This window comes from Bradyrhizobium ferriligni, from assembly GCF_056837965.1.
This window is the reverse complement of sequence record NZ_JBXEJO010000062.1, coordinates 1-57,671: the sequence shown is the minus strand read 5'-3', so window position 1 is coordinate 57,671 and position 57,671 is coordinate 1. Positions and strand designations below refer to the sequence as shown.

50 protein-coding genes (1 of these 50 running past the window's edge) are annotated in these 57,671 nt (G+C 64.6%); 36 read left to right on the top strand and 14 right to left on the bottom strand.

What is annotated here, in order from left to right; all coding sequences use genetic code 11:
* Together AC1VNY_RS30860 and AC1VNY_RS30855 are read right to left on the bottom strand one after the other, a co-directional pair.
* Positions 1-1,533, bottom strand: the 5' portion of a protein-coding gene (locus AC1VNY_RS30860) for an adenylate/guanylate cyclase domain-containing protein (RefSeq protein ID WP_482407986.1). Its footprint begins 201 nt before the window's first position; the window shows 1,533 of its 1,734 coding nt (coding positions 1-1,533); it begins with the start codon at positions 1,531-1,533; its stop codon lies off the left edge, out of view.
* Between the two features lie 129 nt (positions 1,534-1,662).
* Positions 1,663-2,217 carry a PAS domain-containing protein gene (locus tag AC1VNY_RS30855; protein ID WP_028342696.1) on the bottom strand — a complete coding sequence of 185 codons (555 nt, stop codon included), beginning with the start codon at positions 2,215-2,217 and terminating at the stop codon, positions 1,663-1,665.
* A 498-nt stretch (positions 2,218-2,715) separates the two neighbouring features.
* On the opposite strand from AC1VNY_RS30855, the gene AC1VNY_RS30850 reads away from it, so the two are divergent.
* Complete coding sequence (locus tag AC1VNY_RS30850; RefSeq protein ID WP_168856741.1) at positions 2,716-3,513, top strand: rhomboid family intramembrane serine protease; 798 nt, start codon at positions 2,716-2,718, stop codon at positions 3,511-3,513.
* Positions 3,514-3,706: 193 nt separating this feature from the next.
* Positions 3,707-4,135 carry a CBS domain-containing protein gene (locus AC1VNY_RS30845; RefSeq protein ID WP_137479930.1) on the top strand — a complete coding sequence of 143 codons (429 nt, stop codon included), beginning with the start codon at positions 3,707-3,709 and terminating at the stop codon, positions 4,133-4,135.
* A gap of 3 nt (positions 4,136-4,138) precedes the next feature.
* On the opposite strand, the gene AC1VNY_RS30840 is transcribed toward AC1VNY_RS30845, so the two are convergent.
* Positions 4,139-5,185, bottom strand: a complete 1,047-nt coding sequence (locus AC1VNY_RS30840) for a patatin-like phospholipase family protein (protein WP_482407985.1) — start codon at positions 5,183-5,185, stop codon at positions 4,139-4,141.
* A 277-nt stretch (positions 5,186-5,462) separates the two neighbouring features.
* On the opposite strand from AC1VNY_RS30840, the gene AC1VNY_RS30835 reads away from it, so the two are divergent.
* Positions 5,463-6,539, top strand: a complete 1,077-nt coding sequence (locus AC1VNY_RS30835) for a hypothetical protein (protein WP_028342693.1) — start codon at positions 5,463-5,465, stop codon at positions 6,537-6,539.
* A 177-nt stretch (positions 6,540-6,716) separates the two neighbouring features.
* Positions 6,717-9,200 (top strand): putative bifunctional diguanylate cyclase/phosphodiesterase, encoded by a 2,484-nt coding sequence (locus tag AC1VNY_RS30830; RefSeq protein ID WP_482407984.1) that lies wholly within the window; start codon positions 6,717-6,719, stop codon positions 9,198-9,200.
* A 111-nt stretch (positions 9,201-9,311) separates the two neighbouring features.
* Here AC1VNY_RS30830 and AC1VNY_RS30825 read toward each other — a convergent pair whose 3' ends face one another.
* A complete protein-coding gene (locus AC1VNY_RS30825; protein WP_482407983.1) occupies positions 9,312-9,875 on the bottom strand; it encodes a nitroreductase family protein in 564 nt (187 codons plus the stop codon).
* 84 nt (positions 9,876-9,959) lie between these two features.
* Positions 9,960-12,008 carry a threonine--tRNA ligase gene (gene thrS / locus AC1VNY_RS30820; protein WP_482407982.1) on the bottom strand — a complete coding sequence of 683 codons (2,049 nt, stop codon included), beginning with the start codon at positions 12,006-12,008 and terminating at the stop codon, positions 9,960-9,962.
* 220 nt (positions 12,009-12,228) lie between these two features.
* On the opposite strand from thrS, the gene AC1VNY_RS30815 reads away from it, so the two are divergent.
* From AC1VNY_RS30815 to AC1VNY_RS30795, 5 genes are all read left to right on the top strand, one after another.
* A complete protein-coding gene (locus AC1VNY_RS30815; RefSeq protein ID WP_482407981.1) occupies positions 12,229-13,515 on the top strand; it encodes a COG3904 family protein in 1,287 nt (428 codons plus the stop codon).
* Between the two features lie 105 nt (positions 13,516-13,620).
* Positions 13,621-14,757 carry an MFS transporter gene (locus tag AC1VNY_RS30810; RefSeq protein ID WP_482407988.1) on the top strand — a complete coding sequence of 379 codons (1,137 nt, stop codon included), beginning with the start codon at positions 13,621-13,623 and terminating at the stop codon, positions 14,755-14,757.
* A 210-nt stretch (positions 14,758-14,967) separates the two neighbouring features.
* Positions 14,968-16,011, top strand: a complete 1,044-nt coding sequence (locus AC1VNY_RS30805) for a formylglycine-generating enzyme family protein (protein ID WP_482407980.1) — start codon at positions 14,968-14,970, stop codon at positions 16,009-16,011.
* Positions 16,012-16,170: 159 nt separating this feature from the next.
* Positions 16,171-17,652 carry a toll/interleukin-1 receptor domain-containing protein gene (locus tag AC1VNY_RS30800; RefSeq protein ID WP_482407979.1) on the top strand — a complete coding sequence of 494 codons (1,482 nt, stop codon included), beginning with the start codon at positions 16,171-16,173 and terminating at the stop codon, positions 17,650-17,652.
* A gap of 1 nt (position 17,653) precedes the next feature.
* Positions 17,654-21,586: an NACHT and WD repeat domain-containing protein gene (locus AC1VNY_RS30795; protein ID WP_482407978.1), complete on the top strand. Its 3,933-nt coding sequence runs from the start codon at positions 17,654-17,656 to the stop codon at positions 21,584-21,586.
* Between the two features lie 63 nt (positions 21,587-21,649).
* Here AC1VNY_RS30795 and AC1VNY_RS30790 read toward each other — a convergent pair whose 3' ends face one another.
* Positions 21,650-22,657 (bottom strand): polysaccharide deacetylase family protein, encoded by a 1,008-nt coding sequence (locus tag AC1VNY_RS30790; protein WP_482407977.1) that lies wholly within the window; start codon positions 22,655-22,657, stop codon positions 21,650-21,652.
* A 282-nt stretch (positions 22,658-22,939) separates the two neighbouring features.
* Between AC1VNY_RS30790 and AC1VNY_RS30785 the strand changes: the two genes are divergently transcribed.
* Positions 22,940-24,157, top strand: a complete 1,218-nt coding sequence (locus AC1VNY_RS30785; RefSeq protein WP_482407976.1) for a hypothetical protein — start codon at positions 22,940-22,942, stop codon at positions 24,155-24,157.
* A 66-nt stretch (positions 24,158-24,223) separates the two neighbouring features.
* Here AC1VNY_RS30785 and AC1VNY_RS30780 read toward each other — a convergent pair whose 3' ends face one another.
* Positions 24,224-24,391 carry a hypothetical protein gene (locus tag AC1VNY_RS30780; RefSeq protein ID WP_016843922.1) on the bottom strand — a complete coding sequence of 56 codons (168 nt, stop codon included), beginning with the start codon at positions 24,389-24,391 and terminating at the stop codon, positions 24,224-24,226.
* 124 nt (positions 24,392-24,515) lie between these two features.
* Complete coding sequence (gene yidD, locus AC1VNY_RS30775; protein WP_028342687.1) at positions 24,516-24,827, bottom strand: membrane protein insertion efficiency factor YidD; 312 nt, start codon at positions 24,825-24,827, stop codon at positions 24,516-24,518.
* 282 nt (positions 24,828-25,109) lie between these two features.
* Here yidD and AC1VNY_RS30770 point away from each other — a divergent pair, with 282 nt between their 5' ends.
* Positions 25,110-26,042 carry a COG3904 family protein gene (locus AC1VNY_RS30770; protein WP_482407975.1) on the top strand — a complete coding sequence of 311 codons (933 nt, stop codon included), beginning with the start codon at positions 25,110-25,112 and terminating at the stop codon, positions 26,040-26,042.
* 25 nt (positions 26,043-26,067) lie between these two features.
* Here the strand turns inward: AC1VNY_RS30770 and AC1VNY_RS30765 are convergent, their stop codons facing one another.
* Positions 26,068-26,514, bottom strand: coding sequence for an iron-sulfur cluster assembly scaffold protein (locus AC1VNY_RS30765; protein ID WP_028342685.1), 447 nt, complete (start codon positions 26,512-26,514; stop codon positions 26,068-26,070).
* A 240-nt stretch (positions 26,515-26,754) separates the two neighbouring features.
* Between AC1VNY_RS30765 and folE the strand changes: the two genes are divergently transcribed.
* From folE to AC1VNY_RS30715, 10 genes are all read left to right on the top strand, one after another.
* Positions 26,755-27,435 carry a GTP cyclohydrolase I FolE gene (gene folE / locus AC1VNY_RS30760; RefSeq protein ID WP_028336162.1) on the top strand — a complete coding sequence of 227 codons (681 nt, stop codon included), beginning with the start codon at positions 26,755-26,757 and terminating at the stop codon, positions 27,433-27,435.
* Positions 27,436-27,462: 27 nt separating this feature from the next.
* On the top strand, positions 27,463-27,891 hold the full coding sequence (gene hisI, locus AC1VNY_RS30755; protein WP_038383245.1) for a phosphoribosyl-AMP cyclohydrolase: 429 nt from the start codon (positions 27,463-27,465) through the stop codon (positions 27,889-27,891).
* 205 nt (positions 27,892-28,096) lie between these two features.
* On the top strand, positions 28,097-28,708 hold the full coding sequence (locus tag AC1VNY_RS30750; protein ID WP_482407974.1) for a c-type cytochrome: 612 nt from the start codon (positions 28,097-28,099) through the stop codon (positions 28,706-28,708).
* 49 nt (positions 28,709-28,757) lie between these two features.
* Entirely contained in the window at positions 28,758-29,972 is a 1,215-nt protein-coding gene (locus AC1VNY_RS30745; RefSeq protein WP_310881695.1) for a c-type cytochrome, read from the top strand.
* Between the two features lie 115 nt (positions 29,973-30,087).
* Positions 30,088-30,267 carry a hypothetical protein gene (locus AC1VNY_RS30740; RefSeq protein WP_482407973.1) on the top strand — a complete coding sequence of 60 codons (180 nt, stop codon included), beginning with the start codon at positions 30,088-30,090 and terminating at the stop codon, positions 30,265-30,267.
* Positions 30,267-30,830, top strand: a complete 564-nt coding sequence (locus AC1VNY_RS30735; RefSeq protein ID WP_482407972.1) for a cupredoxin domain-containing protein — start codon at positions 30,267-30,269, stop codon at positions 30,828-30,830. Before AC1VNY_RS30740 ends, AC1VNY_RS30735 begins: the two co-directional genes overlap by 1 nt.
* Positions 30,820-32,445: a b(o/a)3-type cytochrome-c oxidase subunit 1 gene (locus AC1VNY_RS30730; protein WP_482407971.1), complete on the top strand. Its 1,626-nt coding sequence runs from the start codon at positions 30,820-30,822 to the stop codon at positions 32,443-32,445. The genes AC1VNY_RS30735 and AC1VNY_RS30730 overlap by 11 nt, the downstream gene beginning before the upstream one ends.
* Positions 32,442-33,233, top strand: a complete 792-nt coding sequence (locus tag AC1VNY_RS30725; protein WP_482407970.1) for a c-type cytochrome — start codon at positions 32,442-32,444, stop codon at positions 33,231-33,233. Before AC1VNY_RS30730 ends, AC1VNY_RS30725 begins: the two co-directional genes overlap by 4 nt.
* Before the next feature lie 86 nt (positions 33,234-33,319).
* A complete protein-coding gene (locus AC1VNY_RS30720) occupies positions 33,320-34,324 on the top strand; it encodes a transglycosylase SLT domain-containing protein (RefSeq protein ID WP_482407969.1) in 1,005 nt (334 codons plus the stop codon).
* 163 nt (positions 34,325-34,487) lie between these two features.
* The gene (locus AC1VNY_RS30715) at positions 34,488-35,669 is read left to right on the top strand and encodes a DUF2336 domain-containing protein (protein ID WP_482407968.1); all 1,182 of its coding nucleotides are present in this window, start codon (positions 34,488-34,490) and stop codon (positions 35,667-35,669) included.
* Between the two features lie 68 nt (positions 35,670-35,737).
* On the opposite strand, the gene AC1VNY_RS30710 is transcribed toward AC1VNY_RS30715, so the two are convergent.
* From AC1VNY_RS30710 to AC1VNY_RS30700, 3 genes are all read right to left on the bottom strand, one after another.
* Entirely contained in the window at positions 35,738-36,316 is a 579-nt protein-coding gene (locus tag AC1VNY_RS30710) for an Hpt domain-containing protein (RefSeq protein ID WP_482407967.1), read from the bottom strand.
* 9 nt (positions 36,317-36,325) lie between these two features.
* Positions 36,326-36,871 (bottom strand): response regulator, encoded by a 546-nt coding sequence (locus tag AC1VNY_RS30705; protein WP_028336173.1) that lies wholly within the window; start codon positions 36,869-36,871, stop codon positions 36,326-36,328.
* Positions 36,872-36,984: 113 nt separating this feature from the next.
* Positions 36,985-37,764, bottom strand: coding sequence for an NAD kinase (locus AC1VNY_RS30700; RefSeq protein ID WP_016843906.1), 780 nt, complete (start codon positions 37,762-37,764; stop codon positions 36,985-36,987).
* A gap of 163 nt (positions 37,765-37,927) precedes the next feature.
* On the opposite strand from AC1VNY_RS30700, the gene AC1VNY_RS30695 reads away from it, so the two are divergent.
* Positions 37,928-39,529: a S10 family peptidase gene (locus AC1VNY_RS30695; RefSeq protein WP_482407966.1), complete on the top strand. Its 1,602-nt coding sequence runs from the start codon at positions 37,928-37,930 to the stop codon at positions 39,527-39,529.
* A gap of 420 nt (positions 39,530-39,949) precedes the next feature.
* Here AC1VNY_RS30695 and AC1VNY_RS30690 read toward each other — a convergent pair whose 3' ends face one another.
* On the bottom strand, positions 39,950-40,846 hold the full coding sequence (locus AC1VNY_RS30690; protein WP_028342674.1) for a DUF2189 domain-containing protein: 897 nt from the start codon (positions 40,844-40,846) through the stop codon (positions 39,950-39,952).
* 546 nt (positions 40,847-41,392) lie between these two features.
* On the opposite strand from AC1VNY_RS30690, the gene coxB reads away from it, so the two are divergent.
* The 8 genes from coxB to AC1VNY_RS30650 all read left to right on the top strand — a co-directional run bounded on the left by coxB (position 41,393) and on the right by AC1VNY_RS30650 (position 48,150).
* Positions 41,393-42,226, top strand: coding sequence for a cytochrome c oxidase subunit II (gene coxB, locus AC1VNY_RS30685; protein ID WP_482407965.1), 834 nt, complete (start codon positions 41,393-41,395; stop codon positions 42,224-42,226).
* 83 nt (positions 42,227-42,309) lie between these two features.
* Positions 42,310-44,085 (top strand): cytochrome c oxidase subunit I, encoded by a 1,776-nt coding sequence (gene ctaD / locus AC1VNY_RS30680; RefSeq protein WP_482407964.1) that lies wholly within the window; start codon positions 42,310-42,312, stop codon positions 44,083-44,085.
* Positions 44,082-44,786 (top strand): cytochrome c oxidase subunit 3, encoded by a 705-nt coding sequence (locus tag AC1VNY_RS30675; protein ID WP_482407963.1) that lies wholly within the window; start codon positions 44,082-44,084, stop codon positions 44,784-44,786. Before ctaD ends, AC1VNY_RS30675 begins: the two co-directional genes overlap by 4 nt.
* Positions 44,787-44,800: 14 nt before the next feature.
* Entirely contained in the window at positions 44,801-45,523 is a 723-nt protein-coding gene (locus tag AC1VNY_RS30670) for a heme-copper oxidase subunit III family protein (protein WP_028342670.1), read from the top strand.
* 8 nt (positions 45,524-45,531) lie between these two features.
* Positions 45,532-45,939, top strand: a complete 408-nt coding sequence (locus AC1VNY_RS30665; RefSeq protein WP_038383227.1) for a cytochrome C oxidase subunit IV family protein — start codon at positions 45,532-45,534, stop codon at positions 45,937-45,939.
* Positions 45,940-46,079: 140 nt separating this feature from the next.
* Entirely contained in the window at positions 46,080-46,988 is a 909-nt protein-coding gene (locus AC1VNY_RS30660; RefSeq protein WP_482407962.1) for a heme o synthase, read from the top strand.
* Between the two features lie 410 nt (positions 46,989-47,398).
* A complete protein-coding gene (locus tag AC1VNY_RS30655) occupies positions 47,399-47,563 on the top strand; it encodes a hypothetical protein (RefSeq protein ID WP_167350399.1) in 165 nt (54 codons plus the stop codon).
* Between the two features lie 149 nt (positions 47,564-47,712).
* Complete coding sequence (locus tag AC1VNY_RS30650; RefSeq protein WP_028342667.1) at positions 47,713-48,150, top strand: DUF5658 family protein; 438 nt, start codon at positions 47,713-47,715, stop codon at positions 48,148-48,150.
* 43 nt (positions 48,151-48,193) lie between these two features.
* Here AC1VNY_RS30650 and AC1VNY_RS30645 read toward each other — a convergent pair whose 3' ends face one another.
* The gene (locus tag AC1VNY_RS30645; RefSeq protein ID WP_482407961.1) at positions 48,194-49,057 is read right to left on the bottom strand and encodes a LysR substrate-binding domain-containing protein; all 864 of its coding nucleotides are present in this window, start codon (positions 49,055-49,057) and stop codon (positions 48,194-48,196) included.
* Positions 49,058-49,258: 201 nt separating this feature from the next.
* Between AC1VNY_RS30645 and AC1VNY_RS30640 the strand changes: the two genes are divergently transcribed.
* From AC1VNY_RS30640 to AC1VNY_RS30615, 6 genes are all read left to right on the top strand, one after another.
* Positions 49,259-49,720, top strand: a complete 462-nt coding sequence (locus tag AC1VNY_RS30640; protein WP_482407960.1) for a (2Fe-2S)-binding protein — start codon at positions 49,259-49,261, stop codon at positions 49,718-49,720.
* Between the two features lie 3 nt (positions 49,721-49,723).
* Positions 49,724-51,901, top strand: a complete 2,178-nt coding sequence (locus tag AC1VNY_RS30635; RefSeq protein ID WP_482407959.1) for a xanthine dehydrogenase family protein molybdopterin-binding subunit — start codon at positions 49,724-49,726, stop codon at positions 51,899-51,901.
* A gap of 87 nt (positions 51,902-51,988) precedes the next feature.
* Positions 51,989-52,390 carry a hypothetical protein gene (locus AC1VNY_RS30630; protein ID WP_482407958.1) on the top strand — a complete coding sequence of 134 codons (402 nt, stop codon included), beginning with the start codon at positions 51,989-51,991 and terminating at the stop codon, positions 52,388-52,390.
* 99 nt (positions 52,391-52,489) lie between these two features.
* Positions 52,490-52,891, top strand: a complete 402-nt coding sequence (locus AC1VNY_RS30625) for a FixH family protein (RefSeq protein ID WP_482407957.1) — start codon at positions 52,490-52,492, stop codon at positions 52,889-52,891.
* The gene (locus AC1VNY_RS30620) at positions 52,888-54,345 is read left to right on the top strand and encodes an efflux RND transporter periplasmic adaptor subunit (RefSeq protein ID WP_482407956.1); all 1,458 of its coding nucleotides are present in this window, start codon (positions 52,888-52,890) and stop codon (positions 54,343-54,345) included. The genes AC1VNY_RS30625 and AC1VNY_RS30620 overlap by 4 nt, the downstream gene beginning before the upstream one ends.
* On the top strand, positions 54,342-57,509 hold the full coding sequence (locus AC1VNY_RS30615; RefSeq protein WP_482407955.1) for an efflux RND transporter permease subunit: 3,168 nt from the start codon (positions 54,342-54,344) through the stop codon (positions 57,507-57,509). The genes AC1VNY_RS30620 and AC1VNY_RS30615 overlap by 4 nt, the downstream gene beginning before the upstream one ends.
* Positions 57,510-57,671: the final 162 nt, after the last annotated feature.

The following is a 57,671-nucleotide window of genomic DNA, read 5'->3' as shown; positions in this document are numbered from 1 at the left end:
GGTCTGCGCCGGCGTCAGTTCGTCCTTCTTGCCGAGGATTTCGAACACCGCGACCGGCTGGGTCTGCCCCATCACGACGAGACGATCGATCTCGCGAAGCTCGATCGTCGCCGCGCAAGCGGCCGCGGTGGCTTCCGAGATCAGGCTGCGGCTGCCGTAGAACTTGTTGGCGCCTTCCAGCCGCGAGGCGAGGTTCACGGTGTCGCCGAGCACGGTGTAGCTCATCATGAACTCGGAGCCGATGCTGCCGACCAGGGCCTCGCCGGTGGCGATCCCGATCCGGATGTCGCAATCGGCCGGGATCACGCGCACGCCGAGCAGTTCGGGCAGATCCTTGCGCAGCTGGTTGACCTGGCCGATCATGTCGATGGCGGCAACCGCGGCCAGATGGGTCTGCTCGGCTTCCTCGACGAAGGGCGCGCCCCAATAGGCCATGATGGCGTCGCCGATATATTTGTCGATGATGCCGCGATGCGCATGGACCGGCGCCGACATCGTCGACAGATAGAGGTTCATGATCTTGACGAGGCCGCTCGGCGTCACGCCCTCGCTCAGGCTGGTGAAGCCCTTCATGTCGCAGAACATCACCGTCATGACGCGGCGCTGTCCTTCGGTCGCGGCGATCGCCGGCTGTTCGAGCAGGCCCTCGGCGATCCGCGGATTGATGTAGCGGCCAAACGTCTCGCGGATGCGCTGGTTGTGGCGCAGCGTCTCGATCATGCGGTTGAAGGCGGCCGACAGCTGGCCGATCTCGTCCTGGGTCGTGATGGTGATGGCGCCGTCGAGACGCCCGGCCTCGACCTCGCGGGTGCTTTCGAGCAGGCGCATCACCGGACGCGTGATGCCGCTGCCGACCAGCATCGCGAACACGAAGCCGAGGATCGCGGCAATCGCGGTCACGACGCCGGAGATGATGATCGCCCGCTGCTGGGCACTCATCACCTTCGCAGCGGCCGAAGCGACCTGCGCCAGCATGTCGGAACGGATACTCTCGATCCTGGTGTTGAAATCGTCGCGCAGGGCGTCGGCGCGGAGCGTGGTCGCCTTCGCCGACGCAAAGTCCTTGGCGTCGATCTGCTCGAGCAGCGTCTTGTTCTCTGTGTTCAGACGCATCAGGAGGTCGTTGACGGCATTGTCGATGCGGTCATCGAGGCGTCCGAGCGCGGCGTTGTCGGATGGCGTCGAGGGATCGGCGATGATCGCATCGATCAGCGTGCGCGCCGCGTCGGCCTCGTGCTTGATCAGGGGCTCGATCTCGTTGAAGGCCTTGCGCGCGCTTTCGTAGCCGGAATCTTCGCCCGGCGCCTGCATCTTCGCCATCATCATCCGGCGCATGGCGAGCGACCGCTCCAGCGCGCGGATGTTGACGCGGGCGAGGTGGCCATAGGCGGGGATGTAGCGGTTGGTGAGCTCGTCGAGGAGATGGCCGACCTGGCCCGCCATCACCATCGACAGCAGTGAGGTGATCACCGCGAGGATGATGAGTCCCGCGGCAATGCCGACGATCTTCTGCCTGATCGAGTTCCGAAACATGCCCAGCCCGGCCGCAGCTGCAATGAGCGGGTCCACCCCGCCGTGGCGGCCAGACAGCTAATAGAGTTCCGCGGGGCGCGGTGCAAGCGACCGGCCCTTGCCATCCCGTCCCAAGGCGGGGGCCGGCGGCTAGCGCAGGCCTTCGTAGACCATCAGGCCGCGCGCGATGGCGAGCTTGCGCAGGGTCCGCGGCACGAACCGCTCCTGGGGATGCAGGTAACGCCACGAGGTCAGCACCAGGTCGTGCAGCCGGCTGACGTCGTCCTCGAACGGGGCGAGCAGGCCGGTGAGGCTCGCGGGCATATGGACGCGGGCGGTGAAGGGGAGCAGCAGCAATTCGAGATGCGCCTTGGCGCCGGCCTCGGTCGTGGCGGTGATGCCGGCGATGGCCGGCAGGGTCTCTTCGACGACGCAGGTGATGATGTCTTCGATCTCGCCGCGGCTCTCGTCGGTGAACAGGGCGGAAAAGCTCCGGTTCTTGAGATCGCAGCCGAGCAGGGCGGAGGTGCGGGTGCCGGCGACGCGGAACGGAAAGCGGGTCTCGCCGTCATAGGACAGCACGAAGATGTCGGACAGGAGATCGCGGACCGCGGACGGCTCGAACTCACTCCTCTCAGGTGCACGTGCGTTGCCGCGCTTCGCATTCCAATACGCGAAGAACGCGCGGCTCGAGCTGTGTTTCATCTAAACCTTGCCCGGCGCCTGTCTCAGCGGGACACATCTGTCCCGGTTTTGCTCAGGCGCCTTCCCTTCTCTGTTGTGCAGGGAAGGCTGTGCAGCGTCCATGCCGTGGCCGCGCTTTGGGCGGCTTATCGGCAGCTTTGTGTTGTTAACGTAAATTTAACTATGTCCTTGGCCCCCGCGGAACCTGTGGGTAGGGTCCGCGCGTTCCCGTTCGCGCCGGCTGCCCCAAGCGCCGGCGCCGTTGGTACACAGGTGGCGTCAAACAGTTTGGTCACCGTGCGGGGAGGGGTGGGGACGTTCTCCCGATCCCTCTGGGGCACGAGAAGACCAGCCGATCAGGGAGGGCGTTCTCAGCGCCCTCCCTTTTCTTTTGTCCCGTCTTTTGTCCCGATTCCGCGCTGCGCGACACCCGGTGTCCGATTTTGGGATTGTGCACTTGCACAGGGGTGCGAAAGCCGCCTATCTCTGATCCACCGCCGCATCGAGGTCGCCGACACCTTGGACTCCCATCCCGAATCCCCGCTCGCGCCGCCGCCGGAGGCGCCGCGCGAGCCGATCCTGACCTTGCCGCCGGCGCTCACCGCCTACATCCTCCTGATCGCGGCGATCCATCTGCGGGTGCTGCTGCCGCCGGAGCTGGAGAACTGGACCATCGACGTCTTCGGCTTCATCCCGAAGCGCTACGATTCGACGCTGCTCGACATCACATTTCCGGGCGGCGAGGGCGCCAAGGTCTGGACCTTCGTCACCTATTCGCTGCTGCACGCCAACCTCACCCATATCGGCTTCAACGTGCTATGGCTGCTGCCGTTCGGCAGCGCGCTGGCGCGGCGCTTCGGCGCGCTGCGTTTCTTTGTCTTCATGGCGGTGACGGCGGCCGCCGGCGCGCTCGCGCATCTGTTGACCCATGAGCACGCGATTGCGCCGATGATCGGAGCGTCGGCTTCGGTGTCGGGGACGATGGCGGCGGCGATCCGCTTCGCCTTCGTGAAGGGCAGCTTCCTGTCGTTCAGCCGTGGCGATGCCGAGGCGGCGGCCAAGGTGCCTGCGCTGTCGCTGTGGCGGGCGCTGCGCAACGGCCGGGTGCTTGCTTTCCTGGCGATCTGGTTCGGCGTCAACATCCTGTTCGGCGCCACCTCGCTGTCGCTCGGCGGCGAGGGCGCGAGCGTCGCCTGGCAGGCGCATATCGGCGGTTTCCTCGCCGGACTGCTGCTGTTCTCGTTGTTCGATCCGGTGCCGCGCACGCGGGACGATGCTGCAGATGCGTCGTCGGTGGATCAGTCGGGGCGCGTCTGATCGCCGCTTGCGGCCTGGATCGAATTCCTCCATCATCTTTGCGAAGCAGAAACAAAGCGGGCCGACAAATCGAGCCCTGCTACTCACCGCGCCCCGGAACCGAAATCGGCGCGGAACTGTTGATTGAAGACTCTGGCGAACAGGCTCGACCCCGCCCAAGGCGTGGCACGAGCGGATTCTAGGGAGGCCGACAATGACGGTACGTTCCATTCTCGATGCAAAAGGCCATCAGGTCATGAGCGTCGCGCCCGGCGCGAAGCTGTCGGCCGCGGTCAAGCTGCTCGGCGAGCGCAAGATCGGCGCGGTGCTGGTGATGGAGCAGAGCCGCATGGAGGGCATCCTGTCGGAGCGCGACATCGTGCGCGTGCTCTCTGAGCGCGGCGCAGGCGCGCTGGACGAACCGGTCAGCGCTGTCATGACCAGGAAAGTCGTGAGCTGCCGCGAGTCCGATACGGTCAGCGGCATCATGGAGATGATGACCACGGGAAAATTCCGCCATCTTCCTGTCGTCGAGGACGGCAAGGTGGTCGGGCTGATCTCGATCGGCGACATCGTCAAGCGGCGCGTGGAGGAATATGAGCGCGAGCAGGAGGCGCTTCGCGACTACATCAAGACCGCCTGAGTGCTACTTGCCGGTGCTGCCCGCACCGCTCGACGGCGGCACCAGGATGTCGATCGCTTCCTCGATTGCGCTGATGGAGCGTTCGGCGGCGCGTATCCCGTGCGCGATCAGGTCGTCGGCGCGGTGGAAGTCGAACCAGCCGATCTGACCGACCCGCGGCGAGATCAGCATGTCCGGCGGATCGCCGGCAAGGCGTGCGCGGGTGATGCGGTCCTGCATGATGTTGAAGGCGTCGACCATGACGCTCGAGATGCCGGGCCGGCTGGCGCTGCCGAAAAACTCCCGCTTCACGGTACGCTCGGCGGAGAAGAAGCGGCCAAACCGGCGCTTCGGCGGCTCCGGCTCGAGCTCGGCCTCGGCGGTCACCGCGACCGTCACCTCGGGCGCGGCCGACGGGCCGTGATTGTAGATCGTGGTCGAGTGCGCGAATACGTCGCTGGAGAGGTTCGCCGCAATGACGATCTCGGCGCCGAGCGCGCGCGCGGCCGAGACCGGCACCGGATTGACCAGCGCGCCGTCGACCAGCCAGCGGTCGCCGATCAGGACCGGCGCGAAGATGCCGGGCAGGGCGTAGGAGGCGCGCATGGCGTCGACCACGCGGCCCTGGGTCAGCCAGATCTCGTGCCCGGTGCGCACTTCGGTGGCGACGCTGGCGAACTTGACCGTGAGATCTTCGATCATGACCTGGCCGAGCGCCGCCTCGATCTCGGCGGCCAGCTTGGCGCCGCGGATCAGGCCGGAGCCGTTGAGGCGGATGTCGAGATAGCCGAGCACGCTGCGCGGCTGCAGGCCGCGCGCCCACTGCTCCAGCGTCTCGATATGGCCGGCCGCATAGGCACCGCCGACCACGGAGCCGATCGAGGTGCCGACCACCACATTGGGGACGATGCCGTGGGCCAGCAGGGTCTTGATGATGCCGATATGGGCAAAACCGCGCGCGGCGCCGCCGCCGAGCGCAAGCCCGATGACCGGCCGGCGAACCGTACCCAGTCCTACCTTGTCGGGGCCGTCGGAGCTCTTGTGGCCTCGGCCCATCCAGCTGTCCAACACGACAAATCTCCTGCCAGCGCGAGACTAGGCCGCGCAGCATGGCTGCGCCAGCGTCGTCCGTCTTCATGGTTATTCCCACAGGCATGATTCATGCCCGGGTGGTCCGCGGTAGGCAGGGAATGTGACTGGACCGCGACGATGGGGCTAACATCGGCTTGATCGCGCGGTTCCAAATGGCGGACGCCGCCCGCCCGGACTGTGACAAAGCCTTGGACGCCGCCTGGATCCCCTTGGACGAAGGCTTGAATTTGCCGCGTTTTCGTTGAAAAGCATGGTGATGACTTCGAGGGGCAACGGCATCGGCGGATGCGGGCGGGGCATGCGGCTCCTACCGCTGTTGACGCTTGCGGCATTTTTGCTGGCCCTGATCCCCGGTTCCGTATCTGCGCAGTTCTTCAGCGACCGGCCGCCGCCGATTCCGCCCGCCTCGGTCCCGGAGGTGCCGTCCGGTCCGGCGCTCAACCTGGCGCCGCCATCGGGCGGCGGTTCAGGGCCCGTTCTGCCCGGCCCGCTCAACCAGCCGACCATCGTCCAGCCCTCGATTGCGACCGTGCCGCCGGTCGTAGCGGCGCCGCCGGCCGGGTCGCCGGCCGCGGGGCAGGCGGTGCTGTCGCTGACGGCGCGGTACGGCAAGGACCTGCCGGTCATCAATGCCGGGCTGGTGTGGCGGGTGTTCGCCGACAAGCCTGACGACAACGGCACCTACAAGCTGGTCCGCGAAGAGCGCGGCGCGACGCCCAACGTGGTGCTGCCGCCCGGCAACTATGTCGTCCATGTCGCGCTCGGCCTCGTCAGCGCGGTGCGCGCCGTCAGCCTGAAGTCGGAGACCGACCGCGAGTCCTTCGTGCTGCCGGCCGGGGGCCTGCGGATCGAGGGCCGGGTCGGCAGCAGCAAGATCCCCGCCAACCAGATCTCGTTCGCGATCTACAAGGGCAGCCAGTTCGACGGTTCGGACCGTGGACCAATGGTGCCAAACGTAGCCGCCGGCGACGTCGCACTGCTGCCCGAGGGCACCTACTACATCGTCTCCAACTATGGCGACGCCAACTCGGTGGTGCGCTCCGACATTCGCGTCGGGGCGGGCAAGCTGACCGACGTCACCGTCACCCATCGCGCCGCCGTCATCACCCTCAAGCTGGTCAGCGAGCGGGGCGGCGAGGCGCTTGCCAACACCGCCTGGTCGGTGATCACGCCGGGCGGCGACGTGATCAAGGAATCGATCGGCGCGTTCCCGCGCGTCGTGCTCTCCGAAGGCGAGTATCGCGCGATCGCCAAGAACGAGGGCAAGGTGTTCGAGCGTCCCTTCAACGTCGTCAACGGCGTCGATGGCGAAGTCGAGGTCGTGGCGCGTTGACGTCCGACCGGCCTGCATTTCATGCAGCTGTCATAGTCTTTAATGTGAACTAACCATCGCGCGAATTTGAGCCGTCATAATCGCTCGCGGCGATGCCGGGCCTGCCTATTTTTACATGACGTTAAGCCGCGGCATGACTTGGATGCCGTGGGGACTAGTGTTTGCGTGGGGCGTGCCATGGTCATGGCCAACAAGAAATCAGCAAAGACATCGGCCAAACTCAATTCCGAGATGTTCGCCGACGTACCGGTTCTGCAACGCAAGTGGCAGGCCGCGGTCCGTCCCGGCGAAAAACTGCCGCACTATGAAGACGTGATGCTCGGCAGTCTCGGCCGGCTCGCGGATCATATCGTGCTGCTGCGGAGCGTCGATGGCATGCTCAGCGTCTCGCACGCCGGCCGCTATGTCCAGACATGGTTGAACGACGAGCGCTGGGACATACCGCTCAGCGCGCTGCCGCCGGACTGTGCCACCGCGTTGACCGAAGCTGCCGCGAACGCGCGCGAGAACTGCCGGCCCTATCTGGCGTCAGCGCATTGCGTCCGCGACGGGTTGGTGCGGACCTTCGACGTGCTGGCGCTGCCGACGCGGTCGCGCTGGGGCGGTATCCTGGTCGGCGTCTACGTCAACGAGCGCAATGCGCAGTACAATCTGCTCGATACGATTTTCTCGGCCGCCGACGAGGGCGTGCTGTCGCTCGCAGCGATCCGCGATGCGCGCGGCGAGCCGGCCGACTTCCAGATCGTGCATCTCAACCAGGGCGCCGCAAGGCTGCTGATGCAGCCTGCGACCGAATTGCTGTGGCGCCGGCTCAACGCCGGCGGCAATCCGCTTGCGGCGCCGGCGGTGATGAACCGTCTGCGTGGATTCGTCGGCGGCGGCCCGGGCGGGCAGTTCGAGATCGACAGCGGCGATCGCTGCCTGCGGCTCGGCGTCACGGCGTTCGGCGACATGCTGTCGCTGGCCGTCTCCGACGTCACCGCGCTGAAGCAGCGCGAGCTGTCGTTCCGCCTGCTGTTCGAGAACAACCCGATGCCGATGTGGGTGTTCGACGCCGGCACGATGGATTTCCTCAGCGTCAACGACGCCGCCGTTCAGCACTATGGCTACAGCCGGGAAAAGTTTCTCGGCATGACGCTGCGCCAGATCTGGCCGGTGGACGAGTGGAGCGTGCACAGCGCCGCCTTGCGCGGGATCGGCGACGTCTATCAATCGAGCCGCGACTGGCGGCACATCAGGGCCGACGGCAGCGAGATCCATGTGCTGACCTTCGGGCGCAAGGTGGCGTTCGAGGGCCGCGACGGCTATCTGGTCGCGGTGGTCGACATCACCGAGCGGCGCGCCGCCGAAGCGCGGATCGCGCATATGGCGCACCATGACGGGCTCACCAATTTGCCGAACCGCGATTTCTACCAGGAGCGCCTGCGCGAGGCGCTGGAGCGCGGCCGGAGCGGCAACAAGCGCGTCGCGGTGATGTGCATCGACCTTGACCTGTTCAAGAACGTCAACGACTCCTTCGGGCATCCGATGGGCGACCGGCTGCTCAAGCTGGTGGCGGAGCGGCTGCGCGAGGTGGTCCGCGACGACAACGTGGCGGCCCGCCTCGGCGGCGACGAGTTCGCGATCGTGCTTGCGGCCGACGTTTCGCCGAACGAGGCGAGCGCTTTCGCCGAACGGCTGATCGATGCGCTGAGCGCGCCCTACAACATCGACGGGCTCGAGGTCGTGGTCGGCGCCAGCGTCGGCATCGCGCTGTCACCGGGTGACGGCACGACGTCGGAAGAGCTGATGCGCAATGCCGACATGGCGCTGTACCGCGCCAAGTCCGAGGGCGGCGGCGTGCATCACTTCTTCGAACCGGAGATGGATCAGCAGGCGCAGAAGCGCCGCGACATGGAGCGCGATCTGCGCGCGGCGTTCAGCAACGGCGAGTTCGAGCTGTACTACCAGCCGCTGGTCGATATCACGGCCGACCGCATCTCTGGCTTCGAGTCGCTGCTGCGCTGGCGGCACCCGCAAAAAGGCATGGTCTCGCCCGCGGAGTTCATCCCGGTCGCCGAAGACATCGGCCTGATCGTCGCGCTCGGCGAATGGGTGCTGCGCGAAGCCTGCTCCGAGGCGATCAAGTGGCCCGCCGACGTCAAGGTGGCCGTCAATCTGTCGCCGGTGCAGTTCCGCAGCCGCAATCTGGTCCAGGCCGTGATCTCGGCGCTGGCGCATTCCGGCCTGCCGGCGCGGCGGCTCGAGCTCGAGATCACCGAGTCGGTATTTCTGGCGGAGACCGAGGCCAACCTCGCGATCCTGCATCAGCTGCGCGAACTGGGCGTCAGCATCTCAATGGACGATTTCGGCACCGGCTATTCCTCGCTGAGCTATCTGCGCAGCTTCCCGTTCGACAAGATCAAGATCGACCGCTCCTTCGTGAAGGATCTGGCGCGGCGCTCCGATTGCCTCGCGATCGTGCGCGCGATCTCGGGGCTCGGCCGCAGCCTCAGGATCACCACGACGGCGGAAGGGGTCGAGACGACAGACCAGCTCGACTGGCTGCGCGCCGAAGGCTGCAACGAGGTGCAGGGATTTCTGTTCAGCGCGGCAAGGCCGGCCGGCGAGATCGCGGCGCTGCTGAGCAGTTTTGCGGAGCGTGCGTCGAAGGCGGCTTAGTCGTCATGCCCGACAATGGGCGAGGGCTTTTGGAGCCCGGGTGAGCGAAGCGACACCCGGGACGAGTGTCCCGCATATCGCTCCGCTCATGCGGGCTACAAGGCTATAACCCTAGAACCGCGTCACGATGTCCGACAGGGCCGGGCGCGGGCGGTCCTCGCTCGGCTTGGTCGGGGTGCCGATGTGAATGAGCCCGGCGAGCTTCTCGTCCGGCTTGAGGCCGAGGCCGTCGAGCACGTCGCGGTCGAAGACGAACCAGCCGGTCAGCCAGCAGGCGCCGTAGCCGAGCGCGGTCGCCGCGGTGACGATGTTCATCGCGCTGGCGCCCGCCGACAATTCCTGCTCCCACGGCGGCACCTTCGGGTGCGGCTTGGTGAAGGAGACCACGCCGATCACCAGCGGCGCGTCGGTCAGGCGCTTCTTCTCGACCTCGATGTCGGCGGCCGGTGCGCCGGGATTCTTGCGGGCGAAGACCTTTGCGATCACGTCGCCGGCCCGCGCGCGGGCGTCGCCCTCGAACACGATGAAGCGCCAGGGCGCCAGCTTGCCGTGGTCGGGCACGCGCGCGCCGATCGTCAAAATGGTCTCGAGCTCGGCCGCGGACGGGCCCGGGCCGGTCATCTCGCGCGGTTTCATCGAGCGGCGCGTCTTCAGGAGTTCAATGGCATCAGGCACGGAAATGTCCTTCAAGGGGAGTCGTGCCCCCAAGATGGGGACACGACCAGGCCAATGAAAGCCAGTTTAGACCGATTGTGAAGATCAGGCGACGGATCGCGCCCGCTTTACGTCGGGCGGCGTCGCCTCATCCACCAGCGCGGCGATCGCCTCATCGGTCGGCATCACGGTCTGCCGCTCGCTGCCGAGGCGGCGGACCGAGACCGAGTGGGTCTCGGCTTCCTTCTTGCCGACGACGAGCAGGGCCGGGATCTTGGCCAGCGAGTGCTCGCGGACCTTGTAGTTGATCTTCTCGTTGCGCAGGTCGATCTCGACCCGGAGCCCGGCGCGGCGCGCAGCGGCCGCCACCACCTTGGCGTACTCGTCGCCTTCGGAGGTGATGGTCGTGACCACGAGCTGGGTCGGCGCCAGCCAGAGCGGGAAGTTGCCGGCATAGTGCTCGATCAGGATGCCAATGAAGCGCTCCATCGAACCGCAGATCGCGCGGTGCACCATGACGGGTGCCTTCTTCGAGCCGTCGTGATCGATATAGAACGCGCCGAACCGCTCCGGCAGGTTGAAGTCGACCTGGGTCGTGCCGCACTGCCAGTCGCGGCCGATGGCGTCGCGCAGCACATACTCGAACTTCGGTCCGTAGAACGCGCCTTCGCCCGGATTGATCTCGGTCCGGATCCGGTTGCTGCCCTTGGCCTTGATCTCCGACAGCACCGTCGCCATCACGCGCTCGGCGTGATCCCACATCTCGTCGGTGCCGACCCGCTTCTCCGGCCGCGTCGAGAGCTTGACAGTGAGCTCGCCGTCGAAGCCGAAATCGGCGTAGGTCGACAGGATCAGGTCGTTGATCTTGAGGCACTCGTCGGCGAGCTGCTGCTCGGTGCAGAACACATGGGCGTCGTCCTGGGTGAAGCCGCGCACCCGCATCAGGCCGTGCATCGCGCCCGACGGCTCGTAGCGGTGCACGACGCCGAACTCGGCGAGCCGCAGCGGCAGGTCGCGGTAGCTCTTCAGCCCGTGCTTGAAGATCTGCACATGACCCGGGCAGTTCATCGGCTTCAGCGCGAACCAGCGCTTGTCCTCGGCCTCGTCGCCGGCGGACTGCGCCGCGAACATGTTCTCGCGGTACCAGTCCCAATGGCCCGAGGTCTCCCACAGCGCCTTGTCGAGGATCTGCGGAGCGTTGACCTCGTTGTAGTCGCCGAGCAGCCGGCGCCGCATATAGGCGATCAGCTGCTGGAATATGGTCCAGCCCTTGGGGTGCCAGAACACCACGCCCGGGCCTTCCTCCTGGAAGTGGAACAGGTCGAGCTCGCGGCCGAGCTTGCGGTGGTCGCGCTTCTCGGCTTCCTCGATCTGCTTGAGATAGGCGTCGAGGTCTTCCTGCTTGGCGAATGCCGTGCCGTAGATGCGGGTCAGCATCGGATTGTTGGAGTCGCCGCGCCAATACGCGCCCGCCACCTTCATCAGCTTGAAGGCGTTGCCGATCTTGCCGGTCGAGGTCATGTGCGGGCCGCGGCACAGATCGAACCAGTCGCCCTGGAAGTAGATCTTGATCGGCTCATTGCCGGGAATGGCGTCGACCAGCTCGACCTTGAAGGCCTCGCCCTTGTCGCGGAATACCTGCTTGGTCTTCTCGCGATCCCAGACTTCCTTGGTGAACGGCTTGTCGCGCGCGACGATCTCGCGCATCCGCTTCTCGATCGCGGCAAAATCTTCAGGGGTGAAAGGCTCGTTGCGGAAGAAGTCGTAATAGAAGCCGTTCTCGATCACCGGGCCGATCGTGACCTGGGTGCCCGGCCACAGCGACTGTACGGCCTCCGCCAGCACATGCGCGGCATCGTGCCGGATCAGTTCCAGCGCGCGCGGATCTTCGCGGCCGATCAGCTCGATTTTGGCGTCGGCCTCGATCGGATCATTGAGGTCGGCAAGCGTGCCGTCGAGCGCCATCGCGACGGTGCGCTTGGCGAGCGAGGGCGAAATGCCTTTGGCGATGTCGAGACCGGTGGTCCCTTTCGGGAAATCGCGCCTCGCTCCGTCAGGGAAGGTGAGGACGATCTTGTTCACGGGTTCTGCGGGTTTGAGGTTAGAGAGGCTGTACTGGAATCCGGATTCGGATTTGGGCGGCGTATCGGCCATGGTGTCTCCTGTAGCTCACTCCTGCGAACGAGCGCAGGTAAGCGGAAAGCAGCGGTATAGCAGGGGATTTGACGCCTGCAATCCGGCAATATCAAGAAAATGGGCCTCCGGCCGCACCGAATCGAGGGAGGCTTGCCTGCACCTGACGCGTTGCGACGCTGCCGATCATCGTCTAACGTCCGGCGTCCATTTTTCCGCCATCGCGCGATCCGCAAGGTTCATGTTTTCCCGTCTCCTGTTTTTCGTGGCGTTGCTTCTGATCCCGGGCGTGTTGCGGGCGGAAGAAACACCGGTCCAGAAGGCCGGATTTGCGAAAAAGCTGACGATCTATCTCGCCCATGGGCCAGCGAACGCCTGCGGCGCCGGCTGCGATCGCTGGATCGCGATCGAAGGCGAGATCGATCGGGAAGCCGCGCAGCGGATTCGCACCTTCCTCTTTCCGATCAAGGACCGGCAGCTTCCGATCTACCTCCATTCGCCGGGCGGAAACGTCGAGCAGTCCTATGGGATCGCGCGGTTCCTGCGCGCGCACAAGGCAATCGCCCGGGTCGGCCGTACCATCGTGCCGGCCTGTTCCACAGGCACGCAGATCGACGCCGCCTGCCTGAAGATCAAGGCTGCCAAAGGCGAGGTCGAGGCCGAGCTCACGACGCGCAACGCGATGTGCGTGTCGGCCTGCGCCTATCTGTTCCTGGGCGCGACCAGCCGCGAAGTGGCGCCCGACTCGGTGCTCGCGGTGCATAACTCCAAGCTGATGTTCGTGGTCCATGGGCATCCGCCTGCGCAGGTCGTCGCGGACTTCAGGCGGCGCGAGATGGTGAACGCCGACCGCGATCGCAATGTATTCCTCGCGGCGATGGGCATCAGCCACGAGCTCAGCGACCTCATCAAGTCGGTGAAGTTCGAGGACCTGCACGTGCTGACGCGGCCGGAGCTCTATCGATTCGGCATCGATACGCGGCCGCTGCCGGAAACCCTGTGGGCGGTCGAGAAGGAGACACGGCCCTATGTTCGCAAGATCGTGCAGCAGAAAAGAGCCGACGGCAGCTCGTTCCGCATGATGGAGTGGCGGCTGTTCTGCGAGAGCAAGGATCGCGGGCGGCTGATGTTCGTGCGCGAGTTCGAGGAGGGGGCAGCCGGCAAGAGCACGGTGGCGATGATGGCCGGCGCGTCCAGGACCGTCGCATTCGGCCGATCGGCGCGGTTCGGCAAATACGAGGTCTGGAGCGAGGCGGTGACCTCGGACACCGTCAAGGCGATGCTTGCGGCCCCGCATCTGCAGATCGGCGAAAGCGCGCCGGCAACCGACGGCAAGTCTGATACCAAGCCCGACGGCAAGTCCGGCTTGACGACATTCGATATCGACACCACCGGGCTGGAGCAGGGGTGGACGCAGCTTCTGGCGTCATGCCCGGCGGCGGCCGCCGGCCCGAAGCCTGCGAGCCCGTTGCCGGCCGCGGTGTCGCCGAGTGTCAGCGCCGTGCCGGCGGCATCGCCGTCGCCATGAGCGCAACAGGCGCGTTCGATCAGGTGTCATGCATTTAGATGCAGTTGCATTGATTTTGGAGTCTGCTAACAACGCGGCGTGAAACGCTTCGCTCCCACCGCATTGATGCTCGGCAATATCGTCACCGGCTGCTCGGTGCTGGCGCCGGCCGGGATGCTGGCGGAACTGTCCGACGGACTCGGCGTCACGATCCACACCGCGGGTCTCCTGATCACCTTCGGCGCGATCGTGCTGTGCGTGGGCTCGCCGGTGACGGCGTGGTTGACCAGCCGGATCGAGCGGCGGGCGCTGCTGACGGCGACGCTGCTCGTGCTGACGCTGACCAATGCGGCCTCCGCCTTTGCGCCGAACTACGACAGCCTCCTGATCATTCGGCTGGTGATGCTCGCGGTCGGCGTGCTCTACACGCCGCAGGCGGCGGGCACCGCGGCACTGATCGTGCCGGTGGAGAAGCGCGGCAGCACGATTGCCTACATCTTCCTCGGCTGGTCGCTTGCCGCCGCGATCGGGCTGCCGCTGATCACCTTCATCGCAAGCCGCTACGGCTTTCGCGTGACCTATGGCGCGATCGCGCTGACAGGGCTTGTGAGCTCCCTGCTGCTGTGGTGGCGGTTACCAGGCGGATTGCACGGCGCGCCGGTTGACCTCAGAACCTGGGTCGATCTCGGCCGCAATCCGATGGTCATTCTGCTGCTGTCGATCACGACGCTGCAGATGTCCGGCCAGTTCGTGGTGTTCACCTTCATGGGGCCGCTGCTCGCCAAACTGACCGGCGCCAATGCGGACGCCGTCGGAATCGTGTTCGCGCTCTACGGCATCTTCGGGTTCGTCGGCATCGTGATCGCAACGCGCGTGGTGGACTCGTGGGGCGCCTGGAAAACCTCGGTCCTGTTCACCGTGCTGCTGCTCGCAGGCGTAGCCGGCTGGGCGCTGAGCGCCGGCGCCTACGCCTTGATGGCCGCCTCCGTCGCGGTGTGGGGCGTCGGCTTTGCATCGACCAATTCGATGCAGCAGGTGCGCCTGGTCGGTGCGGCGCCGGCGCTCGCTTCGGCGTCGGTCTCGCTCAATACCTCGGTGCTGTATATCGGCCAGGCCATCGGCTCCGCGATCGGTGGCTTGCTGTTCGCCCGCGAATGGCTGCACAGCGCGGGCTACGTCGCCACCGCCTTCGTCGCGGCGGCCCTCGCGGTCGTGGTCATCACGCGGCCGCGACGGACGGCCGCCACCGCCGCGGCCGAGTGAGACTCCCGTTCGACCCGTTCGATCCTCGATGCCACACATGCTTGCGGAGCCAGGCGGGGAGGTCGCCGCGCATCGGCCGCTCGCGGCGGTTGCAGCGCCGGCATGGCGTCTCGATCATCATGACGGCGTTTTGCTACCTTTGATTGACGGGCGCCGGGCGGCTATGCAAAACTGCCGTCGATAGATTTTGCTCGATCAGGGGATGCGATCGTGCACGGTGTTTTTATTGTCATATTGATTGTCTTTTTCATTGCTTTGGACGGTTCGGCTGATGCCGCAAAGGCCGCCGAAACCTTCAAGGACTGCTCGGTCTGTCCCACCATGGTCAACCTGCCCCGTGGCAGCTTCCTCATGGGCACCAAGCCGGAGCAGCCGGACGGCAAGGCGCCGAAGCGCGAAGGCGCGGGCACCGATCCGGCGAAGGGCGACGACGAGGACAACGAACCGCCTGGTGGCGGCGACGAGGGGCCTCAGCACAAGGTCGAGTTCAAGAAGCCGTTCGCGATCGGAAAATACACGGTGACGCGTGGCGAATTCGCGGCTTTCGTCAAGGAGACCGGTTATCGTCCCGAGGATTGCGTTACGTTCAGCAGCGAGGACGTGCCGAACATCGTGCTCCCGCGTGCCCTCAACTGGCGCAACCCGGGATTTGCGCAGACCGACCGCGATCCCGTGGTGTGCGTGTCCTACGACGATGCAAAAAAATACGCAGGGTGGTTGCGCAAGAAGACCGGAAAACCCTACCGCCTGCCGACCGAAGCCGAATGGGAATATGCCGCGCGGGCCGGCACGACGACCCCGCGCTATTGGGTCGGCGAGGACGCCGACGTGTGTCGCCACGCCAATGTCCTCGACCGCGCCGCGGCGCATACTTTCGGAACCGACAAGGACAACAAGGACGCGTTCATTCCGTGCCTGGACGGCCATGTCTATACGGCGCCGTCCGGCTCATACCCGCCGAACCCATTCGGGCTTTACGACATGCTGGGGAACGTCTGGCAATGGGTCGAGGATTGCTACATCGGGAGCTACAAGGATGCGCCTGCTGACGGCACTGCCGTGAAGCGCGACGGTGGCAGCGACAGCGATAGCAACAGCGACGGCGACAGCAACAGCAACAGCAACGAATGCTCGACACGCGTCTTGCGCGGCGGCTCGTGGGCATCCGCCATGAACCAGGCCAGGTCGGCCTACCGCCATGGCGACAGCTCGCAGAATATTTTCTACGGATTCAGGGTGGCCCGGCCGCTCTGACGTGTTTCCGGAGCGGACTGCAAGTCCTTGCGCTCCGTCGACGAGCCGATTGTACCGGCCTGGCAAGGCCGCGAGAGCGATGGACACCGATACGATGAAGCGCGCGGTCATTTCCAGGAACGGGGAATTGCTGCATTGTACCGGCCAGGGGAGGCTGGGATGCGCAAGCTGAAGATCTTCGTGAGCTACTCTCACGCCGATGCCAGGGCGCGCCCCGGCTTCAATGTCAGCCGCCTCGGCCGGATCATGGAGGAGCTGAAATACGACCTCGGTTGCCACTCCGACCGCTCGCGGTTCGAGGTCTTGCGCGATGTCGAGATGACCCATGTGTCGGACAATTTCCGGGTGGAAATCGACAGGGCCATCACCGCCTGTGACGTCGCGATCCTGTTCATCTCGGAGGAGTTCAGCCGCTCCGAGGAGTGCGAGGCCGAATTCGCTCGACTGATCGATCTGGGCAAGCCGCTGTTTCTGGTGGAAATCGAGCCGATCCTGCTCAGCGACGAGGAGGATCGCATCAGGAACCATCGAAAGGCGGTCAAGGACACCATCTTCGTCAGGTTCTGGGGCCCCGACAACAATCAGAAATCGGTCAAATACGGCTATCCGTTCCCGGACAATATCGCCACCAGGGACAAGTACGACGAAGCGCTCGGGCAAGTCGTGGCAGGGCTCAAGGCGCGCGTCCTGACTCTGCCGCAGGCTGGCAACGGCCAGGAAGTTCGACCCAACGACCGGCAGGATCAGAACCGCGTGGCAATCTTCGTCGCGTGTCCGGCAGCCGACGTCAAACCGGAGGCACAGCGGCTCGCGACCACGATGGAAGCGAAGAAATTCGTCGTCCGTGCATTTGATCCGGAGTTGGACGTTCGCAAAGACGATACGTTCTCCGGCGCGTTCTCGCGCGCGCTCGTCCGATGTGACGCTTACGTGCAGCTGCTCGGGGCCAGTCCGGGAAAACCCGTAGCCGGATCCGAGCTGCGGCTGGTCCGCGCCCAATACGACCTGGCGAGGCAGGCCGGCAAGCCCGCGTTCATCTGGCGGGCAGCCGGCTTCGATGTGGACGATCTGGAGGCCTCCTACGGCGCCTTTCTCAAGAGCATCACGGATTGCCAGATCGGCAACTTCGTCGAGTTCGAGGACTACCTGATGAAGAAGCTCGACGACGTTGCCGCGCTGCGGCGCTCCGACGAGCGACGGGCGGCAAAATCGCAGGGAAGGAACGCCGCGCTGCCGTTTGTCGTCATCGACGCGGCGCGGCCCGACAGCGAGCTCGCGCAGAAGATCGCGGACGCCCTGGCAAATCACGTCAATGTCGATCATCTCGACTACGATCTGACCGGACAGATGCTGGCGGACGCGGTCGTCGACAACAATGCCCTGATCTTCGCTTACGGCAAGAGCGTCGAGGGACAGAAGCGGACGCAGGCGCATTTCAGACTCATCCGGCGCCCGACCGGAGAACTCAATGTCAGCCAGCTCGAACTTGCGGTAGGAAACGGAGCGCCCCCCACGGCGCTGCCGTTCCCGCGCGGTCCGAACGTCCATGTGATCACCGTCACCGACGAGGTCGACACGGTCGAGATTTCGAACTTCCTGGCGAAGCTCGGCGTCGTCGTTGAAAAGCGCGAGGCGCAATAACGTGGAGCCGGGCGACATCAGCAGTCTCGAGCCCTACCCGGGATTGCGGCCGTTCCGGAAGGACGAGAGCGACATCTTCTTCGGTCGCGACGATCACATCAGCGAGATGATCGTCAAGCTTTCGAAAAGCCATTTCCTTTGCGTCACCGGGTCGTCCGGTTGCGGCAAGTCGTCGTTGGCGCGGACCGGGCTGATGAACCATCTGGAGGCCGGCTTCCTGCCCGGCGAGGGCTCCGACTGGATCTTCTGCGACCTGCATCCCGGTGACCACCCGCTGGACAATCTGTTTGGCGGCATCGCCGATGCGATCGTCAGCGAAGTGCAGAAGGATGCGGAGGGCAGGGCCGACGAACGGTCGGCGCAGATCCGGGAGTTCCTCAAGGACCACGTCATCACCCAGCGTCGCACCAGTGATCTGAACACGGTGCTCGATCTGGTTGCCGGGATCGGTACGCGGCCGATCATGATCCTGGTCGATCAATTCGAGGAGCTGTTCCGCTATGCCCAGTCGGACTCCGAAGCGGCGGTCAACCTCGTCGAGATCCTGCTAAAGACCGCCGCGGCCAAGGGCAAGATCTACATCGTCATCACCATCCGCACGGACGAGCTGGAGAAGTGTTCGCGCTATCCCGGACTGGCGCACCTGATCAACGACAGCCAGTTTCTCACCCCCGTGCTCGACCGCTACCAGATCCAGCAAGCGATCGAAGGGCCCATCACGCTGTGGGGTGGCCAGATTCTGCCGGACCTTTCGACATGGCTGCTGAATTGCCTGGAGGACGAGCTCGACAGGCTTCCGCTGATGCAGCACGCCTTGCGGAGGCTGTATGCCGCGAAGACGCTGGCGGAGAACCGCAAGGACGTCACCATAGGGCTCGACGACTTTGTCGGCGTCTTCGAGCTTCCCAAGAAGCTCGATCTGATGTCGGCCGAGGGCCGGCTCGCGCTGCGTCACACGCTGTCGGACCGGCTGACGCAGCGCTACGATACCTTGCCGGAGCACCTGAAGCCGGCGGCGCGGCTGGCGTTTTGCGCCCTCACCACCGTCGACAGCCGGAATCGCGATATCCGGCAGCCGCAGAAGCTCGGAACGCTGGCGAAGATCATCGGCGCGTCAGACGACGACACCCGCTCCATCGTCCGCGCATTCGTCACCCGCGACGAGGCCTACCTTCGATATGACCCTCTTCTTGCCAAGGAGGACACCGTCGACGTCACGCATGAGTGCATCCTGCGGCTCTGGCAGCCGTTGCAGGCGGAATGGATGGCCGACGAGAAGAGGTCGGGCGAAAACATCGCCTCGCTTGCACGTCTGGCGCGGGACTGGAGCAGCACCCCGGACAGCCGATCGGCCTTCGAGAGGCTGTTCGCAGGGATCGGCTTGAAGTGGGTCGCGCGCGGCCAGTACCAGTCATGGTTTGACAAGACCCGCCCCAGTTCTGAATGGGCGGCCCGCTATCTCGGCAACGTCGATTGGTCGGGCCCGCCCGAGAGCGGCACACGGAGGGCGACACCGGAGGCGATTTTCAAGGCGATCGTGGCACTGCTAGACGCCTCGAAGCGACAACAATGGCTGTTCGTGGTGACCTCGATCGTCGTCGCGCTTGGGCTCCTTGCTGGCGTGTCGTTGGTGTCTTTCCAGATGGTGAGTGCGAATGCCCGCGAGAAGGAAAGGGTGGCGCAGGAAAAACAAAGGGTCGAAGACGAACAGGAGATCTGGAGTCTTCCGCTTGAGCATACGCGAATTTACCAGGTCAAATCGGCGCTGAAGGCGTTCAACCTTGGACTGGCGAATTTCGGTGCCGTATGGAGCAAGTTGCCGCAGGTCTACGAACTCTATCGCTTTGGTGCCGGGGATGAGGTTCATGCGGCCGACTTTGCCGCCGATGGAAATTCGGTGCTTGCGATCGACAAGTCGGGAATACTCCATCAATGGGCGGTTACTCCCGGGCGCGACGTCTTGCGCGAGGTCGATTTCGGCTTGCCCGACACCGAAGGAAACCGCGCGCAGGGCCGATCGCTCATCGTGTCGCCTCGGGGCGACGTCGCGGCGATCGGATTCAATCAGGGATCAGTGGTGCTGCTTGACCTGACCGGCACGGAGAACAGGTTCAAGGCCCTGCAAATCGATGGTCATAACCCGCACGGCATCGATAGTGTGTTCAAGGTGGTGTTTTCCTTCGACGGCACACTGCTCGTGACGTCCTCGCGCGCGGGAAACATCGCGATTTGGGAGCGATCTTTATCCCCGGCTGCGCCACCCGGCGCTTCGCAGGCGCAGGATCCGTTGTCATGGACCTTGAAGCAAGACGTTGATCTGAAGAAGCAGCTGTCGGCCGCGGATATCTGGGCGGTCGATATCGACCGCGCCAAACAGACGATCGCGGTCGGCCTTGGAGACGGACGCATCTGCTTCCTGCCGGTCGATGACCCTAGCCGGTCCATTTGCCCGGAGGAGTCCACCAAGCGCCGGGTCAAATCGGTCAAGTTTCTGCCGAACGGTTCGACGCTGGTCTCCGCCGGCAACGATGCCAAGGTCACGATCTGGGAGTTCGACGCATCGACGCGCACCGCAAAGCCTTTGCCTTTCGCGCTTGAGCACAACAACGCCATCTGGGACGTTGATGTCAGCCGCGACGGCAGCCTGCTCGCGACGGGAGATTTCTACGGCTCCGTTCGGGTCTATCAAACCGGAACCTGGCGTCTGCTCAACGTGATTGCGGCCGACGCGTTGGCATCGCGGCAAAGTCCGCGGCCGGCCGGCGCGGAAGATACCGCCGTCGATTTTTACCCGCTACGAACCGTCCGCTTCAATCCCGCGTCGACGATGCTGGTCACATCGTCGCTCGATCGCACCGCGCGGGTCTGGACGCCGCTCATCGACAGGGCGAGTATCCGCGAACTGAGCTATCGCTTGCCTCCAGCCGAAGACAAGCGGCCGCGGCGGGTTTTCTCGGTGGCGCTCAATCCCTCCGGCGAGGAGGTCGTCTTTACCGACAAGGCCGACGTCTACGTGAAAGCTGCCGGGAAAATGCCGCAGCCGCTTCCGACCGAGGGGAAGCCAAAATACGATCAGGTGCTGGTCCGGACCGCCAACGAGATCGTCGTAAGCGCCGTGGAGCCGCTACTCACCGTGTGGAACAGGCAAGGCGATGGTGGATGGGTGGTGCGGACCGTCGCATTGCCCGGCGACCCGATCCTGGTCGGACGCGCTTTGGCGATCGGCGCGTCCGGCACGCTGCTGGCCGTCGAGGTGCGAAACGGGAAGACGGCGAGCGTCCTGCTGTGCCCGTTGCGAGGCGCGCGATGGAGCTGTTCGGCATCGGAAAATCCTGATGTCGTGACGCTGCCGCTGAATGGAAAGATACCCTCCGAAGCGCCCGACGACGATTGCACGTCGAACGAATCGGAGGTGCACATTGCGCTCTCCGGAAGCGGGCGACTGGTCGCTGCCGGTGCAGGAAAGTGCCCGATTCAACTATTCGATCTTCGCAATCGCAATCAGTTCCGCTCCTATGGCGGTCACAAGGGGGAAGTGAACTCGCTTGATTTCGCGCCGGATGAGACGGCCCTGGTTGCCTCGTCCCAAGCCGGAGAGGTGAAGATTTGGGACGTTGCGAGCAAGGATTCGAAAAACGTCAGCCATCATGCTTCGCCCTACGTCACGGCTGCGAAGTTCTCCCCGTCGGGCAAGTCGATCGTCAGCACGTCGGACGACAATTCGGTGATCGTGAGCGATGCGCGTTCGGGAGCCCAGATCGCCAAATTGACGTATCGCAACAGTTTGTTCGGCCTTGCCGTCGCCAAGACTATGCGCGGCACTCTGATGGCAACCGGTTCGGAAGCCGGCGACGTCAATGTCGGGACATTCTTCGAGGACGGCAACGCCGTCACCTCATATGCGAGGTCGGTCCTGCACGACGTTTCGCCGTAACGGCGCCGCGCGCGGCGGTCGTCCATTCCGGTCTGGTTATTCTTGCGGGGCCGCGTGCAAGGATCACCGCGCCTCGATTTGGCGCGCGAGCTCGTCGTATTGATCGGTGTCTCCGACGGTCTGGTCGTAGCAGGACGAGCTAATCACAGGCTCGCCCGCCTTGAGAAGCTCCGTCACGGTGACGAAGTCGTAGCCCTGCTTGCGCAAGCTCGAAATGATGTCCGGAAGTGCATCGTCAGTGTACCAGCCGCGGCCGTTCGCATGAAACAGCACGATCGATCCCGGGTGCACGTTGTCGAGCACGCGTTTCGTCATGGCGTCCGGGCGCTCTTTCCAGTCGGGGTCATCTGACGACACATCCCACTGGATCGGCACAAGGCCCTGCTGGCTGACCGTCGCGAGCGATTTGGAATCGCAGGCCCCGTAGGGAAACCGGAACAGGCCCATCGATTTCGGCGCGATCGCATCGGTCATTGCTTCGCGGCCGGGCACGGCGCATTTGCGGCCCTCGAGCTCCTGGCGGAGCTCGTCGTAGGCCTGATCGGCCTTCCTGATTTCGTCCGCCGCGGCCGCACCCGACAACAGGCGCAGGTTGCGGTGCTCCCACGTATGATTGCCGACCTCGAAGCGGGCATCCGAGATCAGTTGCTGGGCGCGAAGCCTGTGGGTCATCATCCATTTGCCGCTCATGAAGAACGTCGCCTTGACCCCGTGGCCACGCAGGATGTCCACGATCTTGCCTTGATAGCCGGCGACCTCATTGACGCCTTCGCACAAGTCGAAGGTCAGCGCGATCAGCCGCTTGCCGGGCGGCAAGCGGACGCTCCGAACGCTGCCCGGTGTGCTCGGCCCGGCCGACGTCGCGTCCACCGACGCGGGTTGGGGGAGTGGAGGCTCTAGCCTCTCCTTGACGATGTTGTCTTCGCCGTCCCGTGCAGCGAGGTCCGCGGCGGTCCAGCACGCCTGGGGAGCGCGTGCCGAGAGGGGAGCATCTTCGGCATGCGGCGTCGGCGAGGTAACCGGCATGCACGACACCACCAGGAGAATCGCGATCAAATTCTTTCTGAACATGACTTGTCGCGCTCGAAAACGATGTCAGGAACGTGAAGCCTTGTGAATCGACAAAGCCGTGAATCGAAAAGCCGTGAATCGACAAGGTCGGGCCGCACGCAGAAACAGATGGATTCATGATGGAGCAGGTTAAACTCTAGGGCAACCTGCGGTATAATCCAGCGCTAAATTGCTCGTCGCCTGCAGGATCGACATGCGCGCGAGTCATCCCGCCTCGAGGCCCGTTGATCAACCTGGTCTTCCCCAAGTGGCCTGATCGTCCCATGACCGTCTGGAGTTGGAATGAGAATATCCTTGTCCGTCGTGGTGCTGGCGCTGGCATTTGTGCTGATCGCCCCGGCGGTGCGTGCTGCTGACGTTACCGCGGATGACACTGCGCGTTTTCTTGCCGGCCTGCAGCCGTCGGCCAATTCGCCGCTGCTGCCCTTGACGGCGGATCCGGCCTGGCAGCGCCATGCAAAATTCTTCGATTCCGCGTTCGCCCAGCTCGCGCAACAGCAATTGTCGAAGATTGGTGACTGGTCCGCCGCCAATCTCGCCGCACCCAGGCCGACCATGTTCTACATGTTCGCCGGCCCGGATTTCCTCTATGCCAATGCGTTCTATTCGAGGGCGACGACGTATGTGCTGAGCGGACTGGAGCCGACCGGCGGCGTGTCCGATCTGAGCGCGCTGCCGCCCGACGCCGTCGCGCTCGCGCTCGCGCTCGACAACATCGAGCGTTCGCTCTGGTCGCTGCTGAATTTCTCCTTCTTCAACACCAGGCAGATGAAGACGGACCTCGATGCCGGCGAGGTCAGCGGCACGCTGCCGATCCTCTATGTGTTCCTGGCGCGCTCCGGCATGACGATCCGCGACGTCAAGCCGGTGACGCTCGATGCCAACGGGGCGCTCCATGTCGGTCTGACCGTGTCGGCACGCGGCAACGCGCGCGGCACGCGTATCGTCTTTGCCGGCGCTGACGGCGTCGGGAAGACGCTGTATTACTTCGCGACCGACCTCTCCAATTCCGGCGTGAAGGCGAGTGGCTTCCTGAAGTTCTGCGCCACGCTCGCGCCCGGCGACAGCCTGATCAAGAGTGCATCCTACCTCATGCATCTCGCCGACTTCTCGGCGGTGCGCAGCTTCATTCTCGCCAACAGCGCGACGATCATCCAGGACGATTCCGGAATTCCGCTTGCGCATTACAGCCCACGGAAGTGGCGCTTTCTTCCATTCGGCCGCTATCTCGGTCCGGTCGACAAATTTCCCGGTCTCTATCAGCAGTCCTATGCCGAGTTGTTCGCCCAGGCGCGGCCGATCGAATTCGGCATCGGCTATCGCTGGCGGCCGAATGAATCGAACGTGCTGCTGTCGGTGAGGCTGTCCGGTGACGGGACCGCGACGGCGGAAGCGCTGCCGCCGTCCGAGCAGATGCCGCAGCTTGCATCGAAGCCGAAGCCGCGCAGGCCGCGTCCGCCGGCAGCGGCGCCGCCGGGTGACTTCTGGCTGTGGCGCTAAAGCACGATCCGGAAAAGAGCGAAGCGGTTGTCGCTCGCGGCAAGCGCGTGGCGCTTGCGCTGCGCGTCACCACCTCACGCTTTGGCTGGGCACGATGAACGCCGTCGTGCTCGGCTTGTTCGGATTGTGGGTGAAGTAGCCGTAGGCGGCGACGATCACGACGAGCAGGGCAAGCACGGCCAGCAAGTCGATCTGCCGGGGATCATGACCGTTGTGGCTGATTTTCCAGCGCATTGTTGTTTCCTCCCCAAAGGGGCAACGGAACAATGCGCCAACTATCGCCACAGTTCCGCCGGGCAGCAATGCGCGCCGCGCTTGGACCTGCCGCAGCAACCGATCAATTCTCGTTGACGCCGCGTCAACCGTCGTTGACGCCGCGCCAGCGGCCATAGCGCCAGGGCAGGTACCAGCGTGCCCCGGGCGGCTTCGTCAGCGGGACATTATCGATCCCGGATGTTCCCCAGGGCTGGCAGCGCAGCAGCCGCGCCAGCGTCATCCAGCCGCCGCCCCACAGGCCGAAGCGTTCGATCGCCTCGTCGCCATAGACCGAGCAGGTCGGCAGATGCCGGCAGTTGTAGCCGACCAGCGGCGACAGCGTGTGCCGGTAGATCCAGATCAGGGCGCGGCCGAGGTTGCGCGGCAAGCGGCGCATGGTGCTGGCACATTCCATGCATCGTGGATGGTGTGTCGTTGAATGGTCTGTCGGCGGCATACGCAAGTATGTACGTAGTCTTGCGGGGGTTCCAAGCCAAGGAACTGTTTTGTTGCAGATATTTACGCCACAGTTCGTTATTATTGCACAGCACCGATGGCGCTGCAGCAAGGGCTCTATGGACGGTCCGGGTCAGCAACGCTACCGTTCCCATAACGCGCCGCTGACAGAATCGTGGCGCATTGCCATGGGGCCATTGCCACCGCTCGCATCACCAAGGGCTTGGGGGAAGGAACCAAATTGAGGCTCGTCAAGTCGCTCTCGTTGCGCAGTTGGGCGCTTACCGGCGCCGTTGCTCTTTGCTTCGCGGTTTCCGGCACCGCCGCCATGGCGGGCGGTTCCGCGCAGGCCAATTCGACCCTCGAAGAGCGCAAGCTGCCGATGAAGTTCAGCTGGATCGCCTGCCAGCCGAATTGCCGCGGCTGGGTGTCCGCGGTCGGCATCATCACGGCCGATAGTCCAAGGGAATTCGACGAGTTTGCGCGCGGCCGTCAGCTCAACGGCGCAACCGTCGTGCTCGACTCCAGCGGCGGCTCGGTCAACGACGCGATCGCGCTCGGCCGCCGCTTCCGCGGTCTCGGCGTGCTGACCACGGTCGGCACCAGCGTCGTCAATCAGGTCGCGCAGGGCGGCCGCGCGAGCGTTCTGCCGGATGCCTATTGCGAGTCGATGTGCGTGTTCCTGCTGCTGTCGGGCAAGACGCGCTACGTTCCGCCGGCCGCCCATGTCCGCGTGCATCAGATCTGGATGGGCGATCGCGCCGACGACGCCAAGGCCGCGAGCTACACCGCGCAGGACCTGATGATCGTCGAGCGCGATATCGGCCGTCTTGCCAAATACACCTTCGACATGGGCGGCGCGGGTGACCTGCTGGCGCTCTCGCTCAGCGTGCCGCCGTGGGAAGACCTGCACGAATTGTCGGCGGCCGAATTGCGGCTGACCAATCTCATCACCACGGATGCGGTTGCCGACGTGCTGCCGCGGCAGGACAACAGCAAGGACAACGCAATTCCCGTCGCCGAGGCGAAGCCGAAGAACAACGATCGCTTCGTGAGCAACACGATGGAGGGTCAGGCGCCACAGGCGGCGAGGGCGACCAAGACCGCCGAGGCCGTGGTGCCGACCGGCGGCAGCGCAGCGCCGGCGCCGGCGCCGGTCCAGCCCGCGCAGTAGGGCGTGGGCCGGCGGGGAGTAAGGCTTACGCCGGCTGCTTCGCCTTGGCCTCGATCTGGCCGATCGCATCGACCACGGCATCGAAGGTCAGCAGGGTCGAGGCATGGCGGGCCTTGTAGTCGCGCACCGGCTCGAGCAGCGCGATATCGGCCCATTTGCCGCCTTGCGGGGGCTGCCCGTTTTCCTTCAGCATCTTGCGGACCGTCTCGCGCAATTCGCGCAGCTCGTCCGCGGTCGAGCCCACCACCTGGCTCGCCATGATCGAGGAGGAGGCCTGGCCGAGCGCACAGGCCTTCACGTCATGGGCGAAGTCCGTCACCACGGGACCGTCCATCTTGAGATCGACCTTGACGGTCGAACCGCACAATTTGGAGTGGGCGGTGGCGCTGGCGTCCGGGTCGGCCAGCCGTCCGAGGCGCGGAATATTGCCGGCCAACTCGATGATCCGCTTGTTGTAAATGTCGTTCAGCATGGGGACAGATGCCTGGTTCCGGCCGTGCCGGGCGCTCTTGGCGGCTGGGTTGCACCGTCCTATATATGGACGGCAACGCCGGAAACATAGCCCGGCCATGCAGCCACCGCGGCCCACCTCCGCCGCGGCGGTGCTACAATAATGGGACTCAGGCGCCCGGCGGTCGAACCATCCGCCCCGTCTGCCCGGTGACACATCCGGACCAAGGTCAAATCCGAGGGCCGGTCGAACGGAGAAGACATGGACGCCTTGATCAAGTCGATTCGCCCCAGCAAGCCGGCCGACGCCAAGCCCGGCGAGCTCGACCCCTCAGAATTCATGACGGCGGCCGTTCGTGCCGACCAGCCGCGCCCGTCGCGGGCGGAGGCGGAGGACGCCGTCAAGACGCTGCTCGCCTATATAGGCGAGAACACCGGCCGCGAGGGCCTGCTCGACACGCCGCGCCGGGTCGTCGAGGCCTACGACGAGCTTTATCAGGGCTACCACCAGTGCCCGGCCGAGGTGCTAAACCGCACCTTCGGCGAGACCGCCGGCTACGACGATTTCGTCCTCGTCCGCGACATCGAGTTCACCTCGCAGTGCGAGCATCACATGATGCCGTTCTACGGCAAGGCGCATATCGCCTATACGCCGGTGGAGCGCGTCGTCGGCCTCTCCAAGCTGGCGCGCCTGACCGACATCTTCGCCCGCCGTCTGCAGACCCAGGAGCATCTCACCGCGCAGGTCGCGGCTGCGATCGACGAGGTGCTGAAGCCCCGCGGCGTTGCAGTGCTGATCGAGGCGGAGCATACCTGCATGTCGGTGCGCGGCGTCGCCAAGCATGGTGCATCGACCTTCACCAGCCGCTTCACCGGCATGTTCCGCGACAATCCGGCGGAGCAGCAGCGTTTCCTGTCCCTGGTGCGAGGACCGAACCGGTAACCTCGCATTTCCTGAGCGAGGTCTTCCGTGTCCGCAGCGACCCACGATCACGACCGCGAGGAGGGGCTGGCCTTCCAGCCCAAATTCGACGCGGCAGGTCTTGTGACCTGCGTCGCGACCGATGCCGCGACCGGCGATGTGCTGATGGTCGCGCACATGAACGATGAAGCCCTGCGCAAGACGATCGCGACCGGCGAAGGCTGGTACTACAGCCGCTCGCGCAATGCGCTGTGGCGCAAGGGCGAGAGCTCGGGCCAGACCCAGCGCGTGGTCGAGATCCGGATGGATTGCGATCAGGACGCGGTGTGGATCAAGGTCGAGCAGATCGGCGCTGCCTGCCACACCGGACGGCGCTCCTGTTTCTATCGCGCGGTGAAGGACGAGGGCGGTGACATTCGTTTGTCATTCGTCGATGCCGATCGGATGTTCGATCCGGCGCAGGTCTATCGCAAATAGAGCGTTGATCTAAATCAAATGCGATGCGTCGAAGTGATGCACTTCGTTGCCTCCTGTTCGGCCGTGTGCAAGTAATTGCACATCGTCGTCGCGCTGGGGGTGAGTTGTGGCGCATCGTCTGATACCGCTTGTTGGGTTTCTTGCCTGGGTTGTGTTGCCGATCGGTGCAGCGCAATCGCAAACAACCGAGCGCGCACCCGACACGATGGCCGCGCGCGTCCTTGCCTGTGCGCCGTGTCACGGCGCCGAAGGCGAGGGCACCAGCGACGCCTATTTCCCGCGGCTGGCCGGCAAGCCGGCAGGCTATCTCTACAACCAGCTCATCGCATTCAGGGATGGACGGCGGAAATATCCGCCGATGAACTACCTGCTGGAGTTTCAGACCGACGATTACCTGAAGAAGATCGCCGAATATTTCGCCTCGCTCAGGCCGGCATTTCCGCCGCCGGTCCCGCCGGTCGACAGCAAGGAGATTCTGGCGCGCGGCGAGACGATCGTGAAGAACGGCGATCCGCAGCACGGCATTCCGCCCTGTTCGGCCTGCCATGGTCTGACGTTGGGCGGCATGGAGCCCGGCATTCCCGGCCTGCTTGGCCTGCGCGCGGCCTATATCAGCGGCCAGCTCGGCGGCTGGCGCTACGGCACGCGGACCGCGTTCGCTCCCGACTGCATGCAGATCGTCGCGAGCCTGCTGACGGAGGACGACGTGAAGGCGGTGGCCGCCTACCTGTCGTCGCGTCCGGCGCCGGCGGATCCATCCTTCGCGCCGCGAGGCAGCCTTCCGATGCCGCTCGAATGCGGCAGCGAACCGCACTGAAGGGATCGTGCCGATGTCGCGAACCTTAACCGGACTGCTTGTCGGAGTGATGCTGGCACTGTCGCCCATCGCGGCATCGGCGCAGCAGAAGGCAGCCGATCCGGCCGTCCTCGCCAAGGGCGAGTATCTCGCACGCGCCGGCGATTGCATCGCCTGCCACACCGCGCGCGAAGGCAAGACCTTCGCCGGCGGCCTCCCGATGAAGACGCCATTCGGCACGCTCTACACATCGAACATCACGCCCGACCCGCAGACCGGGATCGGGACGTGGACGTCGGATCAGTTCTACCAGATGATGCACAATGGCCGCTTCCCCGATGGCGGCCTGGTCTATCCGGCGATGCCGTTCGCCTCCTATACCAAGGTGACGCGCGAGGACAGCGACGCGATCTACGCCTATTTGCGCACGGTGCCGCCGGTGAGGCAGCTCAACAAGCCGCATGACCTGACATTCCCGTTCAACAATCGCTCGCTGATCCTCGGCTGGCGCACGCTGTTCTTCAGGGAAGGCGAGTTCAAGCCGGATCCAACGAAGTCGGCGGAGTGGAACAGGGGTAACTATCTGGTCGAGGGGCTGGGTCATTGCGGGATGTGTCACACCCCGATCAATGCGCTCGGCGGCAGCAAGCAGTCGCAGGCCTTCGAGGGCGGCCTGATCCCGATGCAGAACTGGTACGCGCCGTCGCTGACCTCCAACAAAGAGACGGGGCTCGGCGACTGGACGATCGAGGAGATCGTCGACTATCTGCGCAAGGGCGTGTCCGCGAAGGGCGCCGTGTACGGGCCGATGGCCGAGGTCGTCTACAACAGCCTGCAATATCTCAATGATGATGATGCGCGCGCGATGGCGGTCTACCTGAAGGGCCTTGCGCAGGGCGGTCCTCCGGAAAAGGCGTCGACTTCGCTGCCGTCGGCCGAGAGCAGTCTGCTGCTGTCCTTTGGCAAGTCGATCTATGACCGCGACTGCGCAAGCTGTCATGGCGCGACCGGGCAGGGCATGCCGCCGGATTATCCGCCGCTTGCCGGCAATCAGTCGATCCAGATGGTCTCCGCGGTGAACCCGATCCGGATGGTGCTCAATGGCGGGTATCCGCCGGGCACGTCGGGCAATCCGATGCCCCACGGCATGCCGCCGTTCGCGCAGAAGCTGTCGGATGACGAGGTCGCGGCTGTCGTGACCTACATTCGAACGGCCTGGGGCAATCGCGGCGAGCCGGTGTCGGCGCGGCAGGCCAACGAACTGCGGGCAGCAACGCTGAACTAAAGCATGATCCGGAAAAATGCGAAGCGGTTTTCCGAAACGATCATGCTCAAACAAAGGAGCTAAAGCGCGATGACCAGTCAATCTCGTCTCGTCGCGCGTTAAGGGGAGCGCGATCATGATCAATTCGTCTTCGCCGCAACCGCCGGCATTGGGCTCGGAAGACGATGATGTCGAGACCATCGTCCGCGCCGGTCCGGGTGGCGCGATCGCGGTCGCGGGCATTGCGACGGCCGTCGTGGTCGGATTGTGGTTTGCATTCTACCTGCTGGTCTTCCTGCCGCGGAGCGTTCCTTGATGGCGAGCGAGACTGACCACAGCCTCGGCGAGGCGGTTGCCGCACGGATCGAGCGGCGCTGGGCGACGCTGTCGATCGTGATCGTCGGCGTCCTGGTCGGCATGGCAACCTATATCGGCATCCATCAGGCGACGATGCCGCAGGGCCGGGTCGAAACCGCCGATCCCAAGACGCTGCATCTGTCGGGCGAATTCGTCGAGAGCAATCTCGGCAGCGAAATGCAGGCCGACGGATCGGTCACCGTGCGCGCGATTGGCCAGCAATATTCCTTTACGCCGCAATGCATCGTGGTGCCCGCGGAGACGCCGATCACCTTCCGCGCCACCAGCGCCGATGTCGTCCACGGTTTCCTGATCGAAGGCACCAACATCAACACGATGCTGGTGCCGGGTTACGTCACGGACCTGCCGGTGCGCTTCAAGGCGCCGGGCGATCACGTGATGCCGTGCCAGGAATTCTGCGGCATCGGCCACCAAGGCATGTGGGGCAAGGTCAAGGTGGTCGACAAGGCTGCGTTCCGGGACATGGCGGCAGTGAAGCGGAGGCTGACCTGTGTTGATTAACAAGCGGCTGATCGCGGCGCATTTCTGGCTTGCCTTCATCGTGTTCGGCGTCGCGCTGGTGCTCGGTGCCTGGCAGATGTTCGTGCGCAGCCCGTTGAACGCCTGGCATTTCAATCCCGAATTCTATTATCGCTCGGTCACCGCCCATGGCTCGGCGATGGGATACGTCTTCCCGACGCTGATCGCGATGGGATTCGGCTACGCGATCACCGAAGCCTCACTCGAGAAGGAGCTGGTTGGACGGCGCTGGGCCTGGGTGGGCTTCTTCCTGGTCGCCGTCGGCGCCATTGTCGCGATGATCCCGGTGTCGCTCGGGCTCGCCTCGGTGCTCTACACCTTCTATCCGCCGATGGTCGGCAATCCCTTCTACTACATCGGCGTCGTCATGGTCGTGGTCGGCTCATGGATCTGGGTCGCGCTGATGGTGACCAATTTCACGATCTGGAAGCGCGAGAACCCGGGCAAGCCGGTGCCGCTTGCGATGTACGCCAATGTCGCGGGCTCGTTGCTCTGGGGCTGGACCGCGGTCGGCGCGGCGCTCGAGATCCTGTTCCAGATCCTGCCCGTGGCGCTTGGGCTGAAGTCGACGATCGATGCGGGGCTGGCCCGCGTCTTCTTCTCCTGGACCCTTCATGCCATCGTCTATTTCTGGCTGATCCCGACCTACATCGCCTACTACACGATCTTCCCGCGGGCGATCGGCGGCCGGCTGTTCAGCGACGCGATGGCGCGGATTTCGTTCATCCTGTTCGTCGTGGTGGCGATGCCGATCGGCGTGCATCACCTGTTTGCCGACCCGCAGGTCGGCGCCGGATTCAAGTTCATGCACTCGGTGTTCACCGGCCTCGTCGCGCTGCCGACGCTGCTCACGGTGTTCACGATCTGCGCGTCGGCGGAGATCGCCAGCCGCCTGCGCGGTGGCCGCGGTGCATTCGGCTGGATCGGCGCGCTGCCGTGGTCCAATCCGATCATGCTGGCGACGGCGCTGTCGCTGGTCATGCTCGGCTTCGGAGGCGCCGGCGGTCTGATCAACATGAGCTATCAGCTCGACGCCACCGTGCACAACACGCAGTGGATCACCGGCCATTTCCACCTGATCTTCGGTGGCGCCATCGTCATCATGTATTTTGCCATCGCCTATGATCTGTGGCCGCATCTGACCGACAGGGCGCTGGACAGTTTTGGCCTGATGCGCACGCAGCTCTGGCTGTGGTTCATCGGCATGATCGTGACCACCTTCCCGTGGCATTATGTCGGTATTCTCGGCATGCCGCGCCGCATGGCCTATTACGACTATGCCAACCCGGCGATCTCGCCGCAGGCCTTGTCGGTTACGATGTCGGCAATCGGCGGGTTCATTCTTCTGATATCGGGCCTGCTGTTCCTGCTCGTGCTGATCCGCGGGCAATTCGGCGCGCGAGGCGAGGCGGGTGCGTACCGCTTCGCGGTGCCGCTGCACATGCCGGCGCGGATTCCGGTCGCGCTCAACTCGTTCGGCCTGTGGCTCGCATTGATGGTCGGCCTCACCGTGGTGAACTATGGTTTCCCGATCGCGCAGCTGATGGCGCTGAACGAGACCAGCGTGCCCGCGGTCTATGTCGGAGCAGGCCGATGAGCGACCAGCCGCTGTTCTCGCTGCGCAATCCGTGGTTCGGCGCCAGCGTCGGCATCACGGTCGCCATTGCCGTGTTGTCGGCCATCGCAGGCCTGATCTGGTTGCCGCTGGCGCAACCCAATTTGAAGCTTGCCGGCGTCTGGGATGCGATCTGCAGCGCGGCCGGCGTTCCGCGTGCCGCCGTGCAGGAGCCCGGCATCAAGCCGGATTTCAAGACGTCGAACGTCATCATGACGTCGGAGATGCTGACCAAGGTGAATCAGGTCTCGATCGGGCGGGGCGCAACGCTGGCGCAGCGCTGCGCGATCTGCCACGGACCGCAGGGCGTCAGCGACGCCCATTCACCGAACCTCGCCGGGCAATTTGCCGCGGTGACGTACAAGGAGCTGAATGACTTCAAAACCGGCGCGCGGGTCAGCGTGGTGATGAGCCCGTTCGCAGCGGCGATGAGCGATCAGGACATGAAGGACGTTGCGGCCTATTACGCCTATCTGCCGCGGGTGCCTTCGAACAATCTGGATACCGCGCGTCCCGCGCCGGCGATCGTGGTGACGGGCGCCCCGATGCGCAACATCGCGCCTTGCGGCTCCTGCCACGGCGATGTCGACAACAAGGCGGGAAGCCCCTGGCTCGGCGGCCAGTCGGCGGTCTACATCAAGGCGCAGCTCGAAGCCTTTGCATCCGGGGCCCGCCGCAACGACATCAGTCAGCAGATGCGCAACATCGCGCGCCAGATGACGGCCGAGGAGATCGACCAGGTCGCGCATTACTACGAGGCCCAGCCCTGAGCCATTAACGCGCCATTAACCAAAATTACGGCAGGTTGACGGGACATGGGTGCCGATTGCCGGCGCCCGGCAAGGCACCCGGACAGATGGCGGTCGACCTCTTCAATGCGACGGCTTCGGCAGGTGTCGATCCCTCGCGCCTGAAGGTCGCGAGTTCGATCAAGCAGGCGGCCGCGACCACCGGCACGAGCTTCGAATATCTGCTCACGACCGCGAAGATGGAATCCAATTTCAATCCGCGGGCCGGTGCCACGACCTCGTCAGCGCATGGACTCTATCAATTCATCGACCAGACCTGGCTCGGCACCGTCAAGGAAGCTGGAAGCCAGCTCGGCTACGGCCGGTATGCCGACGCCATCAGCAGGAATTCCGACGGCAGCTATTCGGTCAGCGATTCCTCCGCGCGCGCCGCGGTCATGAAGCTGCGCGACGATCCGGACGCGGCGTCCTCGATGGCGGCGGTGCTGACGCAGTCCAACAGCTTCAAGCTCACCGGTAAGCTCGGCCGCCGTCCGACCGATGCAGAACTTTATATGGCCCACTTCATGGGCGTCGGCGGCGCCGGCAAGCTGATCTCGAGCGCCGAGGATAGCCCGAGCGCCAATGCGGCCACGATGTTTCCGAAGGCGGCGGCCGCCAACCAGTCGATCTTCTACGACAAGTCGGGCAGCGCGCGCAGCGTCAGCCAGGTCTATTCGGTGTTGACCACGCGCTACGCCGCGGCCGCGAACTCCAAGGATACGCGCACCGCCTTCGCCGCGGCGGGCGGCGACACCATGAGCCCTTACGCGATCGCAAGCGCCGCGCCCACACAAGCGCTGACCATGGACACCGCGTCCTATCTCTCGACCTTCCCGGACTCCCGGTCAGCGACGCCCGTCGGAGCGACCCCGGCCGTCGCATCGGCGCAGCCGGCACCGACCTTCCGCTCGCTCTACCAGGCCGGCGACCGCTCGGAGCCGATCTCGCCGGCGGTGCAGGAGCTGTGGGGCAATTCCTCCTCGCTGACCGCGTCGGCGACGCCGAAGGTCCGCGCGCCCGGACGGCTTGACCTGTTCAGCGATCCGAGCGGCACCTACAGCAACGGCTAGCGCTGCCGTGCTGCGCGCGCGAAGCTGCACGCCGTTGCGGTCTTAACGAAACGTCAATAATCCCAAACGTTTATGGTGAACCCTTTATTAAGCGTCATGGTTTATTTTTCCTTGTAGTGGCGTCGTATGCCGATGCCGTTTCGTTGCGTAAGCCGGAAGGACCATGATCGTTCGGCAGTTTATTAGTTGGATTAGGACCGCTCCAGCAGGTGAGCGAGCAGAGGCGACACGGGCGTTGGCCCGGGCCTGGCTCATCTCGGATCTCACCGAGGACGACCGCATCGCAGCCGAAGGCGCGCTGCTGATGCTGCTCGACGACCCGTCGCCGCTGGTGCGGCAGGCGATGGCCGAGGTGTTCGCGCGCAGTGCGGATGCGCCTGCCGCGATCGTGCAGGCGCTGTCGGCCGACCAGCCGGCGATCGCGCTGCCGGTGCTGGAACATTCACCGCTTTTGATCGATGCCGACCTCGTCGACATCGTCGCTACCGGCTCCGACGAGATGCAGTGCGCGATCGCGCGCCGCATCAATCTGCCGGCCTCCGTCGCCGCCGCGATTGCCGAGGTCGGCTCGGCCGCGGCCGCGCTCGAGCTGATCGAAAATCCTTACGCCGGCCTCGCGCCGTTCTCCTGGGATCGCATCGTCGAACGCCACGGCCATCTCGCCGCCATCAGGGAATCGATGCTGCAGCTGGAAGACCTGCCGTCGGCGACGCGGCTGGCGCTGGTCGCAAAGCTCTCCGACACGTTGGCGCAGTTCGTCGTCGCGCGAAACTGGCTCGGTGCCGATCGCGCCGACCGCATCGCCGGCGAGGCCAGGGAACGCTCCACGGTGAACATCGCCGCGCGCGCCTTCGGCGACGACATGCAGAACCTGATCACGCATCTGCGCGCCACCGGGCAATTGACCGCCGGGCTGATCCTGCGCGCGCTGCTGTCGGGCAATCTCGATCTGTTCGGGGCGGCGCTCGCTGAACTCTCCGGACTGCCCTATAGCCGCGTCTCCGCGTTGTTGAACGACCGCGGCGGCAACGGCCTGCAGGCGCTGCTGCGCCGCGCCGGCCTGCCGGAGACCACCTACGCCGCGTTCCGCGTCGCGCTCGAAGCCAGCCACGAGGTCGGCTATGTCGACAGCGGCGACGGCGCGGCACGGCTGCATCGCCGCATGGTGGAGCGGGTGCTGACGCATTGCGAGACCGATCATTCGGCGGCCGAACCGCTCCTGATCCTGCTGCGCCGCTTCGCGACGGAATCGGCCCGCGAGGACGCGCGGATGTTCTGCGAGGAGCTCGCCGCGGAAGACGCCATCGCGGTGCTGCCCTACGACGACGATCTCATCGCGGCCTGAGGGCCGCGTTTCCTGCCCATCGATGGAAGCTTGAGTGGCTGCCGCAACGCGAGCAGCCGGCCGCGGCACTATTCGCCGGGCACGATGCTCGGCGCGAGGATCGCCTCGAGGTGCTCGGGACGGTCGCGGTTGGCGTGGGTCAGGAATTCATCGGCGATGCCGCGGAGCTGCTTGCTCAGCACGCCGGCGACGACCGCGGTGTCGAGCTTGGTGCGGTTGCGCACGATCGCCTGCACGGCGTTGATGTGGTGGGCGATCAACTGCGGCGGTACGGCGCCGAGATCCGGCGCGTGCTCGATGATGCGGCACAGGCTCTCCGCGGCTGCGGCCGCCGACGGATAGCCGAATGTCGCGGCATCGCCCTTGATGTCATGCGCGGCGCGGAACAGCTCCTCGCGCGTCTTTTGGTTGAAGCCCTCGCGCAGCACGGCGGCGTGCGCGGCGGAGAGGCGGTCGGCCTCGATCGTCATCCACTCCTTGAACTCGCCCGACAGCGCGGCGAGCGCCTTTTCGGCGCGGCCGACCGGATCGTCGAGATCGCTCTCGGGGACGCGCAGCAGCATCTTGCGCAGCGGATTGGGCTGCGTGATCACGTGGTGCGTGCCGAAACTCTTGACCTCGATCGTACCGGGTTTGTCTTTCGCCATGGCGGTGTCCTAGATGGCCGAGCGCGCCTTTTCGAGCAGCGACGGCTGTTGCAGCACCTCGACCTCGCCGCTGCCGCGGCGTTCGGGGCCGATATAGGTGTTGGTGGTGTTGCGGCGGCGGTCGGGGCCGAAATAGGTCTTGGTCTTGATGAACGGGCGCGGATTGGCGACCACGTTCATGATGCGCTGGTAGAGGCCCTTGGCCGAGATCGGCTTGGCCAAGAATTCGGTGACCCCGGCATCGCGCGCCACCGTGACGCGGCGCTTCTCGGAATGCCCGGTCAGCATGATGATCGGCGCGTAGGGATTGCCCTTGGATTCCGGCTGCCGGATCATCTGCGCAAGCTCGAGCCCGTCGAAGATCGGCATCGACCAGTCGGTGATGACGATGTCGGGCACGTAGTGCGTATACATCTCGAGCGCGGTGGCGCCGTCCTCGGCCTCATACACCTCGCGCGCGCCGAACGAATGCAGCAGCGTCCGCAGGATGCGGCGCATGTGCGGATTGTCGTCGCAAATCAAAAATCGCAGCTTGTTGAAATCGATGCGATACATGGTCCGGCCCTGATAGGGCATACCGGGCCAATGCGGTATTACCCGACGTTAACCATATCCCGCCCGGGGTTAATGATTGGTTGCCGGGGCAGGGGGAGCAAGGGGAGCCGCCGTCAGTAGCCGAACTGCTCGCGCAGGATGCGCTCCTCCAGCGAGTGGCCGGGGTCGAACAGCATCCGCATCGCGATCGTCTTGTCGGACAGCACCTCGACCCGTCGGACGTCGCGGACCTCGTCATGGTCGGCGACCGCGGCGACCGGGCGCTTCTCGCCCTCGATCACCTCGATCACCACGAAGGCGGAATTCGGCAGCAGCGCGCCGCGCCAGCGCCGCGGCCGGAACGCGCTGATCGGGGTCAGTGCCAACAGCGCCGCGTTGATCGGCAGGATCGGTCCCTGGGCGGAGAGGTTGTAGGCGGTCGATCCGGCCGGCGTCGCCACCAGGATGCCGTCGGCCATCAGCTCGGGCATCCGCTCGTGCTCGTCGATCAGGATGCGCAGCTTGGCGACCTGGTAGGTCTGCCGGAACAACGCGACCTCGTTGATGGCATGATGCAGATGCACGGCGCCGTGGATGTCGGTCGCGCGCATCAGCAGCGGATTGATCAGCGACTCGCGCGCGGCGGCAAGCCGGGTGCGCAGATCATGCGTCGAGTATTCGTTCATCAGGAAGCCGACGGTGCCGCGATGCATGCCGTAGATCGGCTTGCCGCTGCGCATGTTGGCGTGCAGCGTCTGCAGCATCAAACCGTCGCCGCCGAGCGCGACCACGACGTCGGCATCGGCGGGTGGATGGTTGCCGTACATTTCCGTCAGCTGCTCGAGCGCCGACTGCGCTTCCGCGCTGGCGCTGGCGACGAAGGCGATCTTGTCATACCGCTTGGAGCTGGCCATTCGCTCACGAACTCGTTTGGCACGGAACACGCCGCGCTCGTCTATACATCCCGGGCGGCCTTGTCGAGATGGTCCGGGAACGGACCGCATGCCACGCCGGCGCCGCCAAACTAGCGCAGTTTGCCGCTGGATTGCGTAAATCGGGGCGCAGGGAGTGAACGATATGGCTAACAGTCTTGCGACACGGCTCGCCGCGGCGTTGCTGGTGGCCTGTCTTGCGACCGCGGCGCGGGCCGACGACGAGACCCCGCAGCCATCGCCGTCGCCGAGCGCGCAGGCTCCAAGTGGCCAGAACCCAGCTGGCCAGAACCCGAGCGGCCAGAAGGGGCGGGCAGGACGCGGCGGCGAGGCGGGCTCCGGCGCCAATGCTGCGGCCAGCGGCTCGACCGCCGAGCAGCACCGCCTGCCGCCGGACTCCACGACCAAGCAATCGGTCGCGCTGCCGAACCGCACCCTGAACTTCAGCGCGACCGCGGGCTCGATCCGCGTGTTCGACGACAAGGGCGAGCCGCTCGCCGACATCGCCTATACGTCCTACCAGCTCGACGGCGCCGAGAAGGCGAACCGGCCGGTGACCTTCCTGTTCAACGGCGGTCCGGGCTCCGCGTCGGCCTGGCTGCAATTCGGCAATGTCGGGCCGTGGCGGCTGCCGTTCGACGGCGCGGTGTCGTCGGCCGCGCCCGAGCTGCAGGCCAATGCCGACACCTGGCTCGATTTCACCGATCTCGTCTTCATCGACCCAGTCGGCACCGGCTACAGCCGCTTCGTCACCACCTCGGAGGAGGCGCGCAAGCGCTTCTTCACCGTCGACGGCGACGCCAATTCGGTCGCGCTGGTGATCCGCCGCTGGCTGGAGAAATACGACCGGCTGACCTCGCCGAAACATCTCGTCGGCGAAAGCTATGGCGGCATTCGCGGGCCCAAGGTGGTACGCAATCTGCAGATGCAGCAGGGCGTCGGCGTCCGCGGCCTGGTGCTGATCTCGCCGGTGCTCGATTTCCGCGAATATACCGGCTCCAGCCTCCTGCAATATGTCGCGAGCCTGCCGACCATGACGGCTGTGGCGCGACAGACGAAGGGTCCGGTGACGCGCGAGGATCTCGCCGACGTCGAGAGTTACGCGCGCGGCGATTTCCTGCTCGACCTCGTCAAGGGGCAAGCCGACACCGAGGCCACCGCGCGGCTCGCCGACAAGGTCGCGAGCCTGACCGGGATCGATCAGGCGGTGAGCCGCAGGCTTGCCGGCCGCTTCGACATCGGCGAATTCCGCCGCGAGTTCGATCGCAAGAACGGCAAGGTGACCGGCCGCTACGACGCCTCGGTCGAAGGCTTCGACCCCTATCCGGATTCCAGCTATTTCCGTTTCAACGATCCGTCCGGCGATCCCCTGATGGCGCCCTTGACCAGCGCCGCCGTCGACCTCACCACGCGCAAGCTGAACTGGCGGCCGGACGGCTCCTATCATCTGCTCAGCGAAAGCGTGAACAAGGCCTGGGAGTTCGGTCACGGCATCAGTCCGGCGGAGTCGGTGACGCAGCTTCGCCAGGCGCTGGCGCTCGACCCCAATCTGAAACTCCTGATCGGCCACGGCCTGTTCGATCTCGCCACCCCGTACTTCGCCTCGAAGATCATCCTCGACCAGTTGCCGGCCTTCGCGGGTCCGAGCCGCACCAGGCTCGCGGTCTATCCCGGCGGCCACATGTTCTACTCCCGCGACGGCTCGCGCCAGGCCTTCCGCAAGGAGGTCGAGGCGCTGATGAGGTGAGGGGAATGTGGCGGTGTGGATTGCGCCGTCGCTGCAAATACGGTCGTCGTCCTGGCGAAAGCCAGGACCCATAACAACCGGATTCGATTGTGAGCGGGATCGTGGCCCCAGCGTCGCGCAACAAATGCCATTTGGGGTAATGGATCCTGGCTTTCGCCAGGACGACATCGATTGTGTGGCACGGCCGACATCCACATTCGTCGTCCCGGCGAAAGTCCGCAGCGGAAGTTGGGAGCGGACCTCGTCGTTCCAACATCGCGCAATGGTTCGCGGCATGTCGGGGTTGGTCGCCGGCCAGGCCGCGGCGCGGCGCGACAATAAATTACGTCCGTTTGCCGCGTGCGCGATCAAGCTCGCGCCGGTTCATGTTTTGACGCGTTTTCTTCACGCGAACCGGTAGCCACTTCGCTCGAAAACGCTTTAGCGCTCACGGCTCCACGGGAAGAGGGAGGCCGGGAAGTCGGCCGCGTAGCGATGGCCGATCGGCGGACGGGGCTCTTCTTGCGGAGGATTCCGGTCGGGCTCGACCACCTTCCTGTAAAGATGCCAGGTCGCGTGACCAAGCACCGGCAGAACGACGCAGAGACCGACGAAGAATGGCAGTGAGCCCACGGCCAGCAATACCGCAACGATCAATCCCCACGCGGCCATCTCAATCGGATTCATCATCACGGCCCGTATCGAGGTGCGGATCGCATCGATCGCTGTCGCATGACGGTCGAGCATCAGTGGAAAGGAGACGACGCTGACGCAGAGGGCAACCAGGGCGAAAAGAAAGCCGACGCCGCATCCGACGATGATGAGCGACCAGCCTTCGGGCGTCGTCAACACGCGCTTTGCGAAATCAGGGATGCTCGCGGCCGGCGCATAGCCGAACGTCATGATGTAGATCGCGTCCGCGGTAGCGATCCAGACCCCGAACAGAACGAGCAGGAGAACGCCAAGCTCGAACATGGCGCCGAACGACGGCGCGCGCAGCACCTGCATTGCATCCCAGGCTCCTGGCTCCTCGCCGCGTTCGCGTCGTCGGCTCAGTTCGTAGAGGCCTAGTCCGGCGAAAGGACCGATCAGGGCGAAGCCGGCGGCGAGCGGAAACAGCAGGGGCAGCACCGAATAGCCAAGCACAAGTCTGAACAGGACAAGTCCGAGCACCGGATACATCACGCACAGGACGATTGCGTGGGTCGGGATGGCCTTGAAGTCTTCCCAGCCGAGGCGCAGCGCGTCGCCCAAGTCGGAAAGGCTGATCTTGCGAACGACGAAGGCGGTAGAGACGCCAAACAATTGCAGCTTGGGTCGTGCGAACACCGTGGTCATGGTTCCGGTCTCCTTGCTTGTGGCCGCAGGGGAACGGAGCGCCATCAACACACGCACATCCGCCTCATGCGCGAAAATCGCGACTGAGTCCGGCAAATCAGATTCAACCAGAAGGAGCTTGCCGGACGACATCTGTCGCAACCGGTCCGGTAAAACTAGTCCGATGCGCGGCAGAAGCAAGGTGGCGAATGCGGTCGGGAGAATTGTGCAGGTGCACAAACGAGGTCTTGCGATGCACCATGCGATAGGGGAGGGCCGATCATTGTTCGCGGCATCCAATGCAGTCCCGCCAACACGCGCCGGACAGTGGCGGGCATTACTCCTCTATTGACGTCTGGCTCGATGGGTACCATGTTGATGATTGACGCCCCCAGCTCCGATGAGGTTGCGGCCGTGACGTTGAGTTTTTGTCATGTCCCAGCATCGCGACCGGCAGAATGGGCGAGGCAAAAGCCACGGTGATGGTGAACGTGAGACCATCCCTCTGACGTGAGCTCCGCCCTTTCGTTCGTCTCCGCAGCCTTCGATGGCAAGGAGGAATGAGGGATGGCTGTAGCGATCTTACTGCTCCTGGTTGCCGTCGCCTCGGTGCTGTTTCACCTCTACAGCCCCTGGTGGTGGACCCCGATTGCCTCGAACTGGAGCTATATCGACCACACGATCAACCTGACATTCTGGATCACCGGAGCGGTGTTCTGCGCGGTGATCGTGTTCATGGCGTATTGCGTCCTGCGCTTTCACCACACCGAGGGACGGCGCGCCCACTACAATCCCGAGAACAAGAAGCTCGAATGGTGGCTCAGCATCGGCACCGCGGTCGGCGTCGTCGCCATGCTGGCGCCCGGCCTCGTCGTCTGGCACCAGTTCGTCACCGTTCCCGACGACGCGACCGATGTCGAGGTCGTTGGACAACAGTGGATGTGGAGTTATCGGCTTCCGGGAAAGGACGGCCGGCTCGGCACGTCAGATGCGCGCCTGATCAGCTCCGACAATCCACTCGGGTTGAATCCCAATGATCCGAACGGGCAGGACGACATCGTCGTGCAAAACGAGGATCTGCATCTGCCGATCGGGAAGCCGGTGAAGGTGCTGCTCCGCTCGATCGACGTTCTGCATGATTTCTATGTGCCCGAGTTCCGGGCGAAGATGGATATGATCCCTGGCTCGGTGACCTACTACTGGCTCACGCCGACCCGGACCGGAACCTTCGACGTCCTCTGCGCGGAGCTTTGCGGTGCCGCGCACGCACAGATGCGCAGCAAGGTCGTCGTGGAAGAAGAGAAGGAATATCACGCGTGGCTGGACAAGCAGCACACGTTCGCCGCCTTGTCCGGCCAGCGCAACGTCGCGAAGGCCGCGTACAAGACTGGCAGCGAATGAACATGCCGACGAGGATCGGCCGGATGTTCGGCCGGACATGAAGTGAACTCGTCGCTGAGCGGAAGACCAGGGAGGGTATTCCGATGGTCGATATCCCGTTTGATCAGGTCGCAGGCATCCCGCCCGCCGAAGTCGCTGAGGTCGAGCTCTATCATCCGCACAGCTGGTGGACGAGGTACGTTTTTTCGCAAGACGCCAAGGTGATCGCCGTCCAGTACTCGATCACGGCGATGTCGATCGGAATGGTTGCGCTGGTGCTGTCGTGGATGATGCGGCTGCAACTGGGATTTCCCGGCACATTCTCCTTTATCGATGCCAATCAGTACCTTCAGTTCATCACCATGCACGGCATGATCATGGTGATCTACCTGCTCACGGCGTTGTTCCTCGGCGGCTTCGGCAACTACCTCATCCCGCTGATGGTCGGCGCGCGGGACATGGTCTTCCCCTACGTGAACATGCTGAGCTATTGGGTCTACCTGCTCGCGGTGCTGGTGCTGGCCGCGACGTTCTTCGTGCCGGGCGGGCCGACCGGCGCCGGCTGGACGCTTTATCCACCCCAGGCGATTCTCTCCGGTACCCCCGGGCAGGACTGGGGCATCGTTCTCATGCTGGCCTCGCTGATCCTGTTCATAATCGGCTTCACGATGGGCGGGCTCAATTACGTGGTAACGGTGTTGCAGGCCCGCACACGCGGTATGACCTTGATGCGCATGCCCCTGACCGTGTGGGGCATCTTCACCGCCACCGTGATGGCGCTGCTGGCGTTCCCGGCGCTGTTCGTGGCCTCGGTGATGCTGCTGCTGGACCGCCTCCTTGGAACCAGCTTCTTCATGCCGACACTGGTCGAGATGGGCCAGCTGACCAAGTATGGCGGCGGCAGCCCGATCCTGTTCCAGCATTTGTTCTGGTTCTTCGGCCACCCCGAAGTCTACATCGTCGCGCTGCCGGCGTTCGGCATCATCTCGGATCTGATCAGTACGCACGCGCGCAAGAACATCTTCGGCTATCGCATGATGGTCTGGGCGATCGTGGCGATCGGGGCGCTGAGCTTCGTCGTGTGGGCGCACCACATGTATGTCAGCGGCATGCACCCGTATTTCGGGTTCTTCTTCGCCACCACGACGCTCATCATCGCGGTCCCGACCGCGATCAAGGTCTACAACTGGGTGCTGACCCTTTGGCGCGGCGACATCCATCTCACGGTGCCGATGCTGTTTGCGCTCGGCTTCATCGTCACCTTCGTCAATGGCGGCCTGACCGGGCTGTTCCTCGGCAACGTTGTCGTCGACGTTCCGCTGTCCGATACGATGTTCGTCGTCGCGCACTTCCACATGGTGATGGGGATTGCGCCGATCATGGCCGTGTTCGGCGGGATCTATCACTGGTATCCGAAGGTCACCGGGCGGATGCTCAATGATGCGCTCGGACGCTTCCACTTCTGGGTGACGTTCATCGGGGCCTATGCGGTGTTCTTCCCGATGCACTATCTCGGCCTGCTCGGGATGCCGCGCCGCTATCACGACATCGGCGAGACCTCCTTCGTCCCGGCCTCCGCCCATGACCTCAACGCGTTCATGAGCGTCGCGGCGCTGATTGTCGGCTTCGCCCAGCTCGTCTTCCTGTTCAATCTGGTCTGGAGCCTGTTCAAGGGAAGAGAGGCGGGCGGCAATCCCTGGGGTGCCACCTCGCTGGAATGGCAGACGCCGGAGACCCCGCCGGGGCACGGCAACTGGGGCAAGGAGCTCCCCGTCGTCTATCGCTGGGCCTATGATTACAGCGTGCCCGGTGCCGCCAGGGACTTCATCCCGCAGAATGAACCGCCGGCCAAGGTGCTGGCCCAGGGGGCCCATCCGTGAGTGCCATCGTCCTGTTCATTGCTACGATTGCAGCGATCGCGGGATGGTGGCTCTCGCAGCAACGGCTGGCCGCCAAGCCGTGGCTGGAGCAGGGCATTGCCGTCGATCTTCGCGGCGATCGCAGCTCTTCGGTGCCGGCGGCGAAAATCGGCCTCGGTGTTTTTCTTGCGGTGGTCGGCTCGCTGTTCGCGCTCCTGATCAGCGCCTACTCGATGCGTACCACCATGGTGGACTGGCGCGAGATGCCGCTGCCGAGGCTGGTGTGGTTCAACACCGGCGTCCTCGTCATCAGCAGCGTGGCGCTGCAATGGGCGCTGATGGCCGCGCGCCGTGGCGACCATGAGGGCCTGATCGCGGGCCTGTTGGTCGGCGGTGCATCGGCCGTGATGTTCCTGATCGGGCAGCTCGTGGTGTGGCAGCAGCTCAGCATCGCCGGCTATGTCATGGCGTCGAATCCGGCCAATTCCTTCTTCTATCTGATCACCGCGCTCCACGGGCTGCACGTGACCGGCGGCCTGGTGGCGCTCGGCAGGACAACCGTAAAACTGTGGCGCGGCGCGCCGATGATGCAGATGCGCCTGAGCGTCGAGCTTTGTACCATCTACTGGCATTTCCTGTTGCTGGTCTGGCTGGTGCTGCTCGGTCTGCTGACGGGCTGGACCGACAATTTCGTCGACATCTGTCGCCAGTTGCTCACCTAGCGAGGCAGGAAGCGATGACAGAAACCACACTCGCAACCCCCAAGGCACTGCCCGGGACGATACCCGGATTGCGCGGCATCGCCGCCGACTGGGCCTCGGACCAGCGCGCGTTCAAGAACGTGTCCTGGGGGAAGGCCATGATGTGGATCTTCCTTCTGAGCGACACCTTCATCTTCAGCTGCTTCCTGCTGTCGTACATGACGGCGCGAATGTCGACGACAGTGCCGTGGCCCAATCCCAGCGAAGTCTTCGCGCTCAATATCGGCGGCCAGCACATCCCGCTCATCCTGATCGCGATCATGACCTTCGTCCTGATCAGCAGCAGCGGGACGATGGCGATGGCCGTCAACTTCGGTTACCGCCGGGATCGCGTCAAAACGGCAGCCTTGATGCTGGTCACCGCGGCATTTGGCGCGACGTTCGTCGGAATGCAGGCTTTCGAATGGACCAAGCTGATCATGGAGGGCGTGCGGCCCTGGGGCAACCCGTGGGGCGCACCGCAATTTGGCGCTTCCTTCTTCATGATCACCGGCTTCCACGGCACCCACGTGACCATCGGTGTGATCTTCCTGATCGCCATCGCACGAAAGGTTTGGCGAGGAGACTTCGACGTCGAGCGGCGCGGCTTTTTCACGAGCCGCAAGGGCTACTACGAGATCGTCGAAATCATGGGCCTGTACTGGCATTTCGTCGATCTGGTCTGGGTGTTCATCTTTGCCTTCTTTTATCTCTGGTGAGGTCGCGCATGACAGAAGCAGCGGTACATGTGGAAGGGCAGGCAGCACAGCATGCGCTACACACCTATGTGCATGGTACGGTGGCATCAGGCGCCGCGCATGCAGAGGGCCAGCAGCACCCGATCAAGCTCTATCTGGTAGTCTGGGGATGGCTGTTCGTGCTCAGCACCTGCTCCTATCTCGTCGACTATTTTGGTATCCATGGCCACCTGCGGTGGTCGCTGATCCTGCTGTTCATGGTGCTGAAGGCCGGCCTGATCGTCGCAGTGTTCATGCACATGGCCTGGGAGCGGTTGGCGTTGGCCTACGCCATCCTGTTGCCGCCGGTGCTGGTGCTGGTTTTTGTAGGGATCATGGTGTTCGAATCCGACTATACGCATCTGCTTCGGGTCATGTTCTTCGCGCCAGCAAGCTAGAAATGCGACGGCCATGACCACATGGGTCATGCTGGACGAGGCAAGGCATCTCGAAGGCGGAGGCCTCGCCGCATGGTCCGGCAACCCTGCGACGAGGGCCTTCAACCGATGGCTTTTCGAACTGACGAGGAATTAATCTCGTGCAAATCAATCGTTCAATTCGTCGCCGGAGCTATGCCAACATCGGAGACTACGTCGCACTGACGAAACCGCGCGTGATGTCGCTGGTCGTCTTTACCGCACTGGTCGGTCTCATGGTCGCACCGGGCGGCATCGAGCCCTTCACCGGGCTCGCTGCTCTTCTTTGCATCGCTGCGGGCGCCGGCGCCGCAGCTGCGCTCAATATGTGGTACGACGCCGATATCGATGCGCTGATGGCGCGTACCGCCATCCGTCCAATTCCCAGCGGCCGCGTATCGCGCCCGGAAGCATTGGTCTTCGGATTGATGCTCGGCTCGTGCGCGGTCCTCGCCCTCGGCACCTTGCTGAACATGGCCGCTGCTGCGCTGCTGGCTTTCACGATCTTCTTCTACGTCGTCGTCTACACGATGTGGCTCAAACGCCGAACCCCGCAGAATATCGTCATTGGCGGTGCCGCCGGAGCGCTCCCTCCGGTGATCGGCTGGGTTGCGGTCACAGGGCATGTCGGGCTCGAGCCGCTCATCCTGTTTCTGATCATCTTCCTTTGGACGCCACCCCACTTCTGGGCACTGTCGCTCAATCTTGCTGGAGAGTATGCCCGCGCCGGCGTGCCGATGTTGCCGGTCGTGGCCGGCAGGACCGAAACAAAGCGCCAGATTCTTCTCTACAGCGTGCTTCTGGTTTCGACCTCACTGCTGCCTTGTGCGCTGGGGTTTGCGGGAGCCGTCTACGGCGCGGCTGCGGCGACGCTGGGAGCGATCATGATTTTTCTCGCATGGCAGGTACGCCGGAGCCACGACAAGGAAAGGCGGCCCGCTCGTCGCCTGTTCGTGTTTTCGATGCTCTATCTGGTCCTGCTTTTCGGGGTGCTGCTGATGAATGCTGCACCCTATGCTCAGTCCCGCTGACTGGGTGCATTCGAATCAACGGCCGCCTTGCCTCGTCGGGCAGCTCAGTGATTGAATTTCGCGGGGCACCCGCCGGGGACGGCCCTAGCGCTCGTCCCGCATATATGGACTTCGCTGGGAGACGAGTCTCAGGTCTTGATCGGCGGACATCGTCTGGAGCCCGTGCATACGTGGCACGCTCGCCGGGTTGCCCAACAAGATCCAGGCGATAGCGCCCGTGGCCAGCATTCCGCCGTAGATCACCAAAAGGTCCCGCCTCATCGCGCTTCCTCCGTATGTGGCCGTCTCCAAGCATAAATCAGGCCAATCCATTCGGGCACGGACAGGTGCGGCGCACAGGATAGCGTTGGACAAGTAGGACAGGCTCGCCCTAAGCTTCGCCCATTGCAGCAACCAGGCGCGGTTCAAGAATGGACTGGTCCTACTATCTCGGGGGCACTGCTATTGTCCTGCTCCTTCTTGCCTATCGGCTGCATGGCGGGCTGTTTAGGAAGAATTCATTGCGGGACGAAAAACTAAATCGACTGATTGATGAACGCATCGGACGCTTGGACCTGAAGCGCCGCAACGATTGAACCGCCCTGAAGCGGCACCTCGAGGCCAACGCAACGCCACTCTCCGGAATCATCCTTACGGCGACGGCAGAGCTACCTTGGTCTCCCGAGATGACCATCTCGGCAGATGATACTTTTTTATGATTTGAAAGAGATATTTGAGCAATCGAATGAAGGTCTGGGTCTATACCGACACAAGCAAGCCCGTTGGCGAGCCGGAGCATCTGAAGGTTTTCGCGACCAATGACGCCGCGCAGTCGTGGTTCAAGCGAAACGTCCCGGAGGGCGCCGCATTTGCTTACGAGATCATTCTGGGGCCACGTTACCTGGCCAAGACGCTCCTCGTGCTGTCCGTCCTGCTTCTTGGCATCGCCGATCTCTACACCACCAACACGATCCTGAATCTCGGCCTCGGCGAGTTGAACCCGTTCATGCATGTCGCTCAGACATGGCTCGGCCCCTGGTGGCTTATCCCGAAGCTCGGTTTGACCTATTTCATGATGTGGCTGCTGTGGCGCAGCAACAACCCTTACAATATCGCGATAGTGGTGGCGTTTTGCTCCACGCCCGTACTCAATAATCTTCTCATCATAGCAGGCACGAACTAACCTCAATTCACGTTTCGAACGTGAACCGAAGGATCGATCTGTCTCACCCATACGTCTCCACGATGAAGTCAATCAGCGCGCGGAGCTTCGGCGTCATCTTGCGGTGCTTCGGCCACAGGATCTGGCGCGCGCGCGCCCGCGTTGTGTAGTTCGGCAGCAGGACCTGCAGCCGTCCGGCGGCGATGTCGTCGGCCAGCAGCTCGTCGCGCATCAGCACGATGCCGGCGCCGGCCAGCGCCGCATAGCGGATGCCGAACGCGCTGTTGATGAAGAGGCGGCTCGCGACATCGACATGCACTTCGCCCTCCGGCCCCGAGAAGGTCCATCGCTGTCCGTCGGACCAGCCGGGGTAGCGCAGGCACTCATGGCGGGCGAGATCCGCCGGATGGGTCGGCGTGCCGCGTTCGGCGAGATAGCTCGGCGCGGCGCAAACCACGCCGGTATAGGGCGACAGCGAGCGCGACATCATGGTGGAATCGGTCAGCGTGCCGACCCGGATCGCCGCGTCCAGCCCTTCCTCGAGCAGGTCGACCATCCTGTCGCTGAGGATGAGGTCGACCGAGACGTCCGGATATCTCTTCATGAAGCGGACCAGCGCGGGCGCCAGGCTGTACGACCCGAAGGCGACCGAGGTCGCGACGCGGAGCTTGCCGCGCGGTGCGCTGAGGGCCTCCTCGACCAGCGCATCGCCGGCCTCGGCCTGTTCCAGCAATTGCCTGCAGTGATCGAGATAGCTGCGGCCGAGCTCGGTGAGGCCCTGCCGCCGGGTCGACCGGTTGATCAATTGCGAGCCGAGCCGGTCCTCGAGAAAACGGATATGCTTGCCGATCATGGTCGGCGACATCCGCAGCTCCTTGGCCGCCGCGGTGAAGGAGCCGAGATCGGCGACGCGGGCGAACACAGACATGCTGGTCAATCGATCCATGATTATAAACCAATAGTTATTTCACTGCAGATCAAAGCGCCGTTTATAGGGTGATAGAATTGTATTTATTACCATAAGTGAGCAATCGGCGCGATGATCCGTGCGATTGCTTTGGAATGTGGCCGGTCGCGCCCGGAGGGGCGCGGACCGCGCGGGGCCTCGAACCAGGACAGGAGTGTCAGGATGCCTTTCCAGATCACGATCAATGGGACCAGTCATCAGGTCGATGCCGATGGCGACACGCCGCTGCTGTGGGTGCTGCGCGACGTGCTGGGCATGACCGGCACCAAGTTCGGCTGCGGCATGGCGCTGTGCGGCGCCTGCACGGTGCATCTCGATGACAGCGCGGTGCGCTCCTGCATCACGACGATCGACAGCATCGGCGACTCCAAGATCACGACCATCGAGGCGGTCGGCAACACACCGGCGGGCAAGAAGATCCAGGACGCCTGGCTCGCGCATGAGGTGCCGCAATGCGGCTACTGCCAGTCCGGCCAGATCATGTCGGCTTCCGCCTTGCTCGCGGGCAAGCCGAAGCCGACCGATGCCGATATCGACGACGCGATGTCGGGCAATATCTGCCGCTGCGGCACCTATGTCCGCATTCGCGAAGCCATCAAGCAAGCCGCGCAGTCGGGAGGTTGAGCCATGACGCTGATCGACAATCTGTCCGAGCGCGCCGCCGATCTGTCGCGGCGCAACTTCCTCCGCGCCGGCGCGATCGCGGGCGGCGGTCTGCTGCTCAGTTTGAGCCTGCCGTTCGCGAGCCGCGAGAGCGAGGCGGCCGCCTCCGACGGCTTCGCGCCGAATGCCTTCATCCGGATCGGCGGCGACGGCAAGGTCGTGCTGACCATGCCCTATGTCGAGATGGGGCAGGGCACCTATACCTCGATCCCGATGCTGATCGCCGAGGAGCTCGAGATCGGCTTGACGCAGGTCCGGCTCGAGCACGCGCCGCCGAGCGACAAGCTCTACGCCAACCCGCTGCTCGGCGTGCAGGCCACCGGCAATTCGAATGCGATGCGCGGCGCCTGGCAGCCGATGCGGAAAGCCGGCGCCACCGCGAAGGCGATGCTGGTCGCAGCCGCGGCGAAACGCTGGAACGTCGAGCCGGGGACATGCCTAGCCGAGAACGGCGAGGTGCATCACGCGGCCTCCGGACGCAAGCTGGGCTACGGCGAACTGGCGACTGACGCGGCGCAGATGCCGGTGCCGGAGAATGTCACGCTGAAGAGCCCGGCCGAGTTCAAGCTGATCGGCACGCCGGCCAAGCGGCTCGATACGCCCTCGAAGATCAACGGCACGGCGGTCTACGGCATCGACGCCCGGCCGCCCGGGGTGAGGGTCGCGACGCTGGCGCAGTCGCCGGTGTTCGGCGGGCGGGTCAAGCGCGTCGATGATGCAGCGGCAAAAGCCGTCAAGGGCGTGCGCCAGATCGTGACGCTCGACGACGCAGTCGCGGTGGTGGCCGACCACATGGGGGCGGCGAAGAAGGGTCTGGCGGCGCTCACGATCGAGTGGGACGAGGGCCCTCACGCCAAGCTCGCCACATCGGATATCGCACGCGAGCTCGAAGCCGCCACCACGAAGCCGGGCACGGTCGCGCAGAATATCGGCGACGCCGACAAGGCGATGGCGGGCGCGGCGACGAAAGTCGAGGCGACCTATCAGCTGCCGTTCCTCGCCCACGCGACGATGGAGCCGATGAACTGCACCGTGCATGTGCGCCCCGATGGCTGCGAGATCTGGGTCGGCAGCCAGGCGCTCTCGCGCGCGCAGGCGGTGGCCGCGAAGGTGCTGAACATGCCGCCGGAGAAGGTGGTGGTGCACAATCATCTGCTCGGCGGCGGCTTCGGCCGCAGGCTCGAGGTCGATGGCGTGATCCGCGCGGTGCAGATCGCCAAGCAGGTCGATGCGCCGGTCAAGCTGGTGTGGACCCGCGAGGAGGACATCCAGCACGACATGTACCGGCCCTACTGGTGCGACCGGATTGCGGTCGGCCTCGATGCGTCCGGCAAGCCGGTCGCCTGGAACAACCGCTTCGCCGGCTCGTCGGTGCTGGCGCGATGGGCGCCGCCGGCGTTCCGCAACGGTCTCGATCCCGACACGATCGAGGGCGCGATCGATCTCGTCTACGACATCCCCAACTTCCACGTCGAATATGTCCGGGTCGAACCGCCGGGCATTCCGACTGCGTTCTGGCGCAGCGTCGGGCCCTCGCACAACGTGTTCGTCACCGAAAGCGTGATCGACGAGCTGGCGGCGGCGGCGAAGCAGGATCCGGTCGATTATCGCCGCGCGCTGCTCGGCAAGTCGCCGCGCGCCAAGGCGGCGCTCGAGCTCGCGGCGGCCAAGGCCGGCTGGGGCGGCAAGCTGCCGGCCGGGCACGGACGCGGCGTGTCGCTGCAATTCGTGTTCGGCAGCTACCTCGCCCAGGTCGCCGAGGTCGAGGTTGCCAGGGACGGCTCGGTCCGCGTCCACCGCGTCGTCTGCGCGATGGATTGCGGCACCGTGGTCAATCCCGACACGGTGCAGGCGCAACTGCAGAGCGGCATCAATTTCGGCGTCACGGCGGCGCTCTACGGCGAAATCACGCTCAAGGACGGCCGCGTCGAGCAGAGCAATTTCGACAGCTACCAGATGCTGCGCATCGATCAGGCGCCGGCGATCGAGGTCTATATCGTCCCGAGCACCGAGCCGCCCGGCGGCATGGGCGAGACCGGAACCTCGGGCATCGTGCCGGCGATCAGCAACGCGATCTTCGCGGCGACCGGCAAGCGGCTGCGCAAGATGCCGGTCGATCCGGCGACCTTGAAGCAGACCTAGGGGCGAGTGAGAGGCTCCCCCGGGTGCTGGCGCGATCGTGAAGCCGGACGGATTTGCGCCGTGCACTGATCCGTGCGAGAAGCGGGCATGCATCTGAGGCGGCTCGCCAATCTCTGGATTCTCCTGCTCGTCGCGGCCGGGCTGTTGCTCGCGCCCGTGGCGCCGGCATTTACCCGGATGATGCCGGATGCCTCGGCCGCTGCGATGCAGGCGATGCCGGATGAACACGCCATGTCTGGACAGGCGATGTCCGAGCAGGCGATGGCCGACGACATGCCGTGCTGTCCGGAGCAGGGCAAGAGCAAGGGCTGCGACGACTGTCCGTTCCTCGCGCTCTGCATGCTAAGCGTTTCGCTGCCGGTGCCCGCCGGCATAGCGTCGCTGGTCGGGCGCGAGCCGCTGCGGAGCCGGATCGCCGCCCCTGACGACCGTCTGCTTGACGGCCTCGGCGCCAAACCTCCCGACCATCCGCCTCGAACCCACGTCTGACGGGCGCGCAAGCGCCTGATCGCTGACGCGTGCGCCAATGGCGCGCGTGCCTTTGCATGCCGCTCACGCGGCTCATCAGACGTATCGAGGATCATCACCATGAAGTCTTTCCACCTGGCGCGGGCCGCTGCCGTCGCGCTGATCGGCGTTGCCGTGACGGGCATGTCTGCCCACGCCGAAATCAAGAACTACGAATTCCAGCTCGTGCAGCCGACGGTCAAGGCGGGTGCCGATCGCATCGTCACGGTGCGGCTGGTCGACAAGACGAGCGGGAAAGCGGTGTCTGACGCGGTCATCTTCTCGACCCGGCTCGACATGGCGCCCGACGGCATGCAGGAGATGGCCACCAAGGTGACGCCGATGCCGGGCACCGAGCCCGGCACCTACCGGTTCAAGGCGACCTTCGGCATGGCCGGCCGCTGGCAATTGTCGCTCGGCGCCAAGGTGCAGGGCGAGACCGGCGCGGTCGAGAACAAGCTCGTCGTCACGGCCGAGCAATGAGCCGCCGGGCAATCGGCCCCTTAACATGGGCCGGCGCCGCCGCTGTGATCGCCGCAACGGCCGCCGCCGCATGGATCGGCCGCGACCTGCCGCCGCGGCCGGTGACCGCTGCCATCGTCTCCGCCGCGCGGGCGGCGGAGACTGCTGCGCCGATCTACTACCGCGATCCCGACGGCAAGTCGTTCTATTCGGCGACACCGAAGAAGACGCCTGACGGGCGCGACTATCTGCCGGTGTTTGCGGATGACGAGGCCGCTGCCGGCGAGCCGGAGCGATCGGCAGAGGTAAGCGCGCCTGCCGCGAAAGGCGAGCGCAAGGTGAAATATTATCGCAATCCGATGGGACTTCCCGACACCTCGCCGTTGCCGAAGAAGGACTCCATGGGGATGGATTACATCGCCGTCTATGACGGCGAGGACAGCGACGACGGTTCGATCACGCTGTCGCCCGGCCGGATCCAGCGCAGCGGCGTCAAGTCCGAGGCCGCGCAGATGCGCCGCATCCGCACGCTGGTCCGTGCGCCCGGCACGATCCAGCTCGACGAGCGTCGCGTCTCCGTGATCGCGATGCGGGCCGAGAGCTATGTGCAGAAAGTCGCCGACGTCACGACCGGCAGCCGCGTGACGAAGGGCCAGCCGTTGATGGAGATCTACAGCCCGGCAATATCGTCCGCCGCGGCCGAATATGTCGCGACCATCACGTCGAAGGCGACTGCGGGTATCGAGCCCTACGGGCGCGGCTCCAAGCAGCGGCTGACCAATCTCGACGTTCCCGAACCGGTGATCGCCGAGATGGAGAAGAGCCGGACGGTTCCGATCGCGATCCAGTGGCTGTCGCCGCGCGACGGCACCGTGCTGCAGCGCGCCGCCATCGAGGGCATGCGCGCCCAACCCGGCGACGTGCTGTTTCGGATCGCCGACGTCTCTGTGGTGTGGGCGTTGGTCGACGTTGCCGAGCGCGATCTCGGCAATATCGTGGTCGGGCAAAAGGTCACCGTGCGGGCACGCAGCTATCCCGGCCGCAGTTTCGCGGGCCAGATCAGCGTGATCTATCCGCAGGTCAACAAGGAGACGCGCACCGCGCGGGTGCGGATCGAATTGCAGAACGCCGACCTCGCACTGCTGCCGGACATGTATGTCGACGCCGAGATCGACACCGGCGGCGCGGCGCCGGTACTTACGGTCGCTGATAATTCCATCCTCGACACTGGCAGCCGCCAGAGCGTGCTGATCGACCGCGGCAACGGGCGGTTCGAGCCGCGCGAGGTCAAGCTCGGGCGGCGCGGCGAGGGCTATGTCGAAATCCGCGACGGCCTCGCCGAGGGCGACGGGGTGGTGACTTCAGCCACCTTCCTGATCGACGCCGAGAGCAACCTGAAAGCGGCGATCAAGGGCTTTGCCGAGGCCGGTGCTGCGCAGGCGGGCGGTGGCGACAAGACGGGGGACCGCCAATGATTGCCCGTGTCATCGCCTGGTCGGCGCGCAACCTGCTGCTGGTGCTGTTCGGCACCGGTTTTGCGGCAGCCGCGGGCCTTTACGCGCTGCTGCATCTGCCGCTCGATGCGATCCCCGATCTCTCCGACACCCAGGTCATCGTCTACACCGAATATCCCGGCCAGGCGCCGCAGGTGATCGAGGACCAGGTCACCTATCCCCTGACCACGGCGATGCTGACGGTGCCGAAGTCGAAGGTCGTGCGCGGCTTCTCGTTCTTCGGCGTGTCCTTCGTCTATGTCATCTTCGAGGACGGCACCGACATCTACTGGGCGCGCTCGCGGGTACTCGAATTCCTCAACGGCGCGGCGTTGCGGCTGCCGGCCGGTGTCTCGCCGACCATCGGACCCGACGCCACCGGGGTCGGCTGGGTCTACCAGTATGCCGTGATGTCGAAAGAGCTGAACCTTGCGGACACCCGCACGATCCAGGACTGGAACCTGAAGTTCGCGCTGGCCAGGGCGGAAGGCGTGGCCGAGGTCGCCAGCGTCGGCGGCTTCGTCAAGCAGTACAATGTCATTCTCGATCCGCAGCGAATGCGCGATCGCGGCATCACCATGCAGCGGATGCGCGACGCCATCCGCGCCAGCAACGCCGACGTTGGCGGCCGCACCGTCGAACTGTCCGAGTTCGAATATGTCATTCGCGGCAAGGGCTATCTGAAGGACATCAACGATCTCGGCAACATCGTGCTGAAGACCGATGGCGGCACGCCGGTGCTGCTGCGCGATGTCGCCCGCGTCGAGCTCGGCCCCGACGAGCGGCGCGGCATCACTGAACTGAACGGCGAGGGCGAGGTCGCGAGCGGCATCGTGCTGCAACGCTTCGGCGTCAACGCGCTCGACGTGATCGAGAACGTCAAGAAGCGTTTCAGGGAGATCGCGACCAGCCTGCCGAAATCGGTCGAGATCGTGCCGGTCTATGACCGCTCCAATCTGATCTATGCGGCGATCGACACGCTGAAGCGCACGCTGTTCGAGGAGAGCGTGGTGGTCGCGCTGGTCTGCATCGTGTTCCTGCTGCATGTCCGCAGCGCGCTGGTCGCGATCCTGATGCTGCCGGTCGGCGTCTTGATGGCGTTCGGCGCGATGAAGCTGCTCGGCATCGGCTCCAACATCATGAGCCTCGGCGGCATCGCGATCGCGATCGGCGCCATGATCGATGCGGCGATCGTGATGATCGAGAATGCGCACAAGCACCTGGAGCGCGCCGAGCCCGGGCGGTCGCGGGTCGCGATCCTGATCGAGGCCGCGGCGGAGGTGGGGCCGGCGCTGTTCTTCAGCCTGCTCATCATCACCGTGTCCTTCATGCCGATCTTCACGCTGGAGTCGCAGGAGGGGCGGCTGTTCTCGCCGCTCGCCTTCACAAAGACGTTTGCGATGGCGGCGGCGGCGCTGTTGTCGGTGACGCTGGTGCCGGCGCTGATGGTGATCTTCGTCCGCGGCAGGATCGTCCCCGAGCACAGAAATCCGATCAATCGCTTTCTGATCTGGATCTACCGTCCGGTCATCAACGGCGTGTTGCGGGCCAAGACGCTGGTGATCCTGCTCGCGCTCGGTGCCGTCGCCGTCTCGATCTGGCCGGCGCGGCAGCTCGGCACCGAGTTCATGCCCGACCTCAATGAGGGCACGCTGCTCTATATGCCGACCACGCTGCCGGGGATTTCGGTGACCAAGGCGGGCGAATTGCTGCAAATGCAGGACCGGATCATCCGCGGCTTTCCGGAAGTCGCCTCGGTCTACGGCAAGGCCGGCCGCGCCGCGACCGCAACCGATCCGGCGCCGTCGGAGATGTTCGAGACCGTGATCAATCTGAAGCCGAAACAGCAATGGCGCGCCGGCCTCACGCTCGACCGCCTGATCGCCGAGATGGACAAGGCGCTGCAATTTCCCGGTGTCTCCAACGCCTGGACCATGCCGATCAAGGCGCGCATCGACATGCTGTCGACCGGGATCAGGACGCCGGTCGGCGTCAAGGTGATCGGTCCCGATCTCGCTGTGATCGACAAGCTCGCACGCCAGGTCGAGCAGGTCGTGCGGGGCGTGCCCGGCACCTCGTCGGCCTATGCCGAGCGCAGCCTCGGCGGCTACTACCTCGAGATCACGCCGAACCGCGAAGCGTTGTCGCGCTACGGCATCGCGGTGCAGGACGTGCAGGACACCATCGCGACCGCGCTCGGCGGCCAGAGCGTGACGACGACGGTTGAGGGGCGCCAGCGCTTCACCGTCAACATGCGCTATCCGCGCGATCTGCGCGACAATCCGGGGGCGATTGCGAGCGACATCCTGGTGCCGATGCCGGCGGGCGGGGCGGTGCCGCTCGGCGAGGTCGCCGACATCGCGCCGGCGCGCGGGCCGACAACGATCCGGACCGAGAACGGGCAACTTGCGACCTATATCTATGTCGACATCCGCGATCGCGATCTCGGCGGCTATGTCGCGGACGCGCAGCGCGCGGTGCAGACCGGCGTGCAGTTTCCCCCCGGCACCTACGTGGTTTGGAGCGGGCAGTACGAATATCTCGAGCGCGCCACCGCGCGGCTCAGGATCGTGGTGCCGGTGACGCTTCTGATCATCTTTCTGCTGCTCTATCTCAACTTCCGCTCGGTGGCGGAGACGATGATCGTGATGCTGTCGCTGCCGTTCGCGCTGGTCGGCGGCCTCTGGCTGATGTGGGCGCTCGGCTTCAACCTGTCGGTTGCGGTCGCGGTCGGCTTCATCGCGCTCGCCGGCGTCGCCGCCGAGACCGGCGTCGTGATGCTGATTTATCTCAACCAGGCGCTGGGCGAGATCACGGCGCGTCGCGCTGCCGAGGGACGCACGATCGATCGTGACGACCTCAATCGCGCGATCATCGCGGGCGCGGTCGAGCGCGTCCGGCCGAAGATGATGACGGTGGTCGCCATCATGGCGGGGCTGTTGCCGATCATGTGGAGCACCGGCACCGGCTCGGAGATCATGCAGCGCATCGCGGTGCCCATGATCGGCGGCATGATCTCGTCGACGCTGCTGACACTGATCGTGATTCCCGCGATCTTCGCCGTCGTGAAGGGCGTCGAGATCAAAGCGAAGGTGTCGGCACGCGAAGTTGCTTCCTGTGCCGCGCGCCAAGCGGCAAAGTTGTGAAGGAAACATGACGCCGGTTCGTGGAGTCAAACCGGATTGAATGATACCCTGAGGGGGTATATAGCTGATGGCGGTTCGTGGCTGGCTGATTTGCGGTCGGCTTTGCGGGCCATCGGAGATGCGAGGCGGGTGTTGGTGCTTTCTCTAATACACATCTCCGAT

Bases quoted from the DNA above. Each gene is read 5' to 3' on its own strand.
- AC1VNY_RS30690 (WP_028342674.1), bottom strand. From the start codon at position 40,846: ATGACCACGGTGTTCGCACGACCCAAGCTGCAATTGTTTGGCGTCTCT.
- AC1VNY_RS30725 (WP_482407970.1), top strand. From the start codon at position 32,442: ATGAGCGACCAGCCGCTGTTCTCGCTGCGCAATCCGTGGTTCGGCGCC.
- AC1VNY_RS30640 (WP_482407960.1), top strand. From the start codon at position 49,259: ATGCCTTTCCAGATCACGATCAATGGGACCAGTCATCAGGTCGATGCC.
- coxB (WP_482407965.1), top strand. From the start codon at position 41,393: ATGGCTGTAGCGATCTTACTGCTCCTGGTTGCCGTCGCCTCGGTGCTG.
- AC1VNY_RS30715 (WP_482407968.1), top strand. From the start codon at position 34,488: ATGATCGTTCGGCAGTTTATTAGTTGGATTAGGACCGCTCCAGCAGGT.
- AC1VNY_RS30710 (WP_482407967.1), bottom strand. From the start codon at position 36,316: ATGGCGAAAGACAAACCCGGTACGATCGAGGTCAAGAGTTTCGGCACG.
- AC1VNY_RS30810 (WP_482407988.1), top strand. From the start codon at position 13,621: ATGCTCGGCAATATCGTCACCGGCTGCTCGGTGCTGGCGCCGGCCGGG.
- AC1VNY_RS30815 (WP_482407981.1), top strand. From the start codon at position 12,229: ATGTTTTCCCGTCTCCTGTTTTTCGTGGCGTTGCTTCTGATCCCGGGC.
- thrS (WP_482407982.1), bottom strand. From the start codon at position 12,008: ATGGCCGATACGCCGCCCAAATCCGAATCCGGATTCCAGTACAGCCTC.
- AC1VNY_RS30745 (WP_310881695.1), top strand. From the start codon at position 28,758: ATGCTGGCACTGTCGCCCATCGCGGCATCGGCGCAGCAGAAGGCAGCC.
- ctaD (WP_482407964.1), top strand. From the start codon at position 42,310: ATGGTCGATATCCCGTTTGATCAGGTCGCAGGCATCCCGCCCGCCGAA.
- AC1VNY_RS30635 (WP_482407959.1), top strand. From the start codon at position 49,724: ATGACGCTGATCGACAATCTGTCCGAGCGCGCCGCCGATCTGTCGCGG.
- AC1VNY_RS30835 (WP_028342693.1), top strand. From the start codon at position 5,463: ATGACTTCGAGGGGCAACGGCATCGGCGGATGCGGGCGGGGCATGCGG.
- AC1VNY_RS30845 (WP_137479930.1), top strand. From the start codon at position 3,707: ATGACGGTACGTTCCATTCTCGATGCAAAAGGCCATCAGGTCATGAGC.
- AC1VNY_RS30705 (WP_028336173.1), bottom strand. From the start codon at position 36,871: ATGTATCGCATCGATTTCAACAAGCTGCGATTTTTGATTTGCGACGAC.
- AC1VNY_RS30700 (WP_016843906.1), bottom strand. From the start codon at position 37,764: ATGGCCAGCTCCAAGCGGTATGACAAGATCGCCTTCGTCGCCAGCGCC.
- AC1VNY_RS30785 (WP_482407976.1), top strand. From the start codon at position 22,940: ATGAGAATATCCTTGTCCGTCGTGGTGCTGGCGCTGGCATTTGTGCTG.
- AC1VNY_RS30855 (WP_028342696.1), bottom strand. From the start codon at position 2,217: ATGAAACACAGCTCGAGCCGCGCGTTCTTCGCGTATTGGAATGCGAAG.
- AC1VNY_RS30800 (WP_482407979.1), top strand. From the start codon at position 16,171: ATGCGCAAGCTGAAGATCTTCGTGAGCTACTCTCACGCCGATGCCAGG.
- AC1VNY_RS30645 (WP_482407961.1), bottom strand. From the start codon at position 49,057: ATGTCTGTGTTCGCCCGCGTCGCCGATCTCGGCTCCTTCACCGCGGCG.
- AC1VNY_RS30620 (WP_482407956.1), top strand. From the start codon at position 52,888: ATGAGCCGCCGGGCAATCGGCCCCTTAACATGGGCCGGCGCCGCCGCT.
- AC1VNY_RS30720 (WP_482407969.1), top strand. From the start codon at position 33,320: ATGGCGGTCGACCTCTTCAATGCGACGGCTTCGGCAGGTGTCGATCCC.
- AC1VNY_RS30735 (WP_482407972.1), top strand. From the start codon at position 30,267: ATGGCGAGCGAGACTGACCACAGCCTCGGCGAGGCGGTTGCCGCACGG.
- AC1VNY_RS30750 (WP_482407974.1), top strand. From the start codon at position 28,097: ATGGCCGCGCGCGTCCTTGCCTGTGCGCCGTGTCACGGCGCCGAAGGC.
- AC1VNY_RS30655 (WP_167350399.1), top strand. From the start codon at position 47,399: ATGGACTGGTCCTACTATCTCGGGGGCACTGCTATTGTCCTGCTCCTT.
- AC1VNY_RS30625 (WP_482407957.1), top strand. From the start codon at position 52,490: ATGAAGTCTTTCCACCTGGCGCGGGCCGCTGCCGTCGCGCTGATCGGC.
- folE (WP_028336162.1), top strand. From the start codon at position 26,755: ATGGACGCCTTGATCAAGTCGATTCGCCCCAGCAAGCCGGCCGACGCC.
- AC1VNY_RS30650 (WP_028342667.1), top strand. From the start codon at position 47,713: ATGAAGGTCTGGGTCTATACCGACACAAGCAAGCCCGTTGGCGAGCCG.
- AC1VNY_RS30830 (WP_482407984.1), top strand. From the start codon at position 6,717: ATGGTCATGGCCAACAAGAAATCAGCAAAGACATCGGCCAAACTCAAT.
- AC1VNY_RS30670 (WP_028342670.1), top strand. From the start codon at position 44,801: ATGACAGAAACCACACTCGCAACCCCCAAGGCACTGCCCGGGACGATA.
- AC1VNY_RS30765 (WP_028342685.1), bottom strand. From the start codon at position 26,514: ATGCTGAACGACATTTACAACAAGCGGATCATCGAGTTGGCCGGCAAT.
- AC1VNY_RS30790 (WP_482407977.1), bottom strand. From the start codon at position 22,657: ATGTTCAGAAAGAATTTGATCGCGATTCTCCTGGTGGTGTCGTGCATG.
- AC1VNY_RS30780 (WP_016843922.1), bottom strand. From the start codon at position 24,391: ATGCGCTGGAAAATCAGCCACAACGGTCATGATCCCCGGCAGATCGAC.
- AC1VNY_RS30740 (WP_482407973.1), top strand. From the start codon at position 30,088: ATGATCAATTCGTCTTCGCCGCAACCGCCGGCATTGGGCTCGGAAGAC.
- AC1VNY_RS30695 (WP_482407966.1), top strand. From the start codon at position 37,928: ATGGCTAACAGTCTTGCGACACGGCTCGCCGCGGCGTTGCTGGTGGCC.
- AC1VNY_RS30630 (WP_482407958.1), top strand. From the start codon at position 51,989: ATGCATCTGAGGCGGCTCGCCAATCTCTGGATTCTCCTGCTCGTCGCG.
- AC1VNY_RS30615 (WP_482407955.1), top strand. From the start codon at position 54,342: ATGATTGCCCGTGTCATCGCCTGGTCGGCGCGCAACCTGCTGCTGGTG.
- yidD (WP_028342687.1), bottom strand. From the start codon at position 24,827: ATGGAATGTGCCAGCACCATGCGCCGCTTGCCGCGCAACCTCGGCCGC.
- AC1VNY_RS30665 (WP_038383227.1), top strand. From the start codon at position 45,532: ATGACAGAAGCAGCGGTACATGTGGAAGGGCAGGCAGCACAGCATGCG.